General features: G+C 72.3%; 52 protein-coding genes and 4 tRNA genes (2 of these 56 running past the window's edge). 40 read left to right on the top strand and 16 right to left on the bottom strand.

What is annotated here, in order from left to right:
* On the top strand, positions 1 to 589 hold the 3' portion of the coding sequence (locus tag ACFWEG_RS00260; RefSeq protein WP_387207433.1) for a polyprenyl synthetase family protein. 422 nt of this gene lie to the left of the window's left edge; 589 of the gene's 1,011 nt are visible here — the last part of the coding sequence; its start codon lies beyond the left edge, outside the window; the stop codon is at positions 587 to 589.
* Positions 590 to 814: 225 nt separating this feature from the next.
* Positions 815 to 2,008 (top strand): outer membrane lipoprotein carrier protein LolA, encoded by a 1,194-nt coding sequence (locus ACFWEG_RS00265; RefSeq protein ID WP_387207435.1) that lies wholly within the window; start codon positions 815 to 817, stop codon positions 2,006 to 2,008.
* A gap of 255 nt (positions 2,009 to 2,263) precedes the next feature.
* Here the strand turns inward: ACFWEG_RS00265 and ACFWEG_RS00270 are convergent, their stop codons facing one another.
* The 4 genes from ACFWEG_RS00270 to ACFWEG_RS00285 form a co-directional block, all read right to left on the bottom strand.
* Positions 2,264 to 2,848 carry a flavodoxin family protein gene (locus ACFWEG_RS00270; RefSeq protein ID WP_387207437.1) on the bottom strand — a complete coding sequence of 195 codons (585 nt, stop codon included), beginning with the start codon at positions 2,846 to 2,848 and terminating at the stop codon, positions 2,264 to 2,266.
* Positions 2,849 to 2,894: 46 nt separating this feature from the next.
* A complete protein-coding gene (locus ACFWEG_RS00275) occupies positions 2,895 to 3,344 on the bottom strand; it encodes a VOC family protein (RefSeq protein WP_387207439.1) in 450 nt (149 codons plus the stop codon).
* Positions 3,345 to 3,371: 27 nt separating this feature from the next.
* Positions 3,372 to 4,346 carry an EamA family transporter RarD gene (gene rarD / locus ACFWEG_RS00280; RefSeq protein ID WP_387207441.1) on the bottom strand — a complete coding sequence of 325 codons (975 nt, stop codon included), beginning with the start codon at positions 4,344 to 4,346 and terminating at the stop codon, positions 3,372 to 3,374.
* Positions 4,347 to 4,473: 127 nt separating this feature from the next.
* Positions 4,474 to 5,331: an SDR family oxidoreductase gene (locus ACFWEG_RS00285; protein WP_387207443.1), complete on the bottom strand. Its 858-nt coding sequence runs from the start codon at positions 5,329 to 5,331 to the stop codon at positions 4,474 to 4,476.
* Between the two features lie 119 nt (positions 5,332 to 5,450).
* Here ACFWEG_RS00285 and ACFWEG_RS00290 point away from each other — a divergent pair, with 119 nt between their 5' ends.
* A complete protein-coding gene (locus tag ACFWEG_RS00290; protein WP_387207445.1) occupies positions 5,451 to 5,822 on the top strand; it encodes a winged helix-turn-helix transcriptional regulator in 372 nt (123 codons plus the stop codon).
* Between the two features lie 67 nt (positions 5,823 to 5,889).
* Here the strand turns inward: ACFWEG_RS00290 and ACFWEG_RS00295 are convergent, their stop codons facing one another.
* From ACFWEG_RS00295 to ACFWEG_RS00315, 5 genes are all read right to left on the bottom strand, one after another.
* Positions 5,890 to 6,891, bottom strand: coding sequence for a 2-oxoacid:ferredoxin oxidoreductase subunit beta (locus ACFWEG_RS00295; RefSeq protein ID WP_387207539.1), 1,002 nt, complete (start codon positions 6,889 to 6,891; stop codon positions 5,890 to 5,892).
* A gap of 100 nt (positions 6,892 to 6,991) precedes the next feature.
* Positions 6,992 to 8,947, bottom strand: a complete 1,956-nt coding sequence (locus ACFWEG_RS00300) for a 2-oxoacid:acceptor oxidoreductase subunit alpha (RefSeq protein ID WP_387207447.1) — start codon at positions 8,945 to 8,947, stop codon at positions 6,992 to 6,994.
* Positions 8,948 to 9,112: 165 nt separating this feature from the next.
* Positions 9,113 to 9,772, bottom strand: a complete 660-nt coding sequence (locus ACFWEG_RS00305) for a response regulator (RefSeq protein ID WP_387207541.1) — start codon at positions 9,770 to 9,772, stop codon at positions 9,113 to 9,115.
* Positions 9,773 to 9,919: 147 nt separating this feature from the next.
* Positions 9,920 to 11,260 carry a sensor histidine kinase gene (locus ACFWEG_RS00310; RefSeq protein ID WP_387207449.1) on the bottom strand — a complete coding sequence of 447 codons (1,341 nt, stop codon included), beginning with the start codon at positions 11,258 to 11,260 and terminating at the stop codon, positions 9,920 to 9,922.
* A gap of 165 nt (positions 11,261 to 11,425) precedes the next feature.
* The gene (locus ACFWEG_RS00315) at positions 11,426 to 12,637 is read right to left on the bottom strand and encodes a sensor histidine kinase (RefSeq protein WP_387207450.1); all 1,212 of its coding nucleotides are present in this window, start codon (positions 12,635 to 12,637) and stop codon (positions 11,426 to 11,428) included.
* 239 nt (positions 12,638 to 12,876) lie between these two features.
* On the opposite strand from ACFWEG_RS00315, the gene ACFWEG_RS00320 reads away from it, so the two are divergent.
* The 14 genes from ACFWEG_RS00320 to ACFWEG_RS00385 all read left to right on the top strand — a co-directional run bounded on the left by ACFWEG_RS00320 (position 12,877) and on the right by ACFWEG_RS00385 (position 25,233).
* Entirely contained in the window at positions 12,877 to 13,278 is a 402-nt protein-coding gene (locus tag ACFWEG_RS00320) for an NADH-quinone oxidoreductase subunit A (protein WP_387207451.1), read from the top strand.
* A complete protein-coding gene (locus ACFWEG_RS00325; protein ID WP_387207453.1) occupies positions 13,269 to 13,874 on the top strand; it encodes an NADH-quinone oxidoreductase subunit B in 606 nt (201 codons plus the stop codon). The genes ACFWEG_RS00320 and ACFWEG_RS00325 overlap by 10 nt, the downstream gene beginning before the upstream one ends.
* Positions 13,871 to 15,103: an NADH-quinone oxidoreductase subunit C gene (locus ACFWEG_RS00330; RefSeq protein ID WP_387207455.1), complete on the top strand. Its 1,233-nt coding sequence runs from the start codon at positions 13,871 to 13,873 to the stop codon at positions 15,101 to 15,103. Before ACFWEG_RS00325 ends, ACFWEG_RS00330 begins: the two co-directional genes overlap by 4 nt.
* The gene (locus tag ACFWEG_RS00335) at positions 15,100 to 16,068 is read left to right on the top strand and encodes an NADH-quinone oxidoreductase subunit H (protein ID WP_387207457.1); all 969 of its coding nucleotides are present in this window, start codon (positions 15,100 to 15,102) and stop codon (positions 16,066 to 16,068) included. The genes ACFWEG_RS00330 and ACFWEG_RS00335 overlap by 4 nt, the downstream gene beginning before the upstream one ends.
* Positions 16,068 to 16,637, top strand: coding sequence for a NuoI/complex I 23 kDa subunit family protein (locus ACFWEG_RS00340; RefSeq protein WP_387207459.1), 570 nt, complete (start codon positions 16,068 to 16,070; stop codon positions 16,635 to 16,637). The genes ACFWEG_RS00335 and ACFWEG_RS00340 overlap by 1 nt, the downstream gene beginning before the upstream one ends.
* Positions 16,637 to 17,263 (top strand): NADH-quinone oxidoreductase subunit J, encoded by a 627-nt coding sequence (locus ACFWEG_RS00345; RefSeq protein ID WP_387207543.1) that lies wholly within the window; start codon positions 16,637 to 16,639, stop codon positions 17,261 to 17,263. The genes ACFWEG_RS00340 and ACFWEG_RS00345 overlap by 1 nt, the downstream gene beginning before the upstream one ends.
* A complete protein-coding gene (nuoK, locus tag ACFWEG_RS00350) occupies positions 17,263 to 17,634 on the top strand; it encodes an NADH-quinone oxidoreductase subunit NuoK (protein WP_387207461.1) in 372 nt (123 codons plus the stop codon). The genes ACFWEG_RS00345 and nuoK overlap by 1 nt, the downstream gene beginning before the upstream one ends.
* Entirely contained in the window at positions 17,631 to 19,625 is a 1,995-nt protein-coding gene (locus ACFWEG_RS00355; RefSeq protein ID WP_387207463.1) for an NADH-quinone oxidoreductase subunit L, read from the top strand. The genes nuoK and ACFWEG_RS00355 overlap by 4 nt, the downstream gene beginning before the upstream one ends.
* 9 nt (positions 19,626 to 19,634) lie before the next feature.
* Entirely contained in the window at positions 19,635 to 21,371 is a 1,737-nt protein-coding gene (locus tag ACFWEG_RS00360; protein ID WP_387207465.1) for a NuoM family protein, read from the top strand.
* The gene (locus ACFWEG_RS00365; RefSeq protein WP_387207467.1) at positions 21,368 to 22,870 is read left to right on the top strand and encodes an NADH-quinone oxidoreductase subunit N; all 1,503 of its coding nucleotides are present in this window, start codon (positions 21,368 to 21,370) and stop codon (positions 22,868 to 22,870) included. The genes ACFWEG_RS00360 and ACFWEG_RS00365 overlap by 4 nt, the downstream gene beginning before the upstream one ends.
* 120 nt (positions 22,871 to 22,990) lie before the next feature.
* A complete protein-coding gene (locus ACFWEG_RS00370; RefSeq protein WP_387207469.1) occupies positions 22,991 to 23,446 on the top strand; it encodes an MscL family protein in 456 nt (151 codons plus the stop codon).
* A gap of 145 nt (positions 23,447 to 23,591) precedes the next feature.
* Positions 23,592 to 24,455, top strand: coding sequence for a zinc metalloprotease HtpX (gene htpX / locus ACFWEG_RS00375; protein ID WP_387207471.1), 864 nt, complete (start codon positions 23,592 to 23,594; stop codon positions 24,453 to 24,455).
* Complete coding sequence (locus tag ACFWEG_RS00380; RefSeq protein ID WP_387207473.1) at positions 24,452 to 24,844, top strand: YccF domain-containing protein; 393 nt, start codon at positions 24,452 to 24,454, stop codon at positions 24,842 to 24,844. Before htpX ends, ACFWEG_RS00380 begins: the two co-directional genes overlap by 4 nt.
* Before the next feature lie 116 nt (positions 24,845 to 24,960).
* Entirely contained in the window at positions 24,961 to 25,233 is a 273-nt protein-coding gene (locus ACFWEG_RS00385) for a GlsB/YeaQ/YmgE family stress response membrane protein (protein WP_387207475.1), read from the top strand.
* A gap of 84 nt (positions 25,234 to 25,317) precedes the next feature.
* On the opposite strand, the gene ACFWEG_RS00390 is transcribed toward ACFWEG_RS00385, so the two are convergent.
* Positions 25,318 to 25,806, bottom strand: coding sequence for a YajQ family cyclic di-GMP-binding protein (locus tag ACFWEG_RS00390; RefSeq protein WP_387207477.1), 489 nt, complete (start codon positions 25,804 to 25,806; stop codon positions 25,318 to 25,320).
* Between the two features lie 189 nt (positions 25,807 to 25,995).
* On the opposite strand from ACFWEG_RS00390, the gene ACFWEG_RS00395 reads away from it, so the two are divergent.
* Positions 25,996 to 26,077 (top strand) — tRNA-Tyr (locus ACFWEG_RS00395).
* Positions 26,078 to 26,170: 93 nt separating this feature from the next.
* Here the strand turns inward: ACFWEG_RS00395 and ACFWEG_RS00400 are convergent.
* On the bottom strand, positions 26,171 to 26,827 hold the full coding sequence (locus ACFWEG_RS00400) for an NAD(P)H-binding protein (RefSeq protein ID WP_387207479.1): 657 nt from the start codon (positions 26,825 to 26,827) through the stop codon (positions 26,171 to 26,173).
* Here ACFWEG_RS00400 and ACFWEG_RS00405 point away from each other — a divergent pair.
* Positions 26,826 to 27,989 carry a hypothetical protein gene (locus tag ACFWEG_RS00405; protein ID WP_387207481.1) on the top strand — a complete coding sequence of 388 codons (1,164 nt, stop codon included), beginning with the start codon at positions 26,826 to 26,828 and terminating at the stop codon, positions 27,987 to 27,989. The genes ACFWEG_RS00400 and ACFWEG_RS00405 overlap by 2 nt on opposite strands.
* Positions 27,990 to 28,027: 38 nt before the next feature.
* Here the strand turns inward: ACFWEG_RS00405 and ACFWEG_RS00410 are convergent, their stop codons facing one another.
* On the bottom strand, positions 28,028 to 29,329 hold the full coding sequence (locus tag ACFWEG_RS00410) for a hydrolase (protein ID WP_387207483.1): 1,302 nt from the start codon (positions 29,327 to 29,329) through the stop codon (positions 28,028 to 28,030).
* 209 nt (positions 29,330 to 29,538) lie between these two features.
* Here ACFWEG_RS00410 and ACFWEG_RS00415 point away from each other — a divergent pair.
* The 9 genes from ACFWEG_RS00415 to ACFWEG_RS00455 all read left to right on the top strand — a co-directional run bounded on the left by ACFWEG_RS00415 (position 29,539) and on the right by ACFWEG_RS00455 (position 34,805).
* Positions 29,539 to 29,611: transfer RNA gene (locus ACFWEG_RS00415), tRNA-Thr, on the top strand.
* Positions 29,612 to 29,655: 44 nt separating this feature from the next.
* A tRNA-Met gene (locus ACFWEG_RS00420) sits at positions 29,656 to 29,728 on the top strand.
* 88 nt (positions 29,729 to 29,816) lie between these two features.
* Positions 29,817 to 29,981: a 50S ribosomal protein L33 gene (gene rpmG / locus ACFWEG_RS00425; RefSeq protein WP_030986111.1), complete on the top strand. Its 165-nt coding sequence runs from the start codon at positions 29,817 to 29,819 to the stop codon at positions 29,979 to 29,981.
* A gap of 96 nt (positions 29,982 to 30,077) precedes the next feature.
* Positions 30,078 to 30,530 (top strand): MaoC family dehydratase N-terminal domain-containing protein, encoded by a 453-nt coding sequence (locus tag ACFWEG_RS00430; protein ID WP_387207485.1) that lies wholly within the window; start codon positions 30,078 to 30,080, stop codon positions 30,528 to 30,530.
* A 2-nt stretch (positions 30,531 to 30,532) separates the two neighbouring features.
* Positions 30,533 to 30,976 carry a MaoC family dehydratase gene (locus ACFWEG_RS00435; protein WP_387207487.1) on the top strand — a complete coding sequence of 148 codons (444 nt, stop codon included), beginning with the start codon at positions 30,533 to 30,535 and terminating at the stop codon, positions 30,974 to 30,976.
* 133 nt (positions 30,977 to 31,109) lie between these two features.
* Positions 31,110 to 31,667, top strand: a complete 558-nt coding sequence (locus ACFWEG_RS00440) for a TetR/AcrR family transcriptional regulator (protein WP_387207489.1) — start codon at positions 31,110 to 31,112, stop codon at positions 31,665 to 31,667.
* Between the two features lie 77 nt (positions 31,668 to 31,744).
* Positions 31,745 to 33,172, top strand: coding sequence for an MFS transporter (locus tag ACFWEG_RS00445; protein ID WP_387207491.1), 1,428 nt, complete (start codon positions 31,745 to 31,747; stop codon positions 33,170 to 33,172).
* 31 nt (positions 33,173 to 33,203) lie between these two features.
* On the top strand, positions 33,204 to 33,593 hold the full coding sequence (locus ACFWEG_RS00450) for a DUF3291 domain-containing protein (RefSeq protein ID WP_387207493.1): 390 nt from the start codon (positions 33,204 to 33,206) through the stop codon (positions 33,591 to 33,593).
* A gap of 156 nt (positions 33,594 to 33,749) precedes the next feature.
* Positions 33,750 to 34,805, top strand: a complete 1,056-nt coding sequence (locus ACFWEG_RS00455) for a UDP-N-acetylmuramate dehydrogenase (protein ID WP_387207495.1) — start codon at positions 33,750 to 33,752, stop codon at positions 34,803 to 34,805.
* Positions 34,806 to 34,865: 60 nt separating this feature from the next.
* Here the strand turns inward: ACFWEG_RS00455 and ACFWEG_RS00460 are convergent, their stop codons facing one another.
* Both ACFWEG_RS00460 and ACFWEG_RS00465 read right to left on the bottom strand, forming a co-directional pair.
* Positions 34,866 to 35,885 (bottom strand): adenosine deaminase, encoded by a 1,020-nt coding sequence (locus ACFWEG_RS00460; RefSeq protein WP_387207497.1) that lies wholly within the window; start codon positions 35,883 to 35,885, stop codon positions 34,866 to 34,868.
* A 128-nt stretch (positions 35,886 to 36,013) separates the two neighbouring features.
* Entirely contained in the window at positions 36,014 to 37,237 is a 1,224-nt protein-coding gene (locus ACFWEG_RS00465; protein WP_387207499.1) for a pyridoxal phosphate-dependent aminotransferase, read from the bottom strand.
* Positions 37,238 to 37,464: 227 nt separating this feature from the next.
* On the opposite strand from ACFWEG_RS00465, the gene ACFWEG_RS00470 reads away from it, so the two are divergent.
* The 12 genes from ACFWEG_RS00470 (at position 37,465) to ACFWEG_RS00525 (ending at position 54,819) form a co-directional block, all read left to right on the top strand.
* Positions 37,465 to 37,537, top strand: a tRNA-Trp gene (locus ACFWEG_RS00470).
* Between the two features lie 108 nt (positions 37,538 to 37,645).
* Complete coding sequence (gene secE, locus ACFWEG_RS00475; protein ID WP_387207501.1) at positions 37,646 to 37,939, top strand: preprotein translocase subunit SecE; 294 nt, start codon at positions 37,646 to 37,648, stop codon at positions 37,937 to 37,939.
* A gap of 77 nt (positions 37,940 to 38,016) precedes the next feature.
* A complete protein-coding gene (gene nusG / locus ACFWEG_RS00480; RefSeq protein ID WP_387207503.1) occupies positions 38,017 to 38,964 on the top strand; it encodes a transcription termination/antitermination protein NusG in 948 nt (315 codons plus the stop codon).
* A 176-nt stretch (positions 38,965 to 39,140) separates the two neighbouring features.
* Complete coding sequence (gene rplK, locus ACFWEG_RS00485) at positions 39,141 to 39,575, top strand: 50S ribosomal protein L11 (protein ID WP_387207505.1); 435 nt, start codon at positions 39,141 to 39,143, stop codon at positions 39,573 to 39,575.
* An 89-nt stretch (positions 39,576 to 39,664) separates the two neighbouring features.
* Positions 39,665 to 40,387 carry a 50S ribosomal protein L1 gene (rplA, locus tag ACFWEG_RS00490; RefSeq protein WP_387207507.1) on the top strand — a complete coding sequence of 241 codons (723 nt, stop codon included), beginning with the start codon at positions 39,665 to 39,667 and terminating at the stop codon, positions 40,385 to 40,387.
* A gap of 216 nt (positions 40,388 to 40,603) precedes the next feature.
* A complete protein-coding gene (locus ACFWEG_RS00495; protein WP_387207509.1) occupies positions 40,604 to 41,617 on the top strand; it encodes a hypothetical protein in 1,014 nt (337 codons plus the stop codon).
* A 640-nt stretch (positions 41,618 to 42,257) separates the two neighbouring features.
* The gene (gene rplJ, locus ACFWEG_RS00500) at positions 42,258 to 42,815 is read left to right on the top strand and encodes a 50S ribosomal protein L10 (RefSeq protein WP_387207511.1); all 558 of its coding nucleotides are present in this window, start codon (positions 42,258 to 42,260) and stop codon (positions 42,813 to 42,815) included.
* Between the two features lie 81 nt (positions 42,816 to 42,896).
* Positions 42,897 to 43,280: a 50S ribosomal protein L7/L12 gene (gene rplL, locus ACFWEG_RS00505; protein ID WP_387207513.1), complete on the top strand. Its 384-nt coding sequence runs from the start codon at positions 42,897 to 42,899 to the stop codon at positions 43,278 to 43,280.
* Between the two features lie 659 nt (positions 43,281 to 43,939).
* Complete coding sequence (gene rpoB / locus ACFWEG_RS00510; RefSeq protein WP_387207515.1) at positions 43,940 to 47,425, top strand: DNA-directed RNA polymerase subunit beta; 3,486 nt, start codon at positions 43,940 to 43,942, stop codon at positions 47,423 to 47,425.
* A gap of 95 nt (positions 47,426 to 47,520) precedes the next feature.
* Positions 47,521 to 51,423, top strand: coding sequence for a DNA-directed RNA polymerase subunit beta' (locus tag ACFWEG_RS00515; protein ID WP_387207517.1), 3,903 nt, complete (start codon positions 47,521 to 47,523; stop codon positions 51,421 to 51,423).
* A 122-nt stretch (positions 51,424 to 51,545) separates the two neighbouring features.
* A complete protein-coding gene (locus ACFWEG_RS00520; RefSeq protein WP_387207519.1) occupies positions 51,546 to 54,377 on the top strand; it encodes a serine/threonine-protein kinase in 2,832 nt (943 codons plus the stop codon).
* 10 nt (positions 54,378 to 54,387) lie between these two features.
* A complete protein-coding gene (locus tag ACFWEG_RS00525) occupies positions 54,388 to 54,819 on the top strand; it encodes an FHA domain-containing protein (RefSeq protein WP_387207521.1) in 432 nt (143 codons plus the stop codon).
* 43 nt (positions 54,820 to 54,862) lie between these two features.
* On the opposite strand, the gene ACFWEG_RS00530 is transcribed toward ACFWEG_RS00525, so the two are convergent.
* Positions 54,863 to 56,206, bottom strand: a complete 1,344-nt coding sequence (locus ACFWEG_RS00530; RefSeq protein WP_387207523.1) for a serine/threonine-protein kinase — start codon at positions 56,204 to 56,206, stop codon at positions 54,863 to 54,865.
* A gap of 20 nt (positions 56,207 to 56,226) precedes the next feature.
* Positions 56,227 to 56,794: the final stretch of an FHA domain-containing protein gene (locus ACFWEG_RS00535; RefSeq protein WP_387207525.1), read on the bottom strand. The gene runs 617 nt beyond the window's last position; the window shows 568 of its 1,185 coding nt (coding positions 618-1,185); the start codon falls outside the window, past its right edge; the stop codon is at positions 56,227 to 56,229.

Consider the following 56,794-nt stretch of genomic DNA (forward strand, 5'->3'; position numbering starts at 1 on the left):
CCGTATCCAGGCCGAGGCGTTCGAGCGGCTGGTCACCGGCCAGATCCTGGAGACGGCGGGACCGGGCGCCGGGGACGACCCCGTCGAGCACTACCTGAACGTGATCTCCGGCAAGACCGGCTCGCTGATCGCCGTCGCCGGCCGGTTCGGGGCGATGATGTCCGGCGCGGACGAGGCCGTCGTCGACGTCCTCACCCAGTACGGCGAGCGGCTCGGCACGGCGTTCCAGCTCGCCGACGACGTCCTCGACGTCGCCAGCGACTCCCACGAGTCCGGCAAGACGCCCGGCACCGACCTGCGCGAGGGCATCCCGACCCTGCCGGTCCTGCGCCTGCGCGAGCTCGTCGCCGCGCACGGCCGCCCCGAGGACGTCGCCCTGAGCGCCCTCCTCGACGGCGACCTGAGCGACGACGCCCGCCTCGCCGACGCGCTCGCCGGACTCCGCGCCCACCCCGCCCTGGAGCGCGCCCGAAAGGACACCGTCCGCTACGCCCAGCAGGCGCGTGCTCTGCTCACCCCGCTGCCGGACGGCGGCGCGAAGACCGCGCTCGCCGAGCTGTGCGACATGGTGGTCCACCGCGCGGGCTAGGGGTGCCCGCCCCGCGCGCCCCTGAGAGACCCCTGGGGTGCGTCATCCCGTAGGTGTACGCGCGGTCGCGACCGGGGGCTGACGCTTCGGACGCGCCGATTTGGTCAGATGGTCTGTATCACTTCCGACGCGCTCGGAGGGAACAGCACCACTCCTGACCCGAACGGGTGACATGAGCGGCCGGGGGTGGACCAGCGGCACGGGCCGCCGACACGGAGGGCACACATGGAACCGTACGGAGACGTGAGCGAGGGGACCGGCGGGGAGCGGCGCGGCGGTCTGCGGCAGAAGGCGACGCGGTACGCGGTCCCGGTGGCCGTCGCCGGGATCGCGGCGGCGACGATCGGCCTGGTCCCGGCGCTGGCCTCCGCCGGCGACCCCGACCTGCCGGAGATCACCGCGCGGGAGCTCGTCGAGAAGATCGCCGCGTCGGACACCGAGCGGCTGTCCGGCACGGTCAAGATCAGCACGGACCTGGGGCTGCCGGACGTAGGCGAGCTGCTGCCGGAGGGCGCGACCGGGGGCGAGGGGGCCTCCGCGGCGCCCGAGGCGCGGCTGCCGGAGCTCGTCCTCGGCTCGCACACCCTGAAGGTCGCGGTCGACGGGCCGGAGAAGCAGAAGGTGATCGTCGACGGCGACTACAGCTTCGTCCACAACGCGGGCGAGGTCTGGGCGTACGACAGCACGTCCAAGGAGGCGTACCACGCGCAGGCCCCCGCGGACCGGGCCGCGCCGGACGCGGACGAGGCCCCCGTCACGCCGAAGGAGTTCGCCGAGCAGGCGCTGGAGGCGGCCGGCGACACCACGTCCGTCAGCGTGGACGGCACCGCGCAGGTGGCCGGGCGGGACGCGTACCAGCTGCTCATCGAGCCGAAGCAGGCCGGGTCGACGGTCGGGTCCATCCGGATCGCCGTCGACGCGAAGGAGGGGGTGCCGCTCAAGTTCTCCCTCGTGCCGAGCACCGGGGGCAAGGCGGCGGTCGACGTCGGCTTCAGCAAGGTCGACTTCTCCGCGCCGGCGGCCTCCACGTTCGACTTCCGGCCGCCGAAGGGGGCGAAGGTCACCGAGGCGGACGAGCTGGAGCGCTCCGGCGGGCCCGGGTCCGGCAAGCCCGAGGCCGGCGAGCTGCCGGGCGGCCTCGGCGAGCTCCTCGGCCCGGACGGGGGCAAGGGCAGGGGCGACGTCGAGGTCCTCGGGTCCGGGTGGACGTCCGTCGCGGCGATCCGCTCCGGCGAGAAGGTGCCCGCGGAGGCGGACGGTCTCTTCGGCAAGCTCGGCGACCCCGTCTCGGGGAAGTTCGGCTCCGGCACCGTCTTCTCCACGCGCCTCGTCAATGCGCTCGTCACCGACGACGGCGACGTCTACGTCGGTGCGGTCACGAAGGCGACGCTCGTCAAGACGGCGGAGGAGGCGCACTAGCGCCACGGGGGCGGCACCGCTCCTTGCCCGATCGCCGGCGGGCGCCCTTGCGCCTGTCGGCGCGGTACCCGGGCTCCGCCCGGGCGGCCTCAAACTCCCCCAAGGTCTGAAGGACCAGGGGGTACCCCCTCGCCGGGCTGGTTTTTTTGGCGCCGCCCCCCGCTGTGCCCGCTGTGCCGAGCGCCGCGACCGTTCGCACCCGCCCGGTCGGCCCCGCGGCGGAGCCGCGCGCCGTTCCGGCCGCAGGCCGGGGCCTCAGACGCCGGCCCCGCTGAGGGGCGCGGGCTCGCCCGCGAAGAAGGTGCGGGCGCGGTGGAGCGCCGCCTCGTCCGCGAGGACGTCGCCCGGCCGGGTGCCGCTGCCCAGGAGCACCCCGCCGAAGTCCATGCGCATGTACGCCGCCGTCCGCCGCAACGTCCCCACGAGCGGATCCGCCGCGGCCCGGTCCGCGTCGGCGAGCGCCGTGACGCCCCACAGCCCCCGTCCGGCCATCCGCGACTTGAAGTCGACACCGGGCACCCGCATCCACGCCGACCAGTGGTCGAGGTACCGCTTGGTGAGCGTGGAGACGGAGTACCAGTACAGCGGTGAGACGACGACGAGATCCGTCGCGGACAGCGTCGCGTCGAGCAGGTTCGCCGCGTGCCCGTCGGGCGCGGGGTAGGTGCCGTCGCCCCGGTGGCGGAGGTCCTCGAAGTCGGGGAGCGGCAGCTCGCCGAGGCGCAGCCACCGCTGCGGGGCGTCCGCGGGCAGCCGCGCCGCCGCCTCCCGGGCGAGCCGCTCGGAGTTGCCGTCCGCGCGGCTGCTGCCGACCAGGAAGAGGTACGAACGCGGGCTCATGCGGGGCTCCTTGGCGTCGGTGCCTTACGGGTCACCCGGGCCAACCTCAGCTGACGCAGAATTCATTCCCCTCGGGGTCGGTCAGCGTGACCCACTGCCCGGACGGCTCGGAGACCTCGTAGGAGACGGTCGCGCCGAGGGCGACGAGCCGCTCGACCTCCGCGTCGCGCGTGCCCGGCTCGGGGTGCAGGTCGAGGTGGACGCGGTTCTTGACGGTCTTGGGCTCGGGCACCCGCTGGAAGAGGATCCGCCGGCCGAGCCCCCTGCCGGTGCCGTCCTCGACCGGGTCGTCGGGGTGCCGTACGGCGAGCAGGTCACGCCACGTCCACCGCCCGTGGTGCTCGACCAGGTCGTCCTCGGTGGTGCCGCCGGCGGCGAGGACGTGTCCGATGAGTGCGCTGTTGTCCTCGACCTCGTAGCCGAGCGCCGCGGCCCAGAAGTCGGCCTGGGCCCGCGGGTCGATCGCGTCGATGACGATTTTCCAGTGAAGGGTCATGCGCTCAACGTAGCGAGCGCGGGAAGGTCAGCGCGGTGGAAGCGTGGCCTTCGCGACCGGCTCCGACGCCGGGGTCCCGGCGGCCATCCGCGCCCGCAGCCGCAGCGCCTCCGCGCGCGACCGGCGGGCCGTGCGCAGCGCGTCCCACGACAGGACGGACAGCGCCAGCCACACCAGCGCGAACCCGGCCCAGCGCTCGGCGGGCATCGCCTCGTGGAAGTACAGGACGCCGAGGCCGAACTGGAAGACCGGGGCCAGGTACTGGAGCAGGCCGAGCGTGGAGAGCGGCACCCGGATCGCCGCCGCGCCGAAGAACACCAGCGGCACGGCGGTGACGATCCCGGTCGCGGCGAGCAGCGCGGCGTGCCCGGCGCCGTGCGCGCCGAAGGTGAGGCCGCCGTGCGAGCCGAGCCAGAGCAGGTAGCCGAGGGCCGGCAGGAACTGGATCGCGGTCTCCGCGGCCAGCGACTCCAGGCCGCCGATGTTGACCTTCTTCTTCACGAACCCGTACGTGGCGAACGAGAAGGCGAGCACCAGCGAGATCCACGGCGGCCGCCCGTAGCCGACCGCGAGCACGACGACGGCGACGACGGCCGTGCCCACCGCGATCCACTGCGCCGGGCGCAGCCGCTCCTTCAGCAGCACCACCCCGAGGGCGATGGTGACGAGCGGGTTGATGAAGTACCCCAGCGACGCCTCGACGACGTACCCGCTGTTGACCGCCCAGATGTACAGGCCCCAGTTGACGGTGATGACGGCCGCGGCGACCGTGATCAGGCCCAGCTTGCGCGGGTCGCGCAGCAGCTCGCCGGCCCACGCCCAGCGGCGGACGAAGGCGAGCGCGATCGCCACCACGGCCAGCGACCACACCATCCGGTGGGCCAGGATCTCCGGCGCGCCGGACGGTTCGAGCAGCGGCCAGAACAGCGGCACGAGCCCCCACATGCCGTACGCGCCGATTCCGTACAGCAGTCCCGCCCGCTGGTCCCCGTCCGACGTCATGGACCCTCCCGCAGGCCGCCGTACTTCCTGTTGCCAGGACGACGGTAGCCGGGGCGGGGCCGTCCCGTCATGTCCGTATCGCCATACGGTCCTGACGGGACGGTGGAGGGATCGCTGGAGGAGCCGGTCAGGCCTTCAGCGCCTCGGCGACCGTGTCCGCGATCGGGGTGGTCGGCCGGCCGATGAGCCGCGCCAGGTCGCCGTCGCGGCGGGCGAGCAGGCCGCGCTCGATGGCCGCGTCGACGTCGACGAGGATCCCGGCGAAGGCCTCCGGGAGTCCGGCGCCGGTCAGGATCGCCAGGTTCTCCTCGGGGGAGACCCGGCGGTGGACGACGTCCCTGCCGGAGAGCCGCGCGACCGTGGCCGCGTACTCGTCGAAGGAGTACGCCTCGTCGCCGCTCAGCTCGTACGCCGTGCCGAGGTGGCCGTCGCCGGTGAGCACCGCGACGGCGGCGTCGGCGTAGTCGGCGCGGGGGGCGGAGGCGACCCGGCCGTCACCGGCGCTGGTGACGACGGCGCCGTGCTCCAGGACGACGGGGAGCTGGGCGGTGTAGTTCTCGTGGTACCAGCCGTTGCGCAGGAAGGTGTACGGGACGCCGGAGTCGAGGATCAGCTGCTCGGTGGCCTTGTGCTCCTCGGCCAGCAGGAAGTCGGCGTCCGGGCCGCCGAGGATCCCGGTGTAGGCCAGCTGGGCGACGCCCGCGGCCTTCGCGGCCTCGATCACGGCCGTGTGCTGCGGGACGCGGCGGCCGGCTTCGCTGCCCGAGACGAACAGCACCCGGTCGCCGGCCTCGAAGACGCCGGCGAGGGTCTCGGGCGCGTCGTAGTCGGCGACCTTGATCCGTACGCCGCGGGCGGCCAGGTCCTCCGCCTTCTTCTCGTCGCGGACCACGGCCACGACCAGGCCCGGATCGACCGACTTCAGCAGCCCCTCGACGACGAGGCGGCCGAGCTGCCCGGTGGCTCCGGTGACGACGATGCTCATGTCCGTTGTTCTCCTTCTTGCGCCTTTTGCACTTCTTGCGGCTCTTGCGGGTTTGTGTAACTCACTCTACGACGGGTACTAACCCAGGGAAAGTACCCACTTTGAGGTAAGCTTCTCCCATGGAGTTGACCCCGCAGCCCGACGTGAACCAGCCCATGTGCCCCTCGCGCGGAATCCTGGAGCACGTGACCAGCCGCTGGGGCGTCCTGATCCTGTCCGCGCTGGTGGACCGCGGCTACCGGTTCAGCGAGCTGCGCCGGGAGATCGGCGGCGTCAGCGAGAAGATGCTGGCCCAGACCCTCCAGACACTGGAGCGGGACGGTTTCGTCCTGCGCGACGCGAAGCCGGTCATCCCGCCGCACGTGGACTACTCCCTCACCCCGCTCGGCCTGGAGGCCGCCCTGCAGGTGCACTCCCTGGCCCGCTGGACGGAGCAGCAGGTCGACGCGGTGCGGGAGGCGCGGGAGTCGTACGACGGCCGGAAGGTGTAGCGCGCGAAGAGGCCCGGTCCGCCGCACGCATGCGGTGGGCCGGGCCTCCGGCGGTCCGGGGCGGGGGTCAGCCGACGACCGTCCAGGTGTCGTTGCCCGCGAGCAGCGTGCCGAGGTCGCCCTTGCCGTACTGCTCCACCGCCGCGTCGAGCTGGTCGGACATGAGCTGGTCGTAGACGGGCCGCTCCACCGACCGCAGCACGCCGATCGGCGTGTGGTGCAGGGTGTCGGGGTCGGCGAGGCGCGAGAGCGCGAACGCGGTGGTGGGGGAGGGGCTGGCCGCGTCGTGCACGAGGACGTCGGCCTCGTTCTCCGGCGTCACGTCGACGACGGCCAGGTCACCGGTCCGCGGGTCGCGGACGACGCCCCTGGAGCCGTCGGCGCCGAACCGGATCGGCTGCCCGTGCTCCAGCCGGATCACCGCCTCCTCGGCCCGCTCCTTGTCCTTGAGGACCTCGAAGGCCCCGTCGTTGAAGATGTTGCAGTTCTGGTAGATCTCCACCAGCGCCGTCCCCGGGTGGTCGGCGGCCTCCCGCAGCACATGGGTGAGGTGCCTGCGGTCGGAGTCGACGGTCCGGGCGACGAACGACGCCTCCGCGCCGAGCGCGAGCGAGACCGGGTTGAAGGGGGCGTCCAGGGACCCCATCGGCGTCGACTTGGTGATCTTGCCGAGCTCGGAGGTGGGCGAGTACTGGCCCTTGGTGAGCCCGTAGATCCGGTTGTTGAACAGCAGGATCTTCAGGTTCACGTTGCGGCGCAGCGCGTGGATCAGGTGGTTGCCGCCGATCGACAGCGCGTCGCCGTCACCGGTGACCACCCAGACGGAGAGGTCGCGGCGGGAGGTGGCCAGGCCGGTGGCGATCGACGGGGCGCGGCCGTGGATCGAGTGCATCCCGTAGGTGTTCATGTAGTAGGGGAAGCGGGACGAGCAGCCGATGCCCGAGACGAAGCAGATGTTCTCCTTCGCGAGGCCGAGTTCGGGCATGAAGCCCTGCACGGCGGCCAGGACGGCGTAGTCACCGCAGCCCGGGCACCAGCGGACCTCCTGGTCGGACTTGAAGTCCTTCATGGACTGCTTCCCCTCGGCCCTCGGCACGAGGGAGAGCAGCGGGTGCTCCTCGGCACCGGGTGCGGCCGGCGCCGCGGCCGGGGCCGTGACGGTGGGTGCCTCAGTCATCGATGACCTCCCTGAGGGCCGTGGCGAGCTGCTCGGCCTTGAACGGCATGCCGTTGACCTGGGTGTACGAGTGGGTGTCGACCAGGTACTTCGCCCGCAGCAGGGTGGCGAGCTGACCGAGGTTCATCTCGGGGACCACCACCTTGTCGTAGCGGGCCAGGACCTGCCCGAGGTTGCGCGGGAACGGGTTGAGGTGGCGCAGGTGCGCCTGTGCGACGGGGACGCCGGCCGTCCGCAGCCGGCGGACGGCGGCGGTGATCGGGCCGTAGGTCGAACCCCAGCCGAGGACCAGCGTGGCGGCGTCGCCGGTGAGGTCGTCGACCTCCAGGTCGGGGACCTCGATGCCGTCGACCTTCGCCTGCCGGGTGCGGACCATGAAGTCGTGGTTGGCCGGGTCGTAGGAGATGTTCCCGGTGCCGTCCTGCTTCTCGATCCCGCCGATGCGGTGCTCCAGGCCGGGGGTGCCGGGGACGGCCCAGGGGCGGGCCAGGGTCTGCGGGTCGCGCTTGTACGGCCAGAACACCTCGGTGCCGTCGGCCAGCGTGTGGTTCGGGCCGGTCTGGAACCGCACCCGCAGGTCGGGCAGTTCCTCCACGTCGGGAACCCGCCACGGCTCCGAACCGTTGGCCAGGTAGCCGTCGCTGAGCAGGAACACCGGGGTGCGGTAGGTGAGCGCGATGCGGGCGGCGTCGAGCGCCGCGTCGAAGCAGTCGGCGGGCGTACGGGGGGCGACGACCGGCACCGGCGCCTCGCCGTTGCGCCCGTACATCGCCTGCAGCAGGTCCGCCTGCTCGGTCTTGGTCGGCAGCCCGGTGGAGGGGCCGCCGCGCTGGATGTCGACGATCAGCAGCGGCAGTTCGAGGCTGACGGCGAGCCCGATCGTCTCGGACTTCAGCGCCACGCCGGGCCCGGAGGTGGTGGTCACCCCGAGCTGCCCGCCGAAGGCCGCGCCGAGGGCCGCCCCGATGCCCGCGATCTCGTCCTCGGCCTGGAAGGTGCGCACGCCGAAGTTCTTGTGCCGGCTGAGCTCGTGCAGGATGTCGGAGGCCGGGGTGATCGGGTACGAGCCCAGGTAGAGCGGAAGGTCCGCCTGCTGCGAGGCGGCGATCAGCCCGTAGGACAGGGCCAGGTTCCCCGAGATGTTCCGGTAGGTGCCCGTGGGGAACGCCTGCGTGGCCGGCGCCACCTGGTACGAGACGCCGAAGTCCTCCGTCGTCTCGCCGAAGTTCCACCCGGCCCGGAAGGCCGCCACGTTCGCCTCGGCGATCTCCGGCTTCTTCGCGAACTTCGCCCGCAGGAACTTCTCCGTGCCCTCGGTGGGCCGGTGGTACATCCAGGAGAGCAGTCCGAGCGCGAACATGTTCTTCGAGCGCTCGGCCTCCTTGCGGGAGAGCCCGAACTCCTTCAGCGCCTCGATCGTCAGCGTCGTCAGCGGCACCGGGTGGACCTGGTACGCGTCCAGCGAGCCGTCCTCGAGCGGGGAGGTCGCGTAGCCGACCTTCGCCATCGGCCGCTTCGTGAACTCGTCGGTGTTGACGATGACGTCCGCCCCGCGCGGCACGTCGGCGATGTTCGCCTTCAGCGCGGCCGGGTTCATCGCGACCAGCACGTTCGGCGCGTCGCCGGGGGTGAGGATGTCGTGGTCGGCGAAGTGGAGCTGGAACGACGACACCCCGGGCAGGGTGCCGGCGGGGGCCCGGATCTCGGCGGGGAAGTTCGGCAGCGTGGAGAGGTCGTTGCCGAAGGAGGCGGTCTCGGAGGTGAACCGGTCGCCCGTGAGCTGCATGCCGTCGCCGGAGTCCCCGGCGAATCGGATGATCACACGATCGACCTGGCGGACTTCCTTGGCCGGCCCCGTGCCGGGCGCCCCGCCCGGTTCACGCCGCTCCCCGACGGTTGCGCCGTCGTCGGCCCGCTCGGCTGGACTGCTGCTGACCTGGCTGGTCACTGACCTGGTCCTCCTTCGAGGCGACTGCTCGGCCGTTACGTCCCTGCGCTGTCCTGTGGGCAACCCTACGTCTGTAAGGGTGCCCTATCCCGGTTATCCCACGTCGAGCCCGGCGTTCCGGGAGGGCGGGACGATTCTGGCATCCCGCGCATCCCGGACGCCCGCTCACGACCTGAGGTAGGTGAGCACGGCGAGCACCCGGCGGTGGTCGCCGTCGCTGGGGGAGAGGCCGAGCTTCAGGAAGATGTTGCTGACGTGCTTCTCCACCGCCCCGTCGCTCACCACCAGCCGTCTGGCGACCGCGGAGTTCGTCCGGCCCTCCGCCATCAGCCCGAGGACCTCCCGCTCGCGCGGGGTGAGGTTCGCCAGCACGTCCTGCTTCCGGCTGCGGCCGAGGAGTTGGGCCACCACCTCCGGGTCCAGCGCGGTCCCGCCGGCGGCCACCCGCACCACCGCGTCCACGAACTCGCGCACGTCGGCCACCCGGTCCTTCAGCAGGTAGCCCACCCCGCGGCTCGATCCCGCGAGCAGCTCGGTCGCGTACTGCTCCTCGACGTACTGCGAGAGGACGAGCACCCCGAGCGCCGGGTGCTCCTTGCGGAGCTTCACGGCCGCCCGCACCCCCTCGTCGGTGTGCGTGGGCGGCATCCGGACGTCCGCGACGACGACGTCCGGCAGCGCGTCCTGGTCGGCGAGCTCGCCGACCACCTTGACCAGCGCCTCGCCGTCGCCGACCCCTGCGACGACCTCGTGCCCCAGGTCCGTGAGCAGCCGGGTCAGCCCCTCCCTGAGCAGCACCGAGTCCTCGGCGATGACCACCCGCACCCTGTTCTCCACGTTCAACACCGCTGTCCTGCCCCCGACTTCACCGATCGCACCCTGCGCCTGTCGGGTCCAGCATCCCAGCAAAACCGCCCGGCGGACCGCTGAGGGCGGTCCGCCAGGCGGTTCCGGCCGGTGCCGGGCGCGCGGTCAGGGGCGCAGGGGCAGCTGCGCCGTGATCCGGGTGGGGCCGCCGGCGGGGGAGTCGACGACCAGGACGCCGTCGACCGCGCCGATCCGCTCGGCCAGCCCGGCGAGGCCCGAGCCGGTGGCGGTGCCCGCCCCGCCGGCGCCGTCGTCGGTGACGAGCAGCATCAGCCGGTCGGCCGAGCGCCACACGTCGACGGTCGCCCGGGTCGCGCCGGAGTGCTTGCTGACGTTCTGCAGCAGCTCCGAGACGGTGAAGTACGCGATGCCCTCGATCGCCGGGACCGGCCGGACGGCCTGCCCGCGGGCGTCGACGAGGTCCACGTCCACCGCGACCGGCACCGTGCAGCGGGCGGCGAGCGCGGAGAGCGCCGGGCCGAGGCCGCGGTCGGTCAGGATCGCCGGGTGGATGCCGCGGGCCAGGTCGCGCAGCTCCTGCAGGGCGATCTTGACCTCGCCGTGCGCCTCGTCGACCATCCGCGCGGCCGCCTGCGGATCCTCCGCCAGCCGCTCCTTGGCCAGCCCGAGGTCCATCGCCAGGCTGACCAGCCGGGCCTGCGCCCCGTCGTGCAGGTCCCGTTCGATCCGCCGCAGGTCGGCGGCGGCGGTGTCGACGACCACGCCCCGGTCGGACTCCAGCTCGGTCACCCGCGAGGCGAGCCGCGAGGGCCCGAGCAGCCCGGTGACGAGCAGCTTGTCCACGGCGACCAGGCTGCGGACGACCCACGGGGTGACGAGGACGAGCGGCAGCCCGGTCAGGCTGGTCGCGAACACCTCGAACGTCGAGTCCAGGTACACGTTGTGCGTCCCGTCGCCGTAGAGCTGCACGCCGTCGACGCCGACGAAGACCGGGAACACCCACTGCCACAGCGGGTAGGTGAGCAGCGCCCAGCCGTACGCCCAGAAGGTGAGGGCGACGGTGAAGGCGAAGACGGCCCACGGGAAGTGCAGCAGCATGTAGAGCGCGTGCCGCCAGGAGACGCCCGACTTCAGGGTAGCGCCGATCCAGCCCGTCGGGCCGCCCGTGCGGGCCCGCAGCGGCTCCGGCTCGGCGACCCGCGCGCCCAGCAGCGCCCGGGCCCGCGCCCGCTCCACGACGCCGAGGCCCCGCAGCCCGGCGAGGCCGGCGGCGAGCACCGGGATGCCGAGGAAGGTGACGAGCAGTCCGGCGCCGAGGGACAGCGCGGTGACCCCGAAGGTGAACATCACGATCGCGATCGGCAGGCTGAGCATCAGGTAGCCCAACTCGCGCCAGGTCCGCGCCTCGAAGGGGGCGCGGAGCGCCGGCGGGACGAGGTGCCGCCGGGCGGGGGAGGGGTGGTCTCCGTACAGGTCCGTGGCCATCGTCGATGCCGTCCGTTTCTCTCGGCGCGTGCCGCGCTCGTCCGTCCCTCAAGGCTCCCGCCCGGGCCGGCCGCGGACCATGAGGCGGGTCTCCGTCTTCGTGCGGGGGTTTCCCCCACCCCCGGGCCCCGCGGCGAGCTCCCGGGGCGGGCGCATGCGGCCGGTTCAGCCCGCCGCGCGGTCCCGCCACGGCAGCTCCGCGGTGACCGTCGTGGGTCCGCCCTGCGGGGAGGCGACGGTGAACAGGCCGTCCACCGCGCCCAGTCGGTCCGCGAGCCCGGCGAGCCCGGAGCCGCCGCCGAGGTCGGCGCCGCCCTCGCCGTCGTCCTCGACCTGGAGCAGCACCCGGTCCCCGGAGCGCCACACCTCCACCGAGGCGCTGCGCGCCCGGGAGTGCTTGCTGACGTTCTGCAGCAGCTCGGAGACGGTGAAGTACGCGATGCCCTCGATGGCGGGGGCGGGCCGCTCCGCCAGGTCGACCGTCACCTTCACCGGCACCGTGCAGCGCGACGCCACCGACGACAGGGCGGCGTTCAGCCCGCGGTCGGTGAGGATCGCGGGGTGGATGCCGCGGGCCAGGTCGCGCAGCTCCTCCAGGGCGAGCTTGATCTCGCCGTGCGCCTCGTCGACCATCGACGCCGCGGCCTCCGGGTCGCTCAGCAGCTTCTCCTTGGCCAGGCCGAGCCCCATGGCGAGGTTCACCAGCCGGGCCTGCGCCCCGTCGTGCAGGTCGCGCTCGATGCGGCGCAGGTCGGCGGCGGCCGTGTCGACCACCACCCCCCGGTCCGACTCCAGTTCGGCGATCCGCCGCTCCAGCTCGTCGGACGGCGACAGCAGGCCGCGCGCCATCGCCCGGTCGGCGTTGGTCAGCCCGCGGGCGATGTACGGCAGCACCGGCCAGGCGACGAACAGCGCGGTCAGCACGACGGTGAACGTGGCGATCCCCCACGGCAGCCGGATCACCCCGAACAGCAGGGCCCGCCACGCCACCGGGTCCTTCAGCTGCGCCCACAGCCAGCCGAAGAACCCGCCGGCGTCGCCCTGCAACTGCCGCGACAGCGCGCTCGGCTCGTCGATCCGCATCCGCAGCAGCCGCCGGGCGCGGGCCCGCTCGGCCCGGCCGTACAGCCGGGACCCGCTCAGCCCGCCGGCGAGCAGCGGCAGCCCGACCACCGTGACGGCGAGCCCGCCGCCGGTCGCGATCAGCGTCAGCGCGTAGACGAGGCCGACGATCCCGTACGGCAGGTTCGCGAGCAGGTAGGCGATCTCCCGCCACGTCTGCGCCCCGAGGGCGAACCGGGCGGGCGGCAGCGGCTCCTCGGGACCGGGTCCGGAGCCGGGTCCGTGGGCGGAGGGCGGGGCGGCGTGTGCGGTCATGGCGCAAGACTGCCGGGCGGTGCGGGCGGTCCGCCATGGGGAATGCCGCTCGCCCGGGCCGGGGGTTTTCCCCACCCCGGCCGGACGCGGCCGCACCCCGCGGCGTTCCGCGAGGCGGACGCGGCTGCCTCCCGTGACCCCACCAGGCCCTAGACTCCCGTCCGTACGACACGTCGGGAGCGTGTCGCGGGCGCCGAGTGCGCGACGACGGCCGGAGAACCAGGGAGCGAGGGGCGGACGTGCCGGAACCCACCGGGCAGACCGTGCTCGCGGCGGACTACTTCGACAGCTACGGGGTCGTCGGACTGCTCGCGGTCGTCGGCGTCCTGTTCGTCGCCGTCGCCTTCGGGGCCGGCCGGCTGCTCAGACCCGTCGTGCCGACACCCGAGAAGCTGCTCACCTACGAGTGCGGCGTGGACCCCGTCGGCGAGGGCTGGGCGCACACCCAGGTCCGCTACTACGTCTACGCGTTCCTCTACGTCATCTTCGCCGTCGACTCGATCTTCCTCTTCCCGTGGGCGACGGTCTTCGCGGCGACCGGTTTCGGGGCGACGACGCTGGTGGAGATGTTCGTCTTCCTCGGCTTCCTGACCGTCGGTCTGCTCTACGCATGGAAGAAGGGCGTCCTGGCATGGACGTGACCCCCCTGCCCGCGCCCAGGCTCGGCACGCTGTCCCGGCTCGCCCCCGAGCCGATGAAGGTGGTCCTCAACTGGGGCCGCCGCTACAGCCTCTGGGTCTTCAACTTCGGCCTCGCCTGCTGCGCGATCGAGTTCATCGCCGCGTCGATGGCCCGCCACGACTTCATCCGGCTCGGCGTCATCCCCTTCGCGCCGGGCCCGCGCCAGGCCGACCTCATGATCGTGTCGGGCACGGTCACCGACAAGATGGCCCCGGCCGTCAAGCGGCTCTACGAGCAGATGCCCGAGCCGAAGTACGTCATCTCCTTCGGCGCCTGCTCCAACTGCGGCGGCCCGTACTGGGACTCGTACTCCGTCACCAAGGGCGTCGACCAGATCATCCCCGTCGACGTCTACGTCCCCGGCTGCCCGCCCCGGCCCGAGGCGCTCCTGCAGGGCATCCTCAAGCTGCAGGAGAAGATCGCCCGCGAGTCCCTGGGCGAGCGGTACACCCGCCCCTCCCCTGCCCAGCTCACCAGCGGCCTGGTGGCGCCGCCGGCACCGGACGCCCCGGCTGCCGGCCCCTCCCGCCCCTCGGCGTCGGAGGACTCGGCGTGAGCGACCACGACCGGCTCCCGGAGGCCGCCGCCGAGCTCTTCGGCGAGGGCGCGACCGGCGCGCGCGCCTACGACCTCCTCACCGTCGACGTCCCGCCGGGCGCGTGGGTGACGGCCCTGGAGACCGCCCGGGACACCCTCGGCTGCACCTACTTCGACTGGCTCAGCGCCGTCGACGAGCCCGGCACCGGCTTCCGCGTCTGCGCCCACGTCGCCGCGCTCGGTCCCGGCTCCGTGCGCCGGCTGCTGCTGCGCACCACCGTGCCGCACGACGCCCCTCGCCTCCCCACCGCGGTCGCCGTCTACGCGGGCGCGGCGTGGCACGAGCGCGAGACTCACGAGATGTTCGGCGTCGTCTTCGACGACCACCCGGGGCTCGACCCGCTGCTTCTCCCCGAGAACTTCGAGGGCCACCCCCTGCGCAAGGACTTCGTCCTCGCCGCGCGGGTCGCCAAGGCCTGGCCCGGGGCCAAGGAGCCCGGCGAGGCGGCCGCGGGGCACGCCGGCCCCAAGCGCCGGCAGATGCTCCCGCCCGGCGTCCCCGACCCCAACGACTGGGGCCCCCTCAAGGGCCAGCTCCCCCCGGCCCCCGCCCGCCCGGCCCGCACCCCCCGCGCGGGCGCGGCGGCCGGCGCGGGCGCCGGTGCGGACCGGCCCGTCCGCCGCACCCGCTCCGTCTCCGAGGGCTCCGCGAGCCAGGCGGCGGCGCCCGATGCGGCGGCGCCCGACGTGGCGGCGCCCGCTTCCGTGCCGGAGCGTTCCACCCCGGACGGTCCTGCCCCGGACCGTCCCGCCCCCGACCGTCCCGTCCGGCGCTCCCGTTCGGCCTCCCAGGGGTCCGTCAGCCAGACGCCCGCGCCCGACCCCGACGCCCCGCCGGCCGAGGTCCCGGCCGGCCCGGCGGAGGCGGCCCCGCGCACCCGGCGGAACCGCAGCGTGAGCGAGGGCTCCGCGAGCCAGGCCCCGGCGCCCGCCGCTCCGGCTCCGGAGCCCGCTCCGGAACCCGCCCCCGCCCCCGCGCCGGAACGCCCCGCCGCCCCGACCACCCGCAGCTCGGACGCCCCCTGGCACCAGCCCCGCCCGACCTTCGACGCCGAGGCCCCCGCCGAGCCGTCCGCCCCCGAGCCCCCGGCGGGCGGTGACGCCGCACCCGACCCCACGGCCCGCACGCGTCACCGCGACCGCCCCGACGCCGACCCCGACACCCCCGCCGGAGGCCACCCCGCATGAACGACGCCCTCGACGTCGGTCTCCGCCTCCTGCTCGTCTTCGCCGCCTTCCTCGTGCTGCCCCTGGTCGTCGGCCAGACCGAGCACAAGGTGATGGCCCACATGCAGGGCCGGCTGGGCCCGATGTACGCCGGCGGCTTCCACGGCTGGGCGCAGCTCGTCGCGGACGGGGTGAAGTTCGCGCAGAAGGAGGACGTGGTCCCGGCCGCCGCCGACCGCCGCATCTTCCAGCTCGCCCCCGCCGTCGCCCTGCTGCCGTACCTCCTCGTCCTGATCGCGATCCCCGTCGGGCCGGGCGACGGCGCCGTGGGCGCGGTGGTCGACGCCGGCGTCTTCTTCGTGCTCGCCGTGATGGGCGTCGGCGTCCTCGGCTCGCTGATGGCCGGCTGGGCGTCGGCGAACAAGTTCTCCCTGCTCGGCGGCCTGCGCACCGCGGCGCAACTGCTCTCCTACGAGCTCCCGATGCTCCTCGCCGCCGCCTCCGTCGCGATGGCGGCCGGCACGGTCTCCTTCCAGGGCGTCCTCGACGCGTTCGAGTGGTGGTGGCTCCCCTGGCAGATCGTCGGCGCGGTCGTCTTCTTCGTGGCCGGCCTCGCCGAACTGCAGCGTCCCCCGTTCGACATGCCCGTCGCCGACTCCGAGATCATCTTCGGCGCCTACACCGAGTACACCGGCCTGCGCTTCGCGCTGTTCCTGCTCGCCGAGTACGCCGGCATCGTCGTCCTGTGCGGGCTCACCACCGTCCTGTTCCTCGGCGGCTGGCACGGCCCCTGGGGCGCCGACGGGCTCGGCTGGTTCTGGACGCTGCTCAAGACGGCCGTCCTCGCCTTCGTCGTCATCTGGCTGCGCGTCTCCTACCCGCGCCTGCGGGAGGACCAGTTGCAGAAGCTCGCCTGGACCACCCTCGTCCCGCTCGCCCTCGCGCAGATCGCGCTCACCGGAATCGTGAAGGTGGCGATCCAGTAATGGCTCCCGTCCCGGGGTCCGGCCTGGCCAAGGGCCTCGCCGTCACCCTCCGCACGCTGACGAAGAAGACCGTCACCGAGCAGTACCCCGAGGTCCAGCCCGAGCTGCCGCCCCGCACCCGGGGCGTCATCGGCCTGTTCGAGGAGAACTGCACGGTCTGCATGCTCTGCGCCCGCGAGTGCCCCGACTGGTGCATCTACATCGACTCCCACAAGGAGACCGTCCCGCCGGCCGCCCCCGGCGGCCGCGAGCGCAGCCGCAACGTCCTCGACCGCTTCGCGATCGACTTCTCCCTCTGCATGTACTGCGGGATCTGCATCGAGGTCTGCCCCTTCGACGCGCTGTTCTGGTCCCCGGAGTTCGAGTACGCCGAGACCGACATCCGCGAGCTCACCCACGAGCGCGACAAGCTCCGCGAGTGGATGTGGACCGTCCCCGCCCCGCCCGCTCTCGACCCCGGCGCCGAGGAGCCCAAGGAGATCGCCGCCGCGCGCAAGGCCGCCGACAAGCTCGCCGCCGCCCGCCGAGCCGAGCAGCCGGCCCCCGCCCGCGAGGAGGGCCCCGCGTGATCCCCGCCGCGGCCGCGGCCCACCCCGGCTTCCTCTCCCCGTCCGGCGTCGAGATCGCCTTCGTCCTCGTCGGGCTCGTCACCCTCGGCGCCGCCCTGATCTCCGTGACCACCAGGCAGCTGGTGCACGCCGCGCTCTGGCTGGTCGTGGCCCTCGGCGGCATCGCGGTGGAGTACCTGCTGCTCACCGCCGAGTTCATCGCCTGGGTGCAGGTCCTCATCTATGTCGGCTCCGTCGTCGTCCTCCTGCTGTTCGGCCTGATGCTCACCCGCGCCCCCATCGGCCGCTCACCGGACGCCGACTCGCCCAACCGCCTCGTCGCGGCCGGCGTGGCGGCCGTCGCCGCCGCCGCCCTCGTCTGGGTCGTCGTCGACGCCTTCCGCACCCAGTGGATCGACCTCGACGTCCCCCAGGGCACCACCGAGCAGGCCGGCGTCTTCCTCTTCCGGCACTGGGTGCTCCCCTTCGAGGCGCTCTCCGTCCTGCTGCTCGCGGCCCTGGTCGGCGCGATCGTCCTGTCCCGCAGGAACGGCGGGCCCGACGGCGGTGCCGCGGCCCCCGAGAGCCCCTCCGCCCCGGCCCCCGGCGACACCTCCGGCGACACTCCCGAGAGGCAGGCCCCCTGATGCACCTCGCCTACCCCGCCGTCCTCGCCGCCCTGCTCTTCTGCGTCGGCCTCTACGGCGTCCTCGCCCGCCGCAACGCGATCCTGGTCCTGATGTCCGTCGAGCTGATGCTCAACGCCGTCAACCTCAACCTCGTCGCCTTCGACGTCTGGCTCCGCGACACCCTGCACTCCGGGCAGGCGCTCACCCTCTTCACCATCGCGATCGCGGCCGCGGAGATCGGCATCGGCCTCGCCGTCGTCCTGATGGTGTACCGCAACCGCGGCACCTCGGACATCGACCGGCTCCGCGACACCGCCGAGTCCCCCACGACCCCCGGCCCGGGCGCCGACGACCGGACCCCCGAGCACCCCGAGGCGGCCGCCGCGTGACCACCACGACCCTCGCCGTCCTCGTCCCCCTGCTGCCCTTCCTCGGCGCGCTCGCCGGCCTCCTCACCGGCCGCACCGCCCCCGGCTTCGCCCGCCCCCTCGCCGTCCTGCCGACCCTGGCCGCCCTCGGCCTCGCCGTCCTCGTCGCGGTCCGCCAGGACGGCGGACCCGCGATCGACGCCGCCACCGAACTCACCCCCACCGGCTCGGTCCCGATCGAGCTGGCGCTGCACCTCGACGGGTTCGCCGTCCTCGTCGCCGTCCTCGTGACGCTCGTCGCCTCCTGCGTCCAGGTCTACTCGACGGCCTACCTCCGCCACGACCCCCGCTACCCCTCCTACACGGCCCTGGTCTCGCTGTTCACCGCCGCGATGCTCCTGGTCGTGTACACGGGCGACCTCATGGTGCTGCTCGTCGGCTGGGAGGTCATGGGCATCTGCTCGTACTTCCTGGTGGGCCACTACTGGGAGACCCCGGAGGCCCGCGCGGCCTCCCTGAAGGCCTTCCTGGTCACCAAGCTGGGTGACGTGCCCTTCCTGATCGGGCTCTTCGCGCTCGCCGCGGACACCGGCTCCTTCCGGATCACCACCGTCCTGGACACGGTCGCCGCCGGCGGACTCGACCACCCCACCGTGATCGCCCTGCTGCTCCTCGCGGGCGTCGCGGGCAAGTCCGCCCAGTTCCCGCTCCACACCTGGCTCCCCGACGCTATGGCCGGCCCCACCCCCGTCTCGGCGCTCATCCACGCCGCCACCATGGTCGCGGCCGGCGTCTACTTCGTCGCCCGCCTGCTGCCGGTGTTCGCCGCCTCCGCGGCCGCCATGGTCGTCATGGCCCTGACGGCCGCCGTCACCATGCTCGGCTCGGCGCTCGCCGCCCTCGCCCAGGACGACGTCAAGCGCGTCCTGGCCTACTCCACCATCGGCCAGCTCGGTTACATGACCGGAGCGCTCGCCGTCGCCGCCCCCGGCGCCGCCGTCTTCCACCTCATCGCGCACGGCGCCTTCAAGGCGCTGCTGTTTCTCGGCGCGGGCGCGCTCATCCACGCCGCCGGCACCAACTCGCTGGCCGCCATGTCCCGCATGAACGGCGTCGCCCGGCGTGCCCCCGACGCCTACTGGACGATGACCGTCGCCCTCCTGGCGCTCGCCGCGATCCCCCCGTTCGCCGGCTTCTTCTCCAAGGAGGCCGTCCTGGTCGCCGCCGAGCACGCGGCCCTCGGCGACACCCCGGCCGCCCCCCTCGCGGCCGGCTGGACCGTCCTGACGTCCGGGCTCCTGACGGCCCTGCTCACCGCCGCCTACGCCATCCGCCTCTGGCTCCTCGCCTTCCGCGGCAGCGGCGCCGACGCCCCCGACCACGGCCGTGAGCCGCTCGCGATGACAGCCGTGCTGTGGCTCCTGACCCTGCCCACCATCGGCTTCGGCCTGACCGTCGGACACCTGGACGAGTGGTTCGACAGCGAGCCCCTCACCCCCACGGTCGTCACCGCGATCCTCGGCACCGGCGTCGCCCTCGTCGGCGGACTCGTCACCTACGGCGCCTGGCGGCACACCACCGCCATGGCCGCACGCCCCCCGCTGGGCGCGGTCGCCGCCCACCCCGACGCCGACCCCGCCACCTCCGAGGCGGAGGCCATCGCCACCCACGCCCCCGCCTACGGCGACATCGCCTCGGCCCCCGACCCCACCGACCCCGGCCGCCTCCTCCTGGGCCGCCTCCACCGGCACGCGGCCGCCGGCTTCCACCTCGACGCCCTCTACTCCGCCCTCTTCGTCCGCCCCGTGGTGGCCGGGGCCCGCCTGGTGCGGTTCCTCGACCGCGAGGTCGTCGACACCTACGTGCGCGGGGCCGGCGCCGCACCCCGGCTGCTCGGCCTGGCCGTCCGCCGTGCCCAGACCGGCAACGTCCAGACCTATCTGAGCGCGCTCCTCGCGGGGTCCGTCGTCCTGGCCGTCACGGTCGTCCTCGTCGCCACCGCCGGAGCGTGAGCAGCAGCCATGATCGACATCAGTGACTCCGCGATGCAGCTCCTGCTGCTCCTCGTCGTGGCCGGCCCCCTCGTCGGCGCCGCGGCCGCGCTCCTCCCCGCGCCCCCGGGACTGCGGGGGAGGTCGCCCGACCAGGCCGTGCTCCGGCACGGCGTCACGGTCACCGGCCTCGTCCTGCTCGCCGCGCTCGCCCTGGCCCTGGGCTTCGACCGCGAGCGCTCGGCCGTCATGCAGGCCACCACCGACGTCAGCTGGATCCCGGCGCTCGGCGTCCGGCTCCACTTCGGCATCGACGGGATCTCGCTCCCGCTGCTCGTGCTGACCGCGCTCCTGACCTTCCTGTGCGCGCTGTACGCCTACTTCAACCCGCCCGCGGGCCCGTCGGCCAAGGGCCTCGTCGCGCTCGTCCTCGTCCTGGAATCGGGCACGCTGGCCACCTTCGCGGTCCTCGACCTCCTCCTGTTCTTCCTCGCCTTCGAGATGGTCCTGATCCCGATGTACTTCCTCGTCGCCCGCTGGGGCGGGGAGGGACGGGGCCCCGCCGCCTGGAAGTTCGTGCTCTACACGCTGCTCGGTTCAGTTGTCATGCTGCTGGGCCTCCTCCTCGTCGGTGTGAGGAGCGGCACATTCGACATGATGGCACTCGCCACTGACAACGCCCCCGCGCTCACCACATCCGTGCAGGTCACAGCCGTTCTGGCGGTCGGGATCGGCCTCGCGGTCAAGACCCCGATGTGGCCGCTGCACAGCTGGCTCCCCGACGCCCACACCGCCGCCCCGACCGTCGGGTCCGTCCTGCTGGCCGGTGTGATGCTGAAGATGGGCACGTACGGGTTCGTCCGGATCCTCGTGCCGGTCGCCCCGGACGGGATGCGCGTGCTGGCCCCCTACCTCGCCGCCTTCGCCGTCGCCGGGATCGTCTACGGCTCGCTGGCCTGCCTCGCGCTGGCCCGCCGCGGCGCCGGCGGCGACATCAAGCGGCTGATCGCCTACTCCTCCGTCGGCCACATGGGATTCGTCCTGCTCGGCATCGCCTCGATGACCCCGACCGGGATCAACGGGGCGCTGTTCGCCAACATCGCCCACGGGCTCGTCACCGGCCTGCTCTTCTTCCTGGTCGGCAGCCTCAAGGACCGCACGGGGACGACCGACCTCGACGCCCTCGCCGGCGGCTCCGGCGCGGCCCTCTACGGCCGGACGCCCCGCCTCGGCGGCCTGTTCGCGTTCGCCGCCGTCGCCTCCCTCGGCCTCCCGGGCCTGGCCGGCTTCTGGGGCGAGATGCTCGCCCTGTTCGGGGCGTTCGACCCGGGTGACGGGATCGGCCGGCCCGCCTTCCTCGTCTTCACCGCGATCGGCGCGTTCGGCACGCTGCTCACCGCCGCCTACCTCCTGGTCGTCGTCCGCCGCCTGTGCATGGGGCCGGCCCCCGCTCCGACCGCCCCGGTCGACGGCGCTTCCGAGGCCCCGCTCGTCGGCGCACCCACGGCCGCCGCCGCGGCGCCGAAGGCCTACGCCCCGGCCGGCACCCTCCCCGCGCGGACCGCCATCGACCCGCAAACGAAGGCCCCTACAGCGGGCGAGCCCGCCGGCGGCCGGCTGAGCGGTATCCCGGACGTCCGGCCGTACGAGCTGGCCACCTGGACGCCGCTTGTCGTCCTCACCGTCGTCGCCGGTCTCTGGCCCGCGCTCCTCCTGGGCCTCACCGACCCGGCCGTGCAGCAGCTGTTCACCGGAGGCACGTCGTGAGCAACCTCGTCCAGTCCGTCGACTGGCCGGCGATCGCCCCGCCCACGCTCACGGCCCTCGTGGCGCTGGTCGTCCTGGTCGCCGACCTGTTCCTCCCCGCGGAGCGCAAGAACCTGCTGGGGTGGCTCTCGATCGCCGGTCTGGCGGGAGCGCTGGCCCTCCTGGTGCCGCTCCTCGGCGACGACCGCTCGACCTTCTGCCTGACCGAGGGCCCCGAGGCGTGCAGCTACACCGCAGACGCCTTCGCCCTCGTCATCCAGCTCCTGGTCCTCGGGGCCGCCCTGCTGACCGCTCTCATGTCGACGGCCACCGCCAGAGAGCTGCCCCAGGGGGAGTACTGGTTCCTGCTGCTCTCGTCCGCGGCGGGCGCCGCCCTGCTGCCCGCCTCGCGCGACCTCGCGACCCTGATCGTCGCCCTTGAGGTGGCCTCCCTGCCGGCCTTCGCCCTGGTCGGCCTCAAGCGCGGCGACCGGCGGTCCTCGGAAGCGGCCCTGAAGTTCTTCCTCTCCTCGGTCACCGCCACCACCGTTTCCCTGCTCGGCGTCAGCTTCGTCTACGCGGCCACGGGGTCGCTGCACCTGACGACCGTCGCGCGCGCGGACGTCGATCCGCGACTGACCGTCCTCATGCAGACGGGCGTCGTCCTCACGCTCGTCGGCTTCGCCTTCAAGACCGCCGCCGCCCCGTTCCACTTCTGGGTGCCCGACACCTACATCGGCGCCCCGCTCCCCGTGGCCGCCTACCTCTCGGTCGTCGGCAAGGCGGTCGGCTTCTCAGGACTCGTCCTCCTGGCCGTCGTCGCCTTCCCCGACCACGGCGACGTCTGGGGACCGGCGCTCGCCGCGCTCGCCGCGCTCACGATGACCCTGGGGAACACCGCCGCCCTGCGCCAGGACCCCTCCCGCGACCGCAGCGCGGTCCGGCTGCTCGCCTGGTCCTCCATCGGCCAGGCGGGCTACCTCCTGGTGCCGATCGCGGCGGCCGCCTACGGCGACGGGGAGCGGTCCGCGGGACAGGTCGTCGGTTCGACGGTCGCCTACGCGCTGATGTACGCCGCCGTGAACCTCGGCGCCTTCGCCGTCGCCGCCCTGGTGGGCCGCCGGCACGGCCTGAACCGCCTGTCCGACTACCAGGGCCTCTACGCCACCCACCCGCTCGCCGCGCTGTCGCTGGCGTTCTTCCTGCTGTGCCTGGCCGGCCTGCCGCCCGGCATCGTCGGCCTGTTCGCCAAGGTCACGGTCTTCCAGGCCGCCGTCGACGCGGGCCTCGGGTGGCTGGCCGTCCTCATGGCCGTCAACGTCGTCATCGCGCTCGTCTACTACCTGCGGTGGACCGCGCTCCTGTTCCGCGCGCCCGCCGACCCGCAGGAAGCGCCCTCCGCGCGGAGGCGCGTTCCGCTGCCGCTCGCCCTGAGCATCGCCCTGGCGGCCGTCCTCGGAATCGTCCTCTCCGGAGCCCCCCAGCTCGTCCTCCGCTTCGCGGACACCACGCTCTTCTGACGCTTCCGCCACCCTTCACACCCGTGTTCGACACGCGGACCCGCATTCCTGTTACGGTCCGGGACGCCCACCGGTGGCGGCGGGCGTCCGGGTTCCACCGTCCTGAGGGAGAGCAGCAGCGTGTTCGACGGCTTCAAGGCCTTCATACTCCGCGGCAACATCGTCTCGACCGCCGTGGGTCTGGCGATCGGTGTCGCCTTCACGGCCCTGGTCACCGGCTTCACAGAGGCGTTCATCAGCCCGCTGCTCGGTGCGGCGACCGGTGCGGTGGGCGACTACAGCAAGGCCCACTTCGAGTTCTCGGGCGTCGATTTCCCCTACGGCAAGTTCGTCAGCGCCTGCATCGCCTTCACGATCACCGCTTTCATCCTCTACTTCCTGATCGTCGCCCCCATGGCCAAGCTCCAGACCCGCCTGGAGGGCCCCAAGACGGTCGACATCAAGGCCGCCCTCAGGGACTGCCCCCGCTGCTTCGCCGAGATCCCGGGCATCGCCTCCCGCTGCCCCCAGTGCACCAGCGACGTGGAGTCCGACCCCGAGGCACTCGCTCTGGCCAGGGACGTCCTCAAGAAGTGACCCCTTCGGCGGCATCCCGCCCGTGCGCACAAGGGAACTAGCTCCGCTCGCCTGGCGTTGACCTTGCAGGGAGGGTCCACTGAGGAGTGGAAGCAACCCAGCAACCAGTCGATGGTTCCCCACCGCACCACTGGGAGGGCGTACCGTGCACCGCCGGCACAACGGGCTGAAGACCGCCGTACTACTCGGCGGTCTCTCCGCCCTGATCCTCGTCATCGGCAGCTTCTTCGGCCGTACGGGCCTGATCGTCGCCCTGTTCGTTGCCCTCGGCGCGAACGCGTACGCGTACTGGAACAGCGACAAGCTGGCCCTGCGCGCCATGCGGGCGCGACCGGTCAGCGAGTTCGAGGCCCCGCAGCTCTACCGCATGGTCCGCGAGCTCTCCACCCAGGCCCGGCAGCCCATGCCGAGGCTCTACATCTCGCCCACCGAGGCCCCCAACGCCTTCGCCACCGGCCGCAACCCGCGCAACGCGGCGGTCTGCTGCACCGAGGGCATCCTGCGGCTGCTCGACGAGCGCGAATTGCGCGGTGTCATCGGGCACGAGCTGAGCCACGTCTACAACCGCGACATCCTGATCTCCTCCGTCGCCGGGGCCCTCGCCTCGGTGGTGATGTTCCTGGTGAACTTCGCCTGGCTCATCCCGGTCGGCCGCTCCAGCGACGACGACGGACCGGGTCTGTTCGGCATGCTCCTGATCATGATCCTCGGCCCGCTCGCCGCCTCGATCATCCAGCTCGCCGTCAGCCGCTCGCGCGAGTACGAGGCGGACGCGTCGGGAGCCCAGCTCACCGGGGACCCGCTCGCCCTCGCCAGTGCCCTGCGCAAGCTGGAGGCGGGCACCAAGCAGCTCCCGCTGCCGCCGGAGCCCCGTCTGGAGACCGCGAGCCACATGATGATCGCGAACCCCTTCCGGCCCGGCCAGGGCGCCGCCAAGCTGTTCTCCACCCACCCGCCCATGGCCGAGCGGATCGCCCGGCTCGAGCAGATGGCAGGCCCCCGCCCGTGAAGACCCTCCTGAACGTCGTCTGGCTCGTCCTCTGCGGGTTCTGGATGTGCCTCAGCTACCTCGCCGCAGGCCTGCTCCTGTGCATCACGATCATCGGCATCCCGTTCGGCCTGGCCGCCTTCCGGATCGGCGTCTACGCCCTGTGGCCGTTCGGGCAGACCGTGGTCGACCGGCGCGACGCCGGCGCGCCCTCGTGCGTCGGCAACGTGCTCTGGCTCGTGCTGGCCGGCTGGTGGCTCGCCCTGGGGCACGTGATCACGGGGGTCGCGCTCTGCGTCACGATCATCGGCATCCCCTTGGGCATCGCCAACTTCAAGCTGATCCCCGTCTCCCTCATGCCGCTCGGCAAGGAGATCGTGCCCACCGACCAGCCCTTCGCCGCGCGCTAGGACGCGCGACCGGACGCCCCCTGGGGGGCGTTCACGCGCAACTACCGCCCCGTCCCCGGACGTCCTCCTTCCCGAACGGCCGTTTGGCGCGGTCGAAGGGAAGGCAGGTTGACGGCATGACCATCATCGGCTGGATCGTCCTCGGACTCGTCGCAGGCGTCATCGCCAAGGTCCTGCTGCCGGGACGCGACCCGGGCGGCATCATCGGGACCACCGTCATCGGCGTCGTCGGCGCGTTCCTCGGAGGCTGGCTCTCGGCGCAGGTCCTCGACCGCCCGGTCGGACACGACTTCTACGACGCGGGGACCTGGCTCGCCGCGATAGCCGGGTCGCTGGTGCTGCTGATCCTGTACCGCATCTTCTTCGGGCACTCCCGCGAGCGGCGATAGCCGGGCCCCGCAGGGACGGGTCGACGACGACGGGCGGGTACCGGGGACGATCCCGGCACCCGCCCGTCGTGGACGATCCGCGCGTCAGCGGTAGTTGACGAACTGGATCGCGAAGTCGAAGTCCTTCTCCTTGAGCAGCGCCTGCACCGCCTGGAGGTCGTCACGGCTCTTGGAGGAGACGCGCAGCTCCTCGCCCTGCACCTGCGCCTTGACGCCCTTGGGGCCCTCGTCGCGGATCGTCTTCGCGACCTTCTTGGCGTTCTCCTGGGAGATGCCCTCCACGATCGACGCGAAGAGCTTGTACTCCTTGCCGGACAGCTGCGGCTCGCCCGCGTCCAGCGACTTCAGCGAGATACCGCGCTTGATCAGCTTGCTCTGGAAGATGTCGAGGATGGCGAGCACCCGCTCCTCGCCGCTCGCCTGCATCAGGATCTTCTCGCCCGTCCACGCGATCGACGCGTCGGTGCCCTTGAAGTCGTAGCGCTGCGAGATCTCCTTGGCGGCCTGGTTGAGGGCGTTGTCGACCTCCTGCCGCTCGACCTTCGAGACGATGTCGAAACTGGAGTCGGCCATGTCCTGTGGCTCCTTGCGTCGTGTTGCCGGTGTGAGGGACTGCTCCTTGTGCGGCGTCAAGCCTAGTCACCCCCGCCCGCCCCTGTGCCGGTCAATCGAGTGGCGGAGCACCCCTCGTCATCAGGTATCGTTTACGACGTCGCCAGGGAGCGAGGCCGCGAGGCCCAGCCCACCCCGGTGGCATCCCATGGCGGTGTGCCCGAGTGGCCAATGGGAGCGGACTGTAAATCCGCCGGCTTCGCCTTCCCAGGTTCGAATCCTGGCGCCGCCACATGTGAGAGAACGGCCCCCGACCAGCGGAAACGCTGACCGGGGGTCGTTTGCGTCGGCCGGGCGCGGGACGGCGAGGACGCCGGGCGCGGGACTACTGGCCCGCCACCGACTTCACCGCGACGGGGACCGGGACGGTGCCGGTGATGAGCTCCAGGGTGAGGCCGGTGGTGGCGGGGGTGTCGAGGAGTTCGAGGAGGGTGGCGGCGACGTCGTCGCGGGGGATCTGCCCGCGGCCCGTGGAGGCCTCCAGGCGGACGCGTCCGGTGCCCGGGTCGTCGGTGAGGCCGCCGGGGCGCAGGACGGTGCAGTCGAGGGCCGCACGGGCGCGTACGGCGTCGTCGGCCGCGCCCTTGGCCCGCAGGTAGGCGTCGAAGACCTCGTCGCCCTCCTTGCGCGCGTCCGCGCCCATCGAGGAGACGATCACGTACCGCGGGACGCCGGCGCGTTCGGCGGCGTCCGCGAGCAGCACGGCGGCGTCGCGGTCGACCGTCTCCTTGCGCTCCACACCGCTGCCGGGGCCCGCGCCGGCGGCGAACACCGCCGCGTCGGCCCCCTGGAGCAGCTCGGCGACCTGGTCGACCGAGGCCGACTCCAGGTCGCAGACGACCGGTTCCGCACCCGCCGTCCTCAGGTCGTCCGCCTGGCCGGGATCGCGGATGATCCCCACCGCCTCGTCCCCGCGCGCAGCGAGCAGCCGCTCCAGCCGCAGCGCGATCTGACCATGTCCACCAGCGATGACAATGCGCATGTTCCCGACGTTACGCCCGTCGGCGCAACCATGCGCGGGGCCTGCGGGTCTTCTGTGCGATCAACGAGATGACCGCCCCGAGGAGCACCCGATCAGCGCGTCACGCACCACCCTCATCGCCGCAGGCTGCGCGGCCGTCCTGCTCGCCGGGACGACGACCGCCTGCGGCACCGTCGAACACCTGTCGGCGGCCCGCAAGGCGGGCAACGCGCTCGCGAAGCTCGGCGAGCAGCGCTCGCTGACGATGGAGATATCCCTCAGGGGGGATTCGAGCGGCCTGCTTGCCTCCGCCGCTTCGGGCGGCGCGCCGGGCGGGCTCCCGAAAGGCGCGAAGGCGCTGATGACCTTCCATGCGCGCAAGCCCATCGCCGAGGCGGCGGCCGACGACATGATCAGCACCTCGGTGCGGTTCACGTCCACGAAGGGGACGCTGACGGAGTACCGGGTCATCGGTGACGACGCCTACCACCGGATGGACCCCGAGGTCGCCTACGGCCCCGAGGAGACGGCGCGGATGCGCGCGTTCTACGCCGACTCGCCCATGGCGGACGTGATGGAGGGCTACCTGGCGGGCGGCTGGGTGCACACGACCGCACCGGCGCGCCCCCAGGGCGGCGCAGAGGACCCGCAGGCGCGCGGTGAGCTCCTCGACGTCCTCCGGGACGTCGCCGCGAGCGAGGTCCGCTTCCGCGACGCGGGCCACCACGACGGCGCCGAGGTCATCGCGGCCGAGGCCTCCCCGCGCGGCCTCGTGACGGCGCTCGTCGAGCAACTGGGCGACCTGGACGGGGCCGGGGCGTTGGCCGGCGCCCTCGGCGGGCAGGTCCCCGCCCTCGGCGAGGCGAACGTCTCCGAGGAGAAGCTCGCCGAGCTTCCGGACGACGTCGTCACCCTCGACCTGGCGGTCCGACACGGGGTCCTGACGGGGCTTTCGCTCGACCTCACGCAGTTCGACCTCGGCGATGCCGTCGAGGCGCACTCCGAGGGCGACGCGCAGGAGGAGCCGAGGAGCCACGAGGAGCCGGGGAGCGAGGAGAGCGGCCACGAAGAGGCTCCAGAGGAGCTCTCCCTCGACATCCGCTTCGGTGAGGCCCGCCACCGGACCGTCGCTCCCGAGGACGCGCAGGAGATGCCCACGCAGCCGACGTCGGCGGCCGTCTGACCCCTCGGCGCGCGGCAGCCGCGGCCCACGGCACCAGCTCACCCCTGGCCGGCCCCCGCCGCACCACCCCCCGGCGTCCCCCGCCCCTGCCGCGGCAGTTCCAGCGCGGACGCCGAGTCGCAGTACTCCCGCACCGCGCTGGTGCGCGCCACCACCCGTCCGTGGTGGATCACGACGCGGCTGTAGGCGAGCGAGAGCACGCCGTCGAGGCGCTCGCCGCGCACGGCGAGCAGCTCGGCGGGGAAGCCCGCCTCGACCCGCACCTCCGGGAGGCCCATCGCGGCCCGCGCGTGCGCCGAGACCGCCTCGTAGGCCTCGGCGGCGCGCAGCCCGTGCTGGGAGGCCAACAGGAACGCGGCCTCCAGCGGGTCGCCGCGGCCCACCGGGTTCGCGACGTCGCGCAGAGCCCCGCTGCCCGCCGCGACCCGCACCCCCGCGGCCCGCAGCAGCCGTACGGGGGCCACGTCGACCCCCGCGAGGTCCGAGGCCGCCACCGGGCCCTCGGAGGCCCGGCAGGCGCCCTGCGGCAGGCATGTGACGGTCACTCCGGCGGCCGCCAGGCCCTCCGCCGCGCGCAGCGCCGTCTCGCGCGGCAGCCGCCCCAGGCCGGCGCAGGGGCCGAGGGACACCGCCGCGCGCAGGCCGCCCGCCTGGGCCGCGAGCCGGGCGAGGCGGGCCGGGTCGTCGCCGTCGGTGTGCAGGTCGACGGGGCAGCCGTGCTCCGCGGCGACGGTCAGCGCCGCCTCGACGAAGCCCGCGGGGTCGGGGTCCAGGTCGGGGCAGCCGCCGACCACCGCGGCCCCCATCTTCATCGCGTCCCGCAGCATCGCGAGGCCGTCCGCGCCCGCCCGGCCGGTCAGGAGGCGCGGTACGGCGACGGCCGTGACGTCGGTGAGCCCGCGCAGCGAACGCCGCGCCTGGAGCACCGCCTCCAGCGGGCCGAGCCCCCGGGGGCCGCCGACCCGCACGTGCGTGCGCAGCGCCGTCGCGCCGTGCCCGAGCTGCAGCAGCGCCGCCTCGGTGGCGCGCCGCTGCACGTCCTCGCCGGTGTACGGGGGAGGTCCGCCCTGGGAGGCCGCGTCCGCGGTCAGCGCGGTGTCGGCGTGGGCGTGCGGTTCGGCGGGCGCGGGCAGGAGCAGGTGGCCGGTCAGGTCCATCCGCAGTCCGCGCGGGGCGCTGAGGCTGCCCGCGGTTCCCACCGCCTGGATGTGGCCGGCCGCGAGCCGGACGTCGACGGTGCGGCCGTCGTCGAGCCGGGCGCCGGTCAGCAGGAGCGAGCCGGCGTCGTCCTCGGGGGTGCGTCCCTCGAACGGGGAGGGCTGAGGCTGGCTGTCTGGCATCGCGCTCCTGGGTGACGCAGGGTCCGACGAGCCTAGGGGGACCGACCGCCTCCGCCCGGGAGGGCCGGATTAGTCGTACCGGCGCGCCTCGGCCGGGCGTGCCGGACCGCACTCCCGGGTCCCCCGGGGGACCTGCGACGGATGCCGTCAGAGGCTCCCGAAACGGATTTGGGCGATCGGCGGGCAAGCGTGTAATGTCTTCCTCGCTCGCCCCAATAGCTCAGTCGGTAGAGCGTCTCCATGGTAAGGAGAAGGTCTACGGTTCGATTCCGTATTGGGGCTCTGATGTGCGGCTCCTCCACCCCCGGGTGGAGGGCTCGCATCAAAGCGGTGTAGCTCAGTCGGTAGAGCAAGCGGCTCATAATCGCTGTGTCACCGGTTCAAGTCCGGTCACCGCTACTGACAGTAGCCGATTGCGGGGTCGGTCCTTCGATCGGCTACTCTTCTATGCGTTCATCCGTCCATCGTCCGTCCAAGGAGCACTCACGTGGCTGCCACCGACGTCCGCCCGAAGATCACGCTGGCCTGCGTGGAGTGCAAGGAGCGGAACTACATCACCAAGAAGAACCGGCGTAACGACCCGGACCGTCTTGAGATGAAGAAGCACTGCCCTCGCTGCAAGTCGCACACCGCGCACCGCGAGACGCGATAACACCAGGCTCGTACACGAGGCCGTCCCCTTCGCGGGGGGCGGCCTCGTGTCGTTGCGCGCGCACGTGTCCCCGGAGCAGGAATCCCAGGAGGAAGCATGGCCCTCGACCAGTCCTTCGTGGGGCGGAGCTATCCGCCCACCGGCGCGTACGAGGTCGGCCGGGAGAAGATCCGCGAGTTCGCCGAGGCCGTCGGCGACCCGAATCCCGCCTACACGGACCCGGAGGCCGCCAAGGCGCTCGGGCACCCGGACGTGATCGCGCCGCCGACCTTCGTGTTCGCGGTCACGTTCAAGGCGGCCGGACAGGTCATCGAGGACCCGCAGCTGGGGCTCGACTACAGCCGCGTCGTGCACGGCGACCAGAAGTTCGCCTACCGGCGCCCGGTGCGGGCCGGCGACCGGCTGAGCGTCACCTCCACCATCGAGACGGTGAGGTCGATGGCGGGCAACGACATCCTGGACATCCGTGGCGAGGTCCACGACGAGACCGGCGAGCACGTCGTCACGACGTGGATCAAGCTGGTCGCGCGTGCGGCAGAGGAGGCGTGACGATGACGGCGACGATTTCCCGCGCGAAGGTCCCGTACGCGGACGTGGAGGTCGGCACGGAGCTCCCCGCGCAGAGCTTCCCGGTGACGCGCGCCACGCTCGTGCGGTACGCGGGCGCGTCGGGCGACTTCAACCCGATCCACTGGAACGAGCGGTTCGCCCGGGCCGTCGGGCTGCCGGACGTGATCGCGCACGGCATGTTCACCATGGCCGAGGCGATCCGGGTGGTCACCGACTGGGCCGGCGACCCGGGGGCCGTCGTCGAGTACGGCGTGCGCTTCACGAAGCCGGTCGTCGTGCCGGACGACGACCGGGGGGCGCTGATCGAGGTCAGCGCGAAGGTGGCGGCGAAGCTGGACGACGACCTGGTGCGCGTCGACCTGACGGCCGTCTCGGACGGTAAGAAGGTGCTGGGCATGGCCCGCGCGGTGGTCCGGCTCGGCTGATCCGGGGCGGTCGGCGACGGACGAGGTAAGGGGCGGTCTCTCTGGAGATCGCCCCTTACCGCTGCCTCCAGGAGCGCGATCCGCGGGTGGAAAGCCCTTGACCAAGTTAGTAAGTGGCCACTAACTTAAAGGCATGGTCAGGATGAGCGCAGAGGAGCGGCGTGAAAGCGTCGTCCGCGCGGCGATGATCGAGTTCGCCCGCGGCGGCTACCACGGCACGTCCACCGAGGCGATCGCCAAAAGGGTGGGCGTCTCGCAGCCGTACCTCTTCCGGCTCTTCCCCGACAAGCGCGCCATCTTTCTGGCAGCCGCCGTCCGCTGCGCCGACGAGACCGCCCGCGTCATGGTCGAGGCGGCGCGGAACCGGAGCGCCGGCACCGCCTTCGAGGCGTGCGGCGAGGCGTACCGGGAGCTGCTCGAGCACAACCCGGACATGCTCCTGATGCAGATGCAGACGAACGTCGCGGTGGCGTCGGCGGCCGCCGCGGGGGACGTGGCGTTCGGCGACCCGATCCGCGCGTCCTGGGAGCGCCTGTGGGACGCGATCCACGAGGCGCTGGGCGGGGAGCAGGGCGAGACGACCACCTTCATGGCCTACGGGATGCTGATCAACGTCCTGGCCTCGCTCGGCTTCCCGTCGGGGCACCGGCTGTGGGCGGGTTTCGAACACACCCAGCCGCCCGGAGCCTGAACGACCCACCGCAACGAGTTCGTACCGCTTCATGTCCAGCGAAATTAGTGGTTGATAACTAACGAGCAGGGAGAGTCATGAAAACGCGAACAGCGGACGGCCGCAGCGCCGTCTGGGCGCTGATCATCACCAGCGTCGCCGGCTTCATGGCGGCACTCGACAACCTCGTCGTCACCACCGCCCTCCCGTCCATCCACGACGACCTCGGCGGCGGCCTGGCGGACCTCCAGTGGACCGTCAACGCCTACACGCTGACGTTCGCCGTCCTCCTCATGCTCGGCGCGGCCCTGGGGGACCGGTTCGGGCGCCGGCGGCTGTTCAACCTGGGCCTGCTGGTCTTCACCGCCTCGTCGGCGGCCGCCGCGCTCGCGCCCGGCATCGGCTCCCTGGTGGCGGCCCGCGCCGTCCAGGGCGTCGGAGCGGCGATCATGATGCCGCTCACCCTCACCCTGCTCACGGCGGCCGTCCCGGCGGCCCGCCGCGGCGCCGCGCTCGGCGTCTTCGGCGCGGTGACCGGTCTCGCCGTCGCCAGCGGGCCGCTGATCGGCGGCAGCCTCACCGAGCACTTCTCCTGGCAGTGGATCTTCTGGCTCAACGTCCCCGTCGGCCTCGCCCTCCTGCCGCTCGCGCGGCTGCGCCTGAGGGAGTCGCACGCCCCGGACGCGCGCCTGGACGTCCCCGGCACCCTGCTCGTCAGCCTCGGGCTCTTCGGCGTCGTCTACGCGCTGGTCAACGGCGAGAGCGACGGGTGGACCGCGGCGCCGATCCTCGGCGGCCTCGTCGTCGGCACGGCGCTGCTCGCGGCCTTCGTACGGCACGGCTACCGCGCGGAGCGGCCCATGCTTCCCATGCGCCTCTTCCACGACCGCGGCTTCTTCGGGATCAACATCGCGAGCCTGCTGATGTTCCTCGGCATGTTCGGGTCGATCTTCCTGCTCAGCCAGTTCCTGCAGAGCGTGCTCGGGCACTCGCCCACCGAGGCGGGGCTGCGGATGCTGCCCTGGACGGGCATGCCGCTGATCGTCGCCCCGATCGCCGGGTACCTCTCGGACCGCATCGGCGGCCGGCCGGTGGTCGTCGCCGGGCTCGCCCTCCAGGCCGTCGGGCTCGCCTGGTACGCCCTGATCCTCGATCCGGCGGTCTCCTACGCTGCGCAGCTGCCCGCGCTGGTCGTCTCCGGCATCGGCATGGGGCTGTACTTCGCACCGGCCGCGAACGTGGTCATGTCCAGCGTGCGTACGGCCGAGCAGGGGATCGCGTCCGGGGCGAACAACGCGCTGCGGGAGGTCGGGGGAGCGCTCGGGGTCGCTGTCCTGGGAGCGATCTTCGCCGCGCAGGGCGGGTACGGCACGCCCGACTCCTTTACCGACGGCACCGTCCCCGCGCTGTGGGTCGGGGCGGGGACGGTCGCGGTCGCCGCGGTGGTGGCGCTGCTCATTCCGCGCCGCGGGGCGCGGGAGGCCGCCGCCGTGCCGGACGAGCCGCCGGTCCTGGCCGCGGTCTGAGCACCCGCCCACCACTCCCGAGGAGAATCCCGTGCCCGACGTCCCCTGGTTCACCCCGCACCGCCCCGACCCCGAGGCCGAGCTGTACGTCATGGCCTCGCGGTTCGAGACCCGCACGCTGACCGGCGCGCTGCGGTTCCTGCTCGGTACGCCCGGCATCCTGCGCCAGCTCCGGTCCGCGCCGGGTGCGCACGGTGCGGCCCTGCGCGCCCGACCGTTCCGCCGCACCTTCCTGACCCTGTCCGTCTGGGAGTCGCGGGACGCGCTCCACCGCTTCGCGGGCAGCGGTACGCACCGCGCCACCGCGCGGCGGCTCGCTCCCCTCATGCGGGCGTCCGCCTTCACGCACTGGTCCGCCCCTGCGGACGCGCTGCCCCTGAGCTGGGGTGAGGCGACACGTCAGCTCGACGAGGCCGAGTGAGCACCCGACGCCGCGGCGGGGCCTGCCCGCAGGGAGGCTTCGCCGCTGCGGGCAGGCGCGCCGCACCACCCCGCCCCGACGTACGCGGCAACCCGTCGGCGCACGCCCTCGCAGGTGGTACGCGTCCCGCGCCGCCCCTCTCGTACGCTGGACCCCGTGCAGGAACTCCACGACGCTCCCCTCGCCCCCCTGACCACGTTCCGCCTCGGTGGGCCCGCGACCCGGCTGGTGACGGCGACGACCGATGACGAGGTGATCGACGCCGTCGCCACGGCGGACGCGGAAGGGACGCCGCTGCTGATCATCGGCGGCGGCTCGAACCTGGTGATCGCGGACCGCGGATTCCAAGGCACCGCGCTGCGGATCGCGACCCGGGGCTTCCACCTCGACGGCACCCGTCTGGAACTGGCCGCGGGCGAGAACTGGTCGGACGCGGTCGCCCGCACCGTGGACGCGGGGCTGGCGGGGATCGAGTGCCTGGCGGGCATCCCGGGATCGGCGGGTGCGACGCCGATCCAGAACGTCGGCGCCTACGGCCAGGAGGTGTCGAGCACGATCACCGAGGTGGTCGCGTACGACCGGACCACCCGGGAGACCGTGACCCTGAAGAACGAGGAGTGCGCGTTCTCCTACCGGCACAGCGCGTTCAAGGAGCACCCGGAGCGGTACGTGGTGCTCCGGGTGCGGTTCGAGCTGGAGGACGCGGACGGGCTGAGCGCGCCCCTGAAGTACGCGGAGACCGCGCGGGCGCTCGGCGTGGAACCGGGTGAGCGGGTTCCCGCCCGACAGGCGCGGGAGACGGTCCTGGAACTGCGCGCGGGCAAGGGCATGGTCCTGGACGCGGCGGACCACGACACGTGGTCGGCGGGTTCGTTCTTCACCAACCCCGTGCTCGACCAGGCCGCCTACGACGCGTTCCTGGCCCGCGTCCACGACCGCCTCGGCCCGGAGACCGCTCCGCCCGCCTTCCCGACCGGCGACGGCCGCGTCAAGACCTCCGCCGCCTGGCTGATCGACCGCGCGGGCTTCGGCAAGGGCTACGGGAGCGGCCCGGCCCGCATCTCCACCAAGCACACGCTCGCCCTCACCAACCGAGGGAACGCCACCACGGAGGACCTCCTGACCCTGGCCCGCGAGGTCGTGGCGGGCGTCCACGCGGCCTTCGGGGTGACGCTGGTCAACGAGCCGGTGACGGTCGGCGTCGCGCTGTAGCCCGCCGCACAGGCACGCCGGCAGCCCGCCGTGCGGGAACGCCACCCGCCCGCCGCACCGTCACGTCAACAGCCAGTCGTCGATCCCCGCGAGCAGCTTCGCCCGCTCGTCCACCGGCGCCGCCGAGGCCCGCACGGACTGCCGGGCGAGCTCCGCCAGCTCCTCGTCGGTGAACGCGTGGTGCTCGCGCGCGATCTCGTACTGCGCGGCGAGGCGGGACCCGAAGAGCAGCGGGTCGTCGGCGCCCAGGGCCATCGGCACGCCCGCGTCGAAGAGGGTGCGCAGCGGCACGTCCTCGGGGCGCTCGTAGACCCCCAGGGCGACGTTCGAGGCCGGGCACACCTCGCAGGTGACGCCGCTCTCGGCGAGCCGGCGCAGGAGCCGCGGGTCCTCCGCCGCGCGGACGCCGTGCCCGATGCGGGACGCGTCCAGGTCGTCGAGGCAGTCGCGCACGGAGGACGGCCCGCTGAGCTCGCCCCCGTGCGGGGCGGCGAGCAGCCCGCCCTCGCGGGCGATGGCGAAGGCGCGGTCGAAGTCGCGTGCCATGCCGCGCCGTTCGTCGTTGGAGAGCCCGAAACCGACCACCCCGCGGTCGGCGTGGCGGACGGCGATCCTCGCCAGCGTCCGCGCGTCCAGGGGGTGCTTCATGCGGTTGGCGGCCACCAGGACGCGTATCCCGAGACCGGTCTCCCTGGAGGCGCTGTCGACCGCGTCCAGGATGATCTCCATCGCCGGCAGCAGACCGCCGAGGCGGGGCGCGTAGGAGGTCGGGTCGACCTGGATCTCCAGCCAGCCGGAGCCGTCCCGCACGTCCTCCTCGGCGGCCTCGCGGACGAGCCGCTGGATGTCCTCGGGCTCGCGCAGGCAGGAGCGGGCCATGTCGTACAGCCGCTGGAAGCGGAACCAGCCGCGCTCGTCGGTGGCCCGCAGCTTCGGCGGGGCGCCGCCCTTGAGGGCCTCCGGCAGGTGCACGCCGTACTTGTCGGCGAGCTCCAGGAGGGTCCCGGGCCGCATCGACCCGGTGAAGTGCAGATGCAGATGGGCCTTGGGCAGCAGTCGCAGGTCTCGTACACGCTCCATCGTCAGATCCTGCCGTACGCGGGTGACGACCTGGTAGCCGCATCCCCTTACGAGGGGTTGCTCGAACAGGGGAACGAAAAAGTGGGCCTCCGGACGATCGTCCGGAGGCCCGCCCGCAACACCAGCCGTCAGCGCGCCTCGGCCAGCAGCTTCTGGATGCGGGAGACGCCCTCGACGAGGTCCTCGTCGCCCAGGGCGTACGACAGCCGCAGGTAACCGGGGGTCCCGAAGGCCTCGCCGGGCACCACCGCGACCTCGACCTCCTCCAGGATCAGCTCCGCGAGCTCCACCGACGTCTCGGGGCGACGGCCGCGGATCTCCTTGCCGAGCAGGCCCTTGACCGACGGGTACGCGTAGAACGCGCCCTCGGGGACCGGGCAGAGCACGCCCTCGATCTCGTTGAGCATCCGCACCATGGTCTGGCGGCGGCGGTCGAACGCCGTCTTCATCTCGTCGACGGCCGACAGGTCGCCGGAGACCGCCGCGAGGGCCGCGGCCTGGGCCACGTTGCTCACGTTCGAGGTGGCGTGCGACTGGAGGTTCGTCGCCGCCTTGACGACGTCGTGGGGACCGACGATCCACCCGACCCGCCAGCCGGTCATCGCGTACGTCTTCGCCACGCCGTTCACGACGATGCACTTGTCGCGCAGCGCGGGCACGGCCACCGGCAGCGAGACGAACTCGGCGTCGCCGTAGACCAGGTGCTCGTAGATCTCGTCGGTGAGCACCCACAGGCCGTGCTCGGCGGCCCAGCGGCCGATCTCCTCGACCTGCTCGCGGGTGTAGACCGCGCCGGTGGGGTTCGACGGGGAGACGAAGAGCAGCACCTTGGTGCGCTCGGTGCGCGCGGCCTCCAGCTGCTCGACGGTCACCCGGTAGCCGGTGGTCTCGTCCGCCACGACGTCGACCGGGACGCCGCCGGCGAGCTGGATCGACTCGGGGTACGTGGTCCAGTACGGCGTCGGGACGATGACCTCGTCGCCGGGGTCGAGGATGGTGGCGAACGCGCCGTAGATGGCCTGCTTGCCGCCGTTGGTGACGAGCACCTGGGAGGCGTCGATCTCGTAGCCCGAGTCGCGCAGCGTCTTGGCGGCGATCGCGGCCTTGAGCTCCGGGAGCCCGCCGGCCGGCGTGTAGCGGTGGTACTTGGGGTTACTGCAGGCCTCGACGGCGGCCTCGACGATGTAGCCGGGCGTCGGGAAGTCGGGCTCGCCCGCGCCGAAGCCGATCACGGGACGGCCGGCGGCCTTGAGGGCCTTGGCCTTCGCGTCGACGGCGAGGGTGGCGGACTCGGAGATCGCACCGATGCGGGCGGAGACCCGGCGCTCGGTCGGAGGAGTGGCAGCGCTCATGCGGCCCATGGTCCCAGACCCCGGAGAAGCCCCGCACACGGGTTTCACCTCGCGTCCACCGCACGTCCGCGCGGACGCTCGGTGGAACTTTCGCGATCTTCCCGCGCTATGTGTTCGACGGCGGGAGCGGAACCACGTACACTCACCTGTCGTTGGCCCTCACCAGCCCGCACCTCGCACCCCGGGAATGCACCGGGAGGGATGCGGTACGTTGGTGGGAACCACAAAGGGTCGTAGCTCAATTGGTAGAGCACTGGTCTCCAAAACCAGCGGTTGGGGGTTCAAGTCCCTCCGGCCCTGCTACACACACCTTCGCCAGGATGTGTGACGCATGTACGTATCTCGATGAATCGCCGTGCGGCTCGACCGGGCGCGGCACGGCCACGACCCGGAATCAGGTGAGGACGCGTGACGGACGCCCTGGGCTCCATCGACAAGCCTGATGCCGAGGACGAGGCGGCCGAGTCGGCGGCGTCCAAGAAGACGAAGCGCGGCGGCAAGCGCGGCAAGAAGGGCCCCTTCGGCCGTCTCGCGGTCTTCTACCGCCAGATCGTCGCCGAGCTGCGCAAGGTCGTCTGGCCCACGCGCAACCAGCTCACCACGTACACCACCGTCGTGATCATCTTCGTAGTCATCATGATCGCGCTGGTGACTGTGATTGACTTCGGATTCCAGGAAGCCGTCAAGTACGTCTTCGGCTGATCCACGCGACAGGGCGCCTGGTCTCCGGGCGCCTTTTTCGCATGTTCCACCCCTGTACCTAGGAAGAAGCAGCCACCGTGTCTGACCCGAACCAGAACGAGTCCGTTGCGGACGAGCGCGACATCGTCGAGGCGGCGGACGCTGTCGAGCCTGACCAGGCCGAGCGCGCCGACGCCGCGGCGGGCGAGCCGGCCGAGGAGGCTGCGATCCACCAGGAGCCCGCTGCCGAGGCGGTCGCCGAGGTCGAGGCGGACCTCGCCGAGACCGACGACCTGATCGACGCGGAGGCCGACGCCGAGGTCGAGGCCGCCGATGAGGCCGGCACCGACGCCGAGGTGAGCGCCGCCGCCGCAGAGGCCGTGGTCGACGAGGCGACGGAGGCCGCCGCCGAGGAGCCCGAGGAGCCGGTCGACCCCGTCGAGGCCCTCCGCCAGGAGCTGCGCTTCCTGCCCGGCGAGTGGTACGTCATCCACACCTACGCCGGCTACGAGAAGCGCGTGAAGGCCAACCTGGAGCAGCGCGCCGTCTCGCTGAACGTGGAGGAGTTCATCTATCAGGCCGAGGTGCCTGAGGAGGAAATCGTCCAGATCAAGAACGGCGAGCGGAAGAACGTCCGCCAGAACAAGCTCCCCGGCTACGTCCTGGTCCGCATGGACCTGACGAACGAGTCCTGGGGCGTCGTCCGCAACACCCCCGGTGTCACCGGCTTCGTGGGCAACGCCTACGACCCGTACCCGCTGACGCTGGACGAGATCGTCAAGATGCTCGCCCCCGAGGCCAAGGAGAAGGCCGAGCGCGAGGCCGCCGAGGCCGAGGGCCGGCCGGCGCCGTCCCGCAAGGTCGAGGTCCAGGTGCTCGACTTCGAGGTGGGCGACTCCGTCACCGTCACCGACGGCCCCTTCGCGACCCTCCAGGCCACGATCAACGAGATCAACGCCGACTCCAAGAAGGTCAAGGGCCTCGTCGAGATCTTCGGCCGCGAGACCCCGGTCGAGCTGAGCTTCGACCAGATCCAGAAGAACTGACGATCCGTCCGGACCTCACCGGACCCATACCTTCCGAGCAGGTCGGCGGGGCCTCACAGCCGCGCTGACCTGCTCGGTTTTTGGTCGCACAGCTATACCCGTTATCGTTGTGCGGTATGCCTCCGTCCGGATGAACCGTTCGGCGGCGAAACACTCTCAAGGACCCGGAGAGAGCAATGCCTCCCAAGAAGAAGAAGGTCACGGGGCTCATCAAGCTCCAGATCAACGCCGGTGCGGCGAACCCGGCCCCGCCGGTCGGCCCCGCGCTCGGCCAGCACGGCGTGAACATCATGGAGTTCTGCAAGGCCTACAACGCGGCGACCGAGTCGCAGCGTGGCTGGGTGATCCCGGTGGAGATCACGGTCTACGAGGACCGCTCCTTCACCTTCATCACCAAGACTCCGCCGGCCGCGAAGATGATCCTCAAGGCCGCGGGCGTGGAGAAGGGCTCCGGCGAGCCGCACAAGACCAAGGTCGCCAAGATCACGGCCGACCAGGTCCGCGAGATCGCCACCACGAAGCTCCCCGACCTGAACGCCAACGACCTCGACGCCGCGTCGAAGATCATCGCTGGCACCGCCCGTTCCATGGGCATCACGGTCGAGGGCTGAGTACCAGCCCCCTCGCACCACACCCCCAGTGGTAGGGCCATGCGCCGGCCCGCACCACGACTCCACGCTCAAGACCAACAGGAGCAGAAGTGAAGCGCAGCAAGAACTTCCGCGCTGCGGACGAGAAGATCGACCGGGAGCGCAACTACGCCCCGCTCGAGGCCGTCCGTCTCGCCAAGGAGACCTCCACGATCAAGTTCGACGGCACCGTCGAGGTCGCCTTCCGCCTGGGTGTCGACCCGCGCAAGGCCGACCAGATGGTCCGTGGCACCGTGAACCTCCCGCACGGCACCGGCAAGACCGCCCGGGTCCTGGTCTTCGCGACCGGTGACCGTGCAGAGGCCGCGCAGGCCGCGGGCGCCGACATCGTCGGCTCCGACGAGCTGATCGACGAGGTCGCCAAGGGCCGCCTGGACTTCGACGCCGTCGTCGCCACCCCGGACCTCATGGGCAAGGTCGGCCGCCTCGGCCGCGTGCTCGGTCCGCGTGGTCTGATGCCGAACCCGAAGACCGGCACCGTCACCCCCGACGTCGCCAAGGCCGTCAACGACATCAAGGGCGGCAAGATCGAGTTCCGCGTGGACCGCCACGCGAACCTCCACTTCATCATCGGCAAGGTCTCGTTCGACGAGACCAAGCTGGTGGAGAACTACGGCGCGGCCCTGGACGAGATCCTGCGTCTGAAGCCGTCCGCGTCGAAGGGCCGCTACATCAAGAAGGCCGCCCTCACCACCACGATGGGCCCCAGCATCCCGCTGGACGCCAACCGCACCCGGAACCTCCTCGTCGAGGAGGACCCGGCCGCGGTCTGAGCCTGACGGCTCACCGAGTGGCTTGAACCGGGCCCGCTCTCCCCTCGGGGGAGGGCGGGCCCGGTCGCGTTGTCAGTGGCGGCGGTTACTCTTTGCGAAAGCTTGGACGGGAGTGGGCCGGGTCGATTCCGGGTGCGCTGGTCGACGGGTGGTAAGCGCGGGGCGGCGGAGAGAACGCGGTCCCGTGGAGAGCAACGGCACGACAAGGGTGGGGACATGAGCAAGACACTGTGGACGCGCGCGGGAGTCGCGGTGGCCGCGGGTGCGGTCATGATCGGCGCAGCGGGCTGCCAGGGCGGCGACACGGCGGCGGACAAGGCCGCGAAGCCGTCGAAGCCCGCGGGGGCGCAGTGGGGCGGCACGCCGGCGCAGGCGATCACCGCGGCGTACGAGAAGGTCGCCGAGGCCAAGTCCTCGAAGGTCCGCATGACGATGTCGATTCCGGGCGCGGCCGGTGCCGGCGGGGCGATGGAGCTGTCCGGGGTCCAGGGCTGGGACCCGAGCGTCATGGACGTGACGATGAAGGGCGGCGAGCTCGCGGCCGATCCGGAGGCCCCCGAGTCCATCCGCGTGATCATGGTCGACAACGTCATGTACATGGACATGGGCGCCAAGGCCGCGGCCGACATGGGCGGCAAGCGGTGGATGAAGCTCGACCTCGCGGCGGCCGCGAAGGCGTCCGGGGACCCGTCCGCCGAAGCGGCGCTGCAGCAGACGGGCGGCCTGGAGAACATCAACCAGGACCCCGCCCAGCAGCTCGCCCTGCTCCTCGACTCGCCGAACCTGAAGCACGTCGGGCCCGAGAAGGTCGAGGGCGTCGACTCCCAGCACTACAAGGGCACTCTGACGTTCAAGGAGATGCTGGACGCCAACAAGTCGCTCGACGTCCTCGGCGGGAAGGACCGCGAGGCGCTCGTCGAGAACGTCGAGAAGGCAGGCATCAAGGGCTACGACATGGACGTCTGGGTCAACAAGGACGGCTATCCCACGCGGATGAAGGTCGGCATCGACTCCAAGGCGGGGAAGATCACCATGGACGCGTACTACTCCGACTACGGAGCGACGGCCGACGTGCAGCCGCCGGCCGAGAAGGACGTGTTCGACCTCGCCAAGATGCTCGAGGGCATCGGGGACGTGACCGAGTCCCTGGAGAACGACGAAGTGCCCACGGAAGAGGAGATGGCCGAGCTCGAGGAACTCCTCGGCGAGGACGCGACCGCGACCAGCTGACGGACGCGAAGGCTCGGGCGGGCGTGCAGAGCGTTCGGCCCGAGCGCATCGCGGACGCCGGGACGCGCACAGCGTGCCCGGCCCGCAGGCGGTGACGTCGCGCCCCGGTGTGCGCGCCGGCGGACGGCCGTTGCGTCGCCTGTGCTCCACCGGCGGCCGCCCAGGCAGCCGAGGCCGGCACCGGCCGCGCGCCGACCGCCGGTCCCGGACGCTCCTCGCGCCGGGGGTCCGGAATCCGACCAGGCTCCAGCGGCCCCGGCCGGTGGCAGCCCTCGGTCCGGGCCCACCGCTGGGCTCGGACGGACGGTCCCGTCCCCGGTACTGTCCACCGCGGCGGACGCCCGCGGAGGGTGTGGGCTTCGTCCCGCTGGGGGAGGATTTGGAGTTCTGCCCGGGCGTCCCGTACTCTCGATTGCGAAGCCAAAGACCGCTGGTCGTTGCTGTGTTCTCTTCGTTGATGAGGGCGCGGTGGCCGAAGGATTCCGCTGGAAGCGGGACGACCTGCGCAGGTGTTCGTGTCGAAAGCTCCCGCCCCCGCAAGGGGAACGGTCGAGCTGAGCCCCGTGCGCCCGCGCCGGGGCGTTTCTCGTTTCCAGCCTCCTTCTGAGCGGTCCTCATCACCCGGAAGGAGGCCACGCTCATGGCTAGGCCCGACAAGGCTGCCGCGGTAGCCGAGCTCGCGGACCAGTTCCGCGACTCGAACGCCGCCGTGCTGACCGAGTACCGGGGTCTCACCGTGGCGCAGCTCAAGACGCTGCGTCGTTCGCTCGGTGAGAACGCCCAGTACGCCGTGGTGAAGAACACGCTGACCAAGATCGCGGCCAACGAGGCCGGGATCTCTTCGCTGGACGACCACTTCGCTGGTCCGACGGCGGTTGCCTTCATCACCGGTGACCCGGTGGAGTCGGCGAAGAGTCTGCGCGACTTCGCCAAGGACAACCCCAACCTCATCATCAAGGGCGGTGTCCTTGACGGTAAGGCGCTGACCGCCGATGAGATCAAGAAGCTCGCGGACCTCGAGTCCCGCGAGGTTCTGCTCGCCAAGCTGGCGGGTGCCTTCAAGGGCAAGCAGACCCAGACTGCGCAGCTCTTCCAGGCCCTGCCGTCGAAGTTCGTCCGCACCGCGGAGGCGCTTCGCGCGAAGGTCGAGCAGGGCGGTGCCGGTACGCCGGCTCCCGCCGAGGCCGACTCCGAGTAATTCGGCGTCGCTCGCAGCGGGCCCCGTACGCCCGCCGACATGTACATCCGGCACCCGCCGAATTAGTGGAAGGACGCCATCATGGCGAAGCTCAGCCAGGAAGACCTGCTCGCGCAGTTCGAGGAGATGACCCTCATCGAGCTCTCCGAGTTCGTGAAGGCCTTCGAGGAGAAGTTCGACGTCACCGCCGCCGCGGCCACCGTCGTCGCGGGCCCCGCCGGCCCGGGCGCCCCGGCCGAGGCCGAGGAGGAGAAGGACGAGTTCGACGTCATCCTCACCGCCGCCGGTGACAAGAAGATCCAGGTCATCAAGGTCGTGCGCGAGCTGACCTCCCTGGGTCTCAAGGAGGCCAAGGACCTCGTGGACGGCGCCCCGAAGCCCGTCCTCGAGAAGGTCGCCAAGGACGCCGCCGAGAAGGCCGCCGAGTCCCTCAAGGGCGCCGGCGCCTCCGTCGAGGTCAAGTGACCCACCTGAGCCGCTGAGCCCCCGTCCGCGGGGGCCGGCAGCTCACGTGCACCCGAACGGGTGCGCACGCATCATGCCAAGGGCGATCACCCGTAAGGGTGGTCGCCCTTCGGCGTACGGCCCCCCGCCCCGTGCTTGTCTTGCGTTGTCCGCCCCGACGAGTAGGGTGATCTTCGTCGTTGCCCGGAGGTCGCCCGGAGACGGGTCCCGCGCCGGGCCCGACGGGGCGGGGGCCTTGACGAACCGGACGCGGCGCGCAATTCTCAGGACGCGGGGGACGCGCGTCACACCGATCCGGGCGGCGAGGCATGGATCGGTGGCGAAGAGGGCAGGATGGCCCTACCGCCGAGGGGCGTACGACGGGACCGCAGGCAGGGACCGCAGGGCAGGACCGGCAGGCCGCACGCACGGGCACGACAACACGAGACAAGATCCGAGGGTGGATCAGAGGGTGCCTTCAAACCCGCTCTGGACATCAGTGAGCCCATTGGCTACACTGACCCTTTGCGCTGCCTGTTAGCTGCCCCCTGCCCGTCACCAGGGGCATGCCCACGCCCGAGCATCGTCGACCATACGGCCCTGACCAGGGATTCCGTCGGCTGTGCAGGCTGGGGACCGGTACGCGCGTAGTGAGTCCGAGCCCTCGGAAGGACCCCCTCTTGGCCGCCTCGCGCAACGCCTCGACCGCCAATTCGAACAACGGCGCAAGCACCGCCCCGCTGCGCATCTCCTTTGCAAAGATCAAGGAGCCCCTTGAGGTTCCGAACCTCCTTGCCTTGCAGACCGAGAGCTTTGACTGGCTGCTCGGCAACGCGGCATGGAAGGCTCGCGTCGAGGCCGCTCTCGAGAACGGGCAGGACGTCCCCACGAAGTCCGGTCTGGAGGAGATCTTCGAGGAGATCTCCCCGATCGAGGACTTCAGCGGGTCGATGTCGCTGACCTTCCGCGACCACCGCTTCGAGCCGCCGAAGAACTCCATCGACGAGTGCAAGGACCGCGACTTCACCTACGCGGCCCCGCTCTTCGTCACCGCCGAGTTCACGAACAACGAGACCGGCGAGATCAAGTCCCAGACGGTCTTCATGGGCGACTTCCCGCTCATGACCAACAAGGGCACCTTCGTCATCAACGGCACCGAGCGTGTCGTGGTGTCGCAGCTCGTCCGCTCGCCGGGCGTCTACTTCGACTCCTCCATCGACAAGACGTCCGACAAGGACATCTTCTCGGCCAAGGTCATCCCCTCGCGTGGTGCCTGGCTGGAGCTGGAGATCGACAAGCGCGACATGGTCGGCGTCCGCATCGACCGCAAGCGCAAGCAGTCCGTCACCGTCCTCCTCAAGGCCCTCGGTTGGACGACCGAGCAGATCCTGGAGGAGTTCGGCCAGTACGAGTCGATGCGCGCCACCCTGGAGAAGGACCACACCCAGGGCCAGGACGACGCGCTGCTCGACATCTACCGCAAGCTGCGTCCGGGCGAGCCGCCGACCCGCGAGGCCGCTCAGACGCTGCTCGAGAACCTCTACTTCAACCCCAAGCGCTACGACCTCGCGAAGGTCGGCCGCTACAAGGTGAACAAGAAGCTCGGCGCGGACGAGCCGCTGAACGCCGGCGTGCTCACCACCGACGACATCATCGCCACGATCAAGTACCTGGTGAAGCTGCACGCCGGTGAGACCGAGACGACCGGCGAGTCCGGCCGCCAGATCGTCGTCGAGACCGACGACATCGACCACTTCGGCAACCGTCGTCTGCGCAACGTCGGCGAGCTCATCCAGAACCAGGTCCGCACCGGCCTGGCCCGGATGGAGCGCGTCGTGCGCGAGCGGATGACGACCCAGGACGTCGAGGCGATCACGCCGCAGACCCTGATCAACATCCGGCCGGTCGTCGCCTCCATCAAGGAGTTCTTCGGCACCAGCCAGCTCTCGCAGTTCATGGACCAGAACAACCCGCTGTCGGGTCTGACGCACAAGCGTCGCCTCTCGGCGCTGGGTCCCGGCGGTCTGTCGCGTGAGCGGGCCGGCTTCGAGGTCCGAGACGTGCACCCCTCGCACTACGGGCGCATGTGTCCCATCGAGACCCCCGAAGGCCCGAACATCGGTCTGATCGGCTCGCTGGCCTCGTACGGCCGGGTCAACGCGTTCGGCTTCGTCGAGACGCCGTACCGCAAGGTCATCGACGGTGTCGTCACCGACGACGTCGACTACCTGACCGCCGACGAGGAGGACCGCTTCGTCATCGCCCAGGCCAACGCCGGCCTGTCCGAGGACATGCGCTTCACCGAGAACCGCGTCCTGGTCCGCCGCCGCGGCGGCGAGATCGACTACATCCCCGGCGACGACGTCGACTACATGGACGTCTCCCCGCGCCAGATGGTGTCCGTCGCGACCGCGATGATCCCCTTCCTGGAGCACGACGACGCCAACCGCGCCCTCATGGGCGCGAACATGATGCGCCAGGCCGTGCCGCTGATCACCGCCGAGGCCCCCCTCGTCGGCACCGGCATGGAGTACCGCTGCGCCGTCGACGCCGGTGACGTCGTCAAGGCCGAGAAGGCCGGTGTCGTCCAGGAGGTCTCCGCCGACTACGTCACGGTGACCAACGACGACGGCACGTACACCACGTACCGCATCGCCAAGTTCTCGCGCTCCAACCAGGGCACGTCGGTCAACCAGAAGGTCGTCGTCAACGAGGGCGACCGGGTCGTCGAGCACCAGGTGCTCGCCGACGGGCCGGCCACCGAGGAAGGCGAGATGGCGCTGGGCAAGAACCTGCTCGTCGCCTTCATGCCGTGGGAGGGCCACAACTACGAGGACGCGATCATCCTGTCGCAGCGCCTCGTGCAGGACGACGTCCTCTCCTCGATCCACATCGAGGAGCACGAGGTCGACGCCCGTGACACCAAGCTCGGCCCCGAGGAGATCACCCGGGACATCCCGAACGTCTCCGAGGAGGTCCTCGCGGACCTCGACGAGCGCGGCATCATCCGCATCGGTGCCGAGGTCGTCGCCGGCGACATCCTCGTCGGCAAGGTCACGCCCAAGGGCGAGACCGAGCTGACGCCTGAGGAGCGCCTGCTCCGCGCGATCTTCGGTGAGAAGGCGCGCGAGGTCCGCGACACCTCCCTGAAGGTGCCGCACGGCGAGGTCGGCAAGATCATCGGCGTCCGCGTCTTCGACCGCGAGGAGGGCGACGAGCTGCCGCCCGGCGTGAACCAGCTGGTCCGCGTCTACGTCGCGCAGAAGCGCAAGATCACCGACGGTGACAAGCTCGCCGGCCGCCACGGCAACAAGGGCGTCATCTCGAAGATCCTTCCGATCGAGGACATGCCGTTCCTGGAGGACGGCACCCCGGTCGACATCATCCTCAACCCGCTCGGCGTCCCGTCCCGCATGAACCCGGGACAGGTCCTGGAGATCCACCTCGGCTGGCTCGCCAGCCAGGGCTGGGACGTCTCCGGCATCGACGAGGAGTGGGCGCAGAGCCTGCAGCGCATCGGCGCCGACCAGGTCGACCCGCGGACGAACGTCGCCACCCCGGTGTTCGACGGCGCCCGCGAGGACGAGCTGGCTGGCCTGATGGGCAACACCATCCCGAACCGCGACGGCGACCGCATGGTCCTCCCGTCCGGCAAGGCCCGGCTCTTCGACGGCCGCTCCGGCGAGCCGTTCCCGGACCCGATCTCGGTCGGGTACATGTACATCCTCAAGCTGCACCACCTGGTCGACGACAAGCTGCACGCCCGCTCGACCGGTCCGTACTCGATGATCACCCAGCAGCCGCTGGGTGGTAAGGCCCAGTTCGGTGGCCAGCGCTTCGGTGAGATGGAGGTGTGGGCGCTCGAGGCGTACGGCGCCGCCTACGCCCTCCAGGAGCTGCTGACGATCAAGTCCGACGACGTGACCGGCCGCGTGAAGGTCTACGAGGCCATCGTCAAGGGCGAGAACATCCCCGAGCCCGGCATCCCCGAGTCCTTCAAGGTGCTCATCAAGGAGATGCAGTCGCTCTGCCTCAACGTGGAGGTGCTGTCCTCGGACGGCATGTCCATCGAGATGCGCGACACGGACGAGGACGTCTTCCGCGCTGCGGAGGAGCTCGGTATCGACCTGTCCCGGCGCGAGCCGAGCAGCGTCGAAGAGGTCTGACGGGCCTGGCCGGGGCTCCCGCCCAGGAGCCCCGGCCGCCCAGGACCGTTCAGACCATGTTTGACAAACGACCCTGAAAGAGGGATTGACGACCAGTGCTCGACGTCAACTTCTTCGACGAGCTGCGGATCGGCCTTGCCACCGCGGACGACATCCGGACCTGGTCCCACGGCGAGGTCAAGAAGCCGGAGACCATCAACTACCGCACCCTCAAGCCGGAAAAGGACGGGCTCTTCTGCGAGAAGATCTTCGGTCCGACCCGGGACTGGGAGTGCTACTGCGGCAAGTACAAGCGTGTCCGCTTCAAGGGCATCATCTGTGAGCGCTGTGGCGTCGAGGTCACCCGCGCCAAGGTGCGCCGCGAGCGGATGGGCCACATCGAGCTCGCCGCCCCCGTCACCCACATCTGGTACTTCAAGGGCGTCCCGTCGCGCCTGGGCTACCTGCTCGACCTCGCCCCGAAGGACCTCGAGAAGGTCATCTACTTCGCCGCGTACATGATCACGTACGTGGACGAGGAGCGGCGCACCCGCGACCTGCCCTCGCTGGAGACGCACGTCTCCGTCGAGCGCCAGCAGATCGAGAACCGCCGCGACTCCGACCTGGAGGCCCGCGCCAAGAAGGCCGAGTCCGACCTGGCCGAGCTCGAGGCCGAGGGCGCCAAGGCCGACGTGCGCCGCAAGGTGCGCGAGGGCGCCGAGCGCGAGATGAAGCAGCTGCGCGACCGCGCGCAGCGCGAGATCGACCGTCTGGACGAGGTCTGGTCGCGCTTCAAGAACCTCAAGGTCCAGGACCTCGAGGGCGACGAGCTGCTCTACCGCGAGCTGCGCGACCGCTTCGGCACGTACTTCGACGGCTCGATGGGCGCCGCCGCGCTGCAGAAGCGCCTGGAGTCCTTCGACCTCGACGAGGAGGCCGAGCGCCTCCGCGAGATCATCCGCACCGGCAAGGGCCAGAAGAAGACCCGCGCGCTCAAGCGCCTCAAGGTCGTCTCCGCGTTCCTGCAGACCAGCAACAGCCCCAAGGGCATGGTGCTCGACTGCGTGCCGGTCATCCCGCCGGACCTGCGTCCGATGGTGCAGCTGGACGGTGGCCGCTTCGCGACCTCCGACCTGAACGACCTGTACCGCCGTGTGATCAACCGCAACAACCGCCTGAAGCGGCTTCTCGACCTCGGCGCGCCCGAGATCATCGTGAACAACGAGAAGCGCATGCTCCAGGAGGCCGTGGACGCCCTCTTCGACAACGGTCGTCGCGGTCGCCCGGTCACCGGTCCCGGCAACCGCCCCCTGAAGTCCCTCAGCGACATGCTGAAGGGCAAGCAGGGTCGTTTCCGTCAGAACCTCCTCGGCAAGCGCGTGGACTACTCCGCGCGTTCCGTGATCGTCGTCGGCCCGCAGCTCAAGCTGCACCAGTGCGGTCTGCCGAAGGCGATGGCGCTGGAGCTCTTCAAGCCGTTCGTGATGAAGCGCCTGGTCGACCTGAACCACGCGCAGAACATCAAGTCGGCGAAGCGGATGGTCGAGCGCGGCCGCACGGTCGTCTACGACGTCCTCGAAGAGGTCATCGCCGAGCACCCGGTCCTGCTGAACCGTGCGCCCACCCTGCACCGCCTGGGCATCCAGGCCTTCGAGCCGCAGCTGGTCGAGGGCAAGGCCATCCAGATCCACCCGCTCGTCTGCACCGCGTTCAACGCGGACTTCGACGGCGACCAGATGGCCGTGCACCTTCCGCTGTCCGCGGAGGCGCAGGCCGAGGCCCGCATCCTGATGCTGTCCTCGAACAACATCCTCAAGCCGGCCGACGGCCGCCCGGTCACGATGCCGACCCAGGACATGGTCCTCGGTCTGTTCTTCCTGACCACCGACGGCGAGCTCCGGGACACCAAGGGCGAGGGCCGCGCGTTCGGCTCCACGGCCGAGGCGACCATGGCGTTCGACGCCGGCGAGCTGGCCCTGCAGTCGCCGATCGACATCCGCTTCCCGGTGGGCACCATCCCGCCGCGCGGCTGGGTGCCGCCGGTGGCCGAGGAGGGCGACGAGCGGGAGTACCAGCAGGGCGACAGCTTCCGGCTGCGCACCACGCTGGGCCGCGCGCTCTTCAACGAGCTGCTGCCCGAGGACTACCCCTTCGTCGACTACTCGGTCGGCAAGAAGCAGCTCTCCGAGATCGTCAACGACCTCGCCGAGCGCTACCCCAAGGTCATCGTGGCGGCGACGCTCGACAACCTGAAGGCGGCGGGCTTCCACTGGGCGACGCGCTCCGGCGTCACCGTCTCGATCTCCGACGTCGTCGTGCCCGAGGCCAAGAAGGCCATCGTCGCGGGCTACGAGGCGCAGGACGAGAAGGTCCAGAAGCAGTACGAGCGCGGCCTCATCACCAAGGAGGAGCGCACGCAGGAGCTCATCGCGATCTGGACCAAGGCGACCAACGAGGTCGCCGAGGCGATGAACGCGAACTTCCCGAAGACCAACCCGATCTTCATGATGGTCGACTCGGGCGCCCGAGGGAACATGATGCAGATGCGTCAGATCGCCGGTATGCGCGGTCTGGTGTCGAACGCCAAGAACGAGACGATCCCGCGTCCCATCAAGGCGTCCTTCCGCGAGGGCCTGTCCGTCCTGGAGTACTTCATCTCCACGCACGGTGCCCGTAAGGGTCTGGCGGACACCGCCCTGCGTACCGCCGACTCGGGTTACCTGACCCGTCGTCTGGTGGACGTCTCGCAGGACGTGATCATCCGCGAGGAGGACTGCGGCACCGAGCGCGGTCTGAAGCTGAAGATCGCGGTCCGCGGCGAGGACGGCGTCCTGCGCAAGACGGACGACGTCGAGACCTCCGTGTACGCCCGCATGCTGGCCGAGGACGTCGTCGTCGACGGCAAGGTCATCGCGCCGGCCAACGTGGACCTCGGCGACGTGCTCATCGACGCGCTGGTCGGCGCCGGGGTCGAGGAGGTCAAGACCCGTTCGGTCCTGACCTGCGAGTCCGCGGTCGGCACCTGCGCCTTCTGCTACGGCCGCTCGCTGGCCACCGGCAAGCTGGTCGACATCGGTGAGGCGGTCGGCATCATCGCCGCCCAGTCCATCGGTGAGCCCGGCACCCAGCTGACGATGCGTACCTTCCACACCGGTGGTGTGGCCGGTGACGACATCACGCAGGGTCTGCCGCGTGTCGTCGAGCTGTTCGAGGCCCGTACCCCGAAGGGTGTCGCTCCGATCTCGGAGTCGGCCGGCCGGGTGCGGATCGAGGAGACCGAGAAGACCAAGAAGCTCGTGGTCACCCCGGACGACGGCAGCGAGGAGATCGCGTTCCCGATCTCCAAGCGCGCCCGGCTCCTGGTCGGCGACGGCGACCCGGTCGAGGTGGGCCAGAAGCTCACCGTCGGTGCCACGAACCCGCACGACGTGCTGCGGATCCTCGGCCAGCGGGCCGTGCAGATCCACCTGGTGGGCGAGGTCCAGAAGGTCTACAACTCCCAGGGTGTGTCGATCCACGACAAGCACATCGAGATCATCATCCGGCAGATGCTCCGCCGTGTGACGATCATCGAGTCGGGCGACGCCGAGCTGCTCCCGGGCGAGCTCGTCGAGCGCGGCAAGTTCGAGACCGAGAACCGTCGTGTGGTCACCGAGGGCGGGCACCCCGCCTCCGGCCGTCCGCAGCTGATGGGTATCACCAAGGCCTCGCTCGCCACCGAGTCGTGGCTGTCGGCGGCGTCCTTCCAGGAGACGACCAGGGTCCTGACGGACGCGGCGATCAACGCCAAGTCCGACTCCCTGATCGGCCTCAAGGAGAACGTCATCATCGGTAAGCTCATCCCGGCCGGTACGGGCCTCGCCCGCTACCGCAACATCCGGGTGGAGCCGACCGAGGAGGCCAAGGCCGCGATGTACTCGGCCGTCGGCTACGACGACATCGACTACTCGCCGTTCGGCACCGGCTCCGGCCAGGCCGTCCCGCTGGAGGACTACGACTACGGTCCGTACAACCAGTAAGGCGCAACGTCGTTCGAACGGGTGGTCACCCCTTGTGGGTGGCCGCCCGTTCGGCGTTTCATGGGGAGCCCGGGGGACGTGGGGACGCGAGGGGGCGGTGGTATGCGGCGGGGTGAGGGCTGATGTCGCTGCCGTCGCCGCTGGACGCGGACTACACGCTCCTGCGGCCGCTGCCGGCGGCCGGCGGGCAGGCCGACCTCTACGAGGTGCGCGACCGGGCGGGTCGCGCGCGGGTCGTGAAGGTCTACCGCTTCGGGACGCGTGCCGACCGGCAGGTGTGGGACCGGCTGAGGTACCTCGACCACCCGGCGCTGATGCGGATCCTGGACAAGGGCGGGCTGCCGGACGGGCGCGACTACGAGGTCATGCCGTTCATGTCCGGGGGCACCGGCGAGGACCGCTCGCGGATGGCTCCCGACGATCTCGCGGGCCTGCTGCGGCGGCTGGCCAGCGGGATCAACCAGCTCCACCTCTCCGAGATCGTCCACCGGGACATCAAGCCCGCGAACCTGCTCTTCGCCGACCGCACGGGTTCGGACGCGGTCCTCGCCGACTACGGCATCAGCCGGGTCCTGGACGCCGGCGCGCACACCCGCTGGATGACGCACGGCTACGCGCCGCCGGAGGCGTACGACGGCGGGCGGGCGACGCCGGCGTACGACTGGTGGGCGCTCGGCATGACCGTCCTGCGGCTCGCCACCGGGCGCGGACCCTTCGAGGGGCTGCCCGACGGGCGGGTCATCGACCTCGTCCGGTCGGCGGACGTGCCGCTCGACGGCCTCGACCCGGGCCTCGCGCCGCTGGTGCGGGGGCTGCTCTCGCGGGACCCCGCGGCCCGGTGGGACCGGGAGCGGGTGGTGGACTGGCTGGACGGGGCGGGGGGCGGCGGGCGTCCGACGCGGAAGGAGCGGGCGACCGCGGCGGACGGGCCGCGGGCGGGCGGACCGGAACTCGTCCTGCGCGGGCGTACCTACCGCACGCGCGAGGGGCTGGCCGCGGGGATCAGGGAGCTGCCCGTGGTCCTCGCGTCCGAGGTGTTCCGGGCGGACGGCGCGCTCACCGCCTCCGGGCGACGCCTCTGCCGCTGGCTGCGTGAGCTGGACGCACGGGACGCGCAGGACGCCGTGGTGCGCGACCGGCTCGCCGACCGGGTGCTGCCGCTGGGCTCCGGCGGTCCGGCCGAACTGAACGAGCTGCTGCGGTGGCTGGATCAGGACGGGCCACCGGTGGCGGCCGGCGGACCGCTGGACGTCGAGCGGCTGGTCCGGCTCTGCGTGGAGGCGGCGACGGAGCCGGGCGGGGCGGCCTTCGAGACGGTCCGGGAGTGGTACGACGCCCGCACGCTCAACCAGTTCGCCGGGTTCGCACCGCTGAGCGGGCTCGGCGGCGTCCGTACGGCCTGGGGCGAGCGGGTGGGCCGGTGGACCCGGCAGGTGTGGGCGAGCAGGGCGCCGCAGGAGCTGCTGCCGGCCAAGGGGCGGTCGGGTGCGCTGCCGTTGCTGCTGCTGAGCGTGCTGCCGTACCCCGAGGCGGGCGATGCGCTGGCGGCGCACGCCCGGGCCGTGCCCTGGCCGCACTCGGCCTCGCCGGACTGGTACGGGTCGATGGTGAACGGGCTCGGCGGCCGGGACGCGCCGGAGGGCCTGGTCGTGCGGGCGGCGGCCGGCCCGTCGGCGACGGCGGAGCGGGGGCGGAAGGAGGCGCAGGCCCGCGAGCGCGCGGAGCGGGCCGAGCGGGCCCGGCGGGCGGAGGAGGAGATCCGCGACCGGGCCAGGGACGCCGAGCGGGCGGAGGCGCGGCGGCAGGCGGCGGAGCGGGAGGCGACGGCCGAGCGGGCGAGGGCCGCCGCGGCCGAGAAGGCGCGGGCGGCGTCGGAGGAGCGGGCACGGGACGGGGCGGCGGGGGAGTTCGCCTTCGCCGGGACCGCGCACCGGACGACCGCCGAGCTGGCCGCGACGGTGCGGAAGCACGCGAAGGAGGCGGTCGCGGAGCTGCTGCCCGGCGCGCCGGGGACCCGGCCGCCGGCGATGTGGCGTCGGCTGCGCGCGTGGACGGAGCGGCTCCCGCGCCTCACCGCGGCCCAGCACGCCGACCGGCCGCTCGTCTTCGGCACCCTGCTGACCGACGCCTCCGCCCCGGAGGTGAAGCTGCTGCGGCTGCTCCACTGGCTCGACCCGGCCGGGGCGGCCGTGGTGAAGGGACGGCACATCACGACGGCGGGTCTGGTGACGAGCTGCACGCAGGTGCTCAGCGGCAAGGCCGGAAAGGGCAGTGCCGCCCGGCAGACCGTCGGCGCCGTCCTGCAGGACGGCGTGCTGTCCGCGTTGGGCGACTTCCCCGCCCTGCGGACGCTCAGGGGCGCCGAGCAGCGCGTGGCGAAGGTGCGGGAGGCGCGGGCGCTCGCCGTGGGCGAGCTGGCGTTCGCGCCGGGCACCGTCGCCGACGCGGAGTTCCGTGCCGCCGCGCTGCTCTTCGCCCTCGACGACGAAGCGGCGCGGGCGGCCCTGGCGCGGGAGGCGTGGCGGGTGCCGGCACGCGGGGGTCCGGCGGCCGAGGCGTTCGAGCGGCTCGTACGGCGGTCGGGACCGCACGGCCTCGTGATCCGCGCCGCGTACGCCGCGAAGGTGCCGGACGCGGGGACGGCGGCCGCGAGCGGGACCGCCGCGGCGGGGAAGCCCGCGGCGGGGAAGGCGGGTCCGGCGCAGCCGGTGCCGAAGGAGGCGGCCGCCGCGAAGCAGCCCGCGCAGGGCAAGCCCGCCGCGCAGCAGCCCGCCGTGAAGAAGCCCGCCGGACCGCCGGAGCACCCCCCGGCGCGGCAGGTGGCGCGGGTGCCGCGGCCGAGCGTGCCCCCGCGCCCGCGGCACGCTCCGCCGCCGCCCGAGCCCGCGCCCGAGTCCGAGTCCGTGCTGCGGCGTGCGCTGGCGCGGTGGCGCGACTACCTGAACGACGTGTAGGAGGCGGGCCGTGGGGGAGCGGGGGCCGCGCTGCGCGTGCGGCGAGGTGGCGGCGGCGGACGGCCAGTTGGTCTGCCGCGCCTGCTACACGCCGTACGCGCTGCTGGCGCCGGAACGGCGCCGGGGCGTACGGCTGGAGTTCGACGGCGGGTGCGTCGAGATCGCCGCGGGGGAGCAGGTCGTGCTCGGCCGCGCGGGCGGCGGCGACCCGCGGCTGGGCTTCCTCGCCGACGAGACCCGCTACGACCACCTCTCCCGCGCGCACGCCACCGTACGGGTGGACGACGAGGGGCGGGCGTGGGTGCGGGACGAGCACTCCACCAACCGCACCTACCTGCACGATCGCGAGCTGGCCCCGGGCGAGTGGCTGCCCCTGCGGGTCGGCGACCCCCTGCGGCTCGCGTCCGACGTCCGGGTCCGCATACGGGGCCTGGAGCCGTAGGCAGCGTCCCGCCGCGACCTCCGCCGCAGACGGCCCGCCGCGTTCAGCGGCCGTCGCCGGCGGGGGCGGCGGGATCGTCCGGGCGAAGGCGTCGTGCCCCGAGGTCGAGCCGCCCGACGGCCGCCGCCAGCGGGTGCTGCGCGCCCAGCCGGGCGGGGACCCGCTCGCGCAGCCGGGCCAGCCGGCCGGCCGCCGCCCCCGTCCGGCCGAGCGCGTGCAGGGCGCGCACCCGGCCCAACTGGGCGGCGTACAGGGCCGGGTGGTGGTGCTCGGCCGCCGCGTCCAGCCGGGTGGTCACCGTCCGGAACCCGTCGTCGGCCGCGGCCGGCCGGCCGGCGCGCAGCAGCGCCTCGGCGGCCTCCAGGGCGCGCCACAGCTCCTCGGCCGGGGGCGGCCCGGCCCGGTCGCCGTCGCCGACGTCCGTCGCGGCGGCCAGCGCGTCGGCCTCGCCCCACCGCCCGTGCGCGCCCGGCAGGTCTTCCGCGGCCCGGGCGGGCCCGGGACGCGGGTCCGGCGGCCGGTCCGCGGGTTCGGTGGGCGTGTACGGGCGGTGGCGGCCGACCGCCGCGTCCAGGCGGTCCAGCTCGGTGCGCAGCCGCAGCTGGACGGAACGGGCGCTCGGCCGGTCCGCCGGGGCCTTCGCCAGCATCGCCGCCAGCAGGACGGCCACCGCCTCCGGGGCGTCCGGCCGGTAGTCGGTGACCGGGCGGGGCACGGCCTCGCGGGCCAGGGCGAGCGACTCCTCCGGCAGCGCCGCGTGGAAGGGCGAGCCGCCCGCGAGCAGCGCGTAGAGGGTCGCGCCGAGCGAGAAGACGTCGGACGGCGGGCCCACCGCCAGGCCGACGGTCGCCTGCTCCGGCGAGGCGAACCCGGGCGTGCAGTGGCTCGCCCGGTACGGGACGGTCAGCGGCGCCGCGTCCGGCATCCACCCGTTGGCGAGCCCGAAGTCGCAGAGCAGCGCCGTGCCGTCGCGGGCGATCAGCACGTTGCCCGGCTTGACGTCCCGGTGCGCGATGCCCCGCTCGTGCGCGGCGGCGAGGCCGTCGGCGAGCTGCGCGCCCACCTGCAGGACGCGGCGCACCGGAAGGCGGGCCGTCCGCTCCAGGAGCGCGGCCAGGCTCTCGCCCTCCACCAGGTCGAGGACCGCGTACGGGACGCCCCCCTGCTCACCGCCGTCGTGCACGGCGACGACGTGCGGATGGCGCAGCGCGGCCAGCGTGCGCAGCTCGCGCCGGAACCGCTCCAGCGCCTCCCCGCCGCGCGCCGCGGCGGCCTTCACCGCCACCTCGCGCCGCAGGCGGGTGTCGTACGCGGCGAACACCGTCCCCTGCGCCCCCGCCCCGAGCCGGCGCCGCAGGGCGTACCGCCCGTCGAGCAGCTCGCCCACGCGGAAGGGCGCCGGCGGGCTCAACGGCGGCCGCGCCCGCGGCGGCCCCGGCGGGGCGCGGGGGTCGGCGGGCGGATCATCGTCGGGGCGAGGTCGCCGGGGCCCGGCAGCGGCGGCGGGCCGTCGGGCGCGGACTCCGCCGGCTCGACGAAGGTGAACATCCGGCCGCTGAGGTGGAGTTCGACGCCGTCGTGCAGCTGGACGCGCTCGCCCCGGCGCAGGGTCCACTCGCGGCCGTGCCGCAGCTCCACGGGCTCGCCGCCGGGGCGGTGCACGACGCACCCGTTGTGGCTGCCGTCCCGCACCCGCACCACTCCGTCGCGCACGCTCACCGTGACGTGGCGGCGGCTGACACGGCGCCGCCCGGTCTCGTCGAGCCACGGCCAGAGGTCGATCCCGGAGTCCTCGCCGGTGGCCCGGCCGACCACGCGGGGCGCGCCCGCCGCCACCGTGAAGCGCCTGCGGACCACCCCGCCGACGCTCGCCTTGAGCTGGGCGCGCCGGGGCGCGGGGCCGACGTCCGCCAGGACCGTCCGGTGCTCGGTGCAGCGGATCGCGCCGCCGCGGTAGCGGGGGAGGGGCTGAGCG

This window comes from Streptomyces sp. NPDC060194 (genome assembly GCF_042728285.1).
Classification (GTDB): Bacteria; Actinomycetota; Actinomycetes; order Streptomycetales; family Streptomycetaceae; genus Streptomyces.

Coding starts and splice junctions, on each gene's coding strand:
- nuoK (WP_387207461.1), top strand. CDS start 17,263: ATGCACCTCGCCTACCCCGCCGTCCTCGCCGCCCTGCTCTTCTGCGTC.
- ACFWEG_RS00405 (WP_387207481.1), top strand. CDS start 26,826: ATGTTCCCGACGTTACGCCCGTCGGCGCAACCATGCGCGGGGCCTGCG.
- ACFWEG_RS00295 (WP_387207539.1), bottom strand. CDS start 6,891: ATGAAGGACTTCAAGTCCGACCAGGAGGTCCGCTGGTGCCCGGGCTGC.
- rplK (WP_387207505.1), top strand. CDS start 39,141: ATGCCTCCCAAGAAGAAGAAGGTCACGGGGCTCATCAAGCTCCAGATC.
- rplJ (WP_387207511.1), top strand. CDS start 42,258: ATGGCTAGGCCCGACAAGGCTGCCGCGGTAGCCGAGCTCGCGGACCAG.
- ACFWEG_RS00435 (WP_387207487.1), top strand. CDS start 30,533: ATGACGGCGACGATTTCCCGCGCGAAGGTCCCGTACGCGGACGTGGAG.
- ACFWEG_RS00310 (WP_387207449.1), bottom strand. CDS start 11,260: ATGGCCACGGACCTGTACGGAGACCACCCCTCCCCCGCCCGGCGGCAC.
- ACFWEG_RS00325 (WP_387207453.1), top strand. CDS start 13,269: ATGGACGTGACCCCCCTGCCCGCGCCCAGGCTCGGCACGCTGTCCCGG.
- ACFWEG_RS00385 (WP_387207475.1), top strand. CDS start 24,961: ATGACCATCATCGGCTGGATCGTCCTCGGACTCGTCGCAGGCGTCATC.
- ACFWEG_RS00290 (WP_387207445.1), top strand. CDS start 5,451: ATGGAGTTGACCCCGCAGCCCGACGTGAACCAGCCCATGTGCCCCTCG.
- ACFWEG_RS00275 (WP_387207439.1), bottom strand. CDS start 3,344: ATGACCCTTCACTGGAAAATCGTCATCGACGCGATCGACCCGCGGGCC.
- ACFWEG_RS00460 (WP_387207497.1), bottom strand. CDS start 35,885: ATGGAGCGTGTACGAGACCTGCGACTGCTGCCCAAGGCCCATCTGCAT.
- ACFWEG_RS00465 (WP_387207499.1), bottom strand. CDS start 37,237: ATGAGCGCTGCCACTCCTCCGACCGAGCGCCGGGTCTCCGCCCGCATC.
- ACFWEG_RS00430 (WP_387207485.1), top strand. CDS start 30,078: ATGGCCCTCGACCAGTCCTTCGTGGGGCGGAGCTATCCGCCCACCGGC.
- ACFWEG_RS00285 (WP_387207443.1), bottom strand. CDS start 5,331: ATGAGCATCGTCGTCACCGGAGCCACCGGGCAGCTCGGCCGCCTCGTC.
- rarD (WP_387207441.1), bottom strand. CDS start 4,346: ATGACGTCGGACGGGGACCAGCGGGCGGGACTGCTGTACGGAATCGGC.
- ACFWEG_RS00495 (WP_387207509.1), top strand. CDS start 40,604: ATGAGCAAGACACTGTGGACGCGCGCGGGAGTCGCGGTGGCCGCGGGT.
- ACFWEG_RS00315 (WP_387207450.1), bottom strand. CDS start 12,637: ATGACCGCACACGCCGCCCCGCCCTCCGCCCACGGACCCGGCTCCGGA.
- ACFWEG_RS00445 (WP_387207491.1), top strand. CDS start 31,745: ATGAAAACGCGAACAGCGGACGGCCGCAGCGCCGTCTGGGCGCTGATC.
- ACFWEG_RS00265 (WP_387207435.1), top strand. CDS start 815: ATGGAACCGTACGGAGACGTGAGCGAGGGGACCGGCGGGGAGCGGCGC.
- ACFWEG_RS00400 (WP_387207479.1), bottom strand. CDS start 26,827: ATGCGCATTGTCATCGCTGGTGGACATGGTCAGATCGCGCTGCGGCTG.
- ACFWEG_RS00360 (WP_387207465.1), top strand. CDS start 19,635: ATGATCGACATCAGTGACTCCGCGATGCAGCTCCTGCTGCTCCTCGTC.
- ACFWEG_RS00440 (WP_387207489.1), top strand. CDS start 31,110: ATGGTCAGGATGAGCGCAGAGGAGCGGCGTGAAAGCGTCGTCCGCGCG.
- rplL (WP_387207513.1), top strand. CDS start 42,897: ATGGCGAAGCTCAGCCAGGAAGACCTGCTCGCGCAGTTCGAGGAGATG.
- ACFWEG_RS00340 (WP_387207459.1), top strand. CDS start 16,068: ATGGCTCCCGTCCCGGGGTCCGGCCTGGCCAAGGGCCTCGCCGTCACC.
- ACFWEG_RS00270 (WP_387207437.1), bottom strand. CDS start 2,848: ATGAGCCCGCGTTCGTACCTCTTCCTGGTCGGCAGCAGCCGCGCGGAC.
- ACFWEG_RS00335 (WP_387207457.1), top strand. CDS start 15,100: ATGAACGACGCCCTCGACGTCGGTCTCCGCCTCCTGCTCGTCTTCGCC.
- ACFWEG_RS00520 (WP_387207519.1), top strand. CDS start 51,546: ATGTCGCTGCCGTCGCCGCTGGACGCGGACTACACGCTCCTGCGGCCG.
- ACFWEG_RS00410 (WP_387207483.1), bottom strand. CDS start 29,329: ATGCCAGACAGCCAGCCTCAGCCCTCCCCGTTCGAGGGACGCACCCCC.
- ACFWEG_RS00390 (WP_387207477.1), bottom strand. CDS start 25,806: ATGGCCGACTCCAGTTTCGACATCGTCTCGAAGGTCGAGCGGCAGGAG.